This window comes from Chryseobacterium glaciei (genome assembly GCF_001648155.1).
GTDB classification, from domain to species: domain Bacteria; phylum Bacteroidota; class Bacteroidia; order Flavobacteriales; family Weeksellaceae; genus Chryseobacterium; species Chryseobacterium glaciei.
Genome location: NZ_CP015199.1, coordinates 2,523,602 through 2,581,272 on the forward strand (window position 1 = coordinate 2,523,602; position 57,671 = coordinate 2,581,272).

50 protein-coding genes (2 of these 50 running past the window's edge) are annotated in these 57,671 nt (G+C 33.6%); 16 read left to right on the plus strand and 34 right to left on the minus strand.

The genetic code is table 11. The features are described from left to right. Positions 1–212 carry the end of a M64 family metallopeptidase gene (locus A0O34_RS11285; RefSeq protein WP_066754676.1) on the plus strand. 1,150 nt of this gene lie to the left of the window's left edge, so 212 of the gene's 1,362 nt are visible here — the last part of the coding sequence; its start codon lies off the left edge, out of view; it ends in the stop codon at positions 210–212. A gap of 50 nt (positions 213–262) precedes the next feature. Here the strand turns inward: A0O34_RS11285 and A0O34_RS11290 are convergent, their stop codons facing one another. From A0O34_RS11290 to A0O34_RS11305, 4 genes are all read right to left on the minus strand, one after another. Continuing rightward, positions 263–793 carry a 2'-5' RNA ligase family protein gene (locus tag A0O34_RS11290; protein ID WP_066754682.1) on the minus strand — a complete coding sequence of 177 codons (531 nt, stop codon included), beginning with the start codon at positions 791–793 and terminating at the stop codon, positions 263–265. A gap of 9 nt (positions 794–802) precedes the next feature. Continuing rightward, the gene (locus tag A0O34_RS11295) at positions 803–1,963 is read right to left on the minus strand and encodes a serine hydrolase domain-containing protein (RefSeq protein ID WP_066759655.1); all 1,161 of its coding nucleotides are present in this window, start codon (positions 1,961–1,963) and stop codon (positions 803–805) included. Between the two features lie 184 nt (positions 1,964–2,147). After that, positions 2,148–3,050, minus strand: coding sequence for a hypothetical protein (locus A0O34_RS11300; protein WP_066754683.1), 903 nt, complete (start codon positions 3,048–3,050; stop codon positions 2,148–2,150). Between the two features lie 42 nt (positions 3,051–3,092). Next, entirely contained in the window at positions 3,093–3,803 is a 711-nt protein-coding gene (locus A0O34_RS11305; RefSeq protein WP_066754684.1) for a Dph6-related ATP pyrophosphatase, read from the minus strand. Between the two features lie 132 nt (positions 3,804–3,935). On the opposite strand from A0O34_RS11305, the gene A0O34_RS11310 reads away from it, so the two are divergent. Further along, positions 3,936–6,668 carry a M16 family metallopeptidase gene (locus tag A0O34_RS11310; protein WP_066754685.1) on the plus strand — a complete coding sequence of 911 codons (2,733 nt, stop codon included), beginning with the start codon at positions 3,936–3,938 and terminating at the stop codon, positions 6,666–6,668. A gap of 63 nt (positions 6,669–6,731) precedes the next feature. After that, complete coding sequence (locus A0O34_RS11315) at positions 6,732–7,349, plus strand: tetratricopeptide repeat protein (RefSeq protein WP_066754686.1); 618 nt, start codon at positions 6,732–6,734, stop codon at positions 7,347–7,349. 87 nt (positions 7,350–7,436) lie between these two features. Here A0O34_RS11315 and A0O34_RS11320 read toward each other — a convergent pair whose 3' ends face one another. Next, a complete protein-coding gene (locus tag A0O34_RS11320) occupies positions 7,437–10,784 on the minus strand; it encodes a methylmalonyl-CoA mutase family protein (protein ID WP_066754688.1) in 3,348 nt (1,115 codons plus the stop codon). 183 nt (positions 10,785–10,967) lie between these two features. Between A0O34_RS11320 and A0O34_RS11325 the strand changes: the two genes are divergently transcribed. Then, positions 10,968–11,300, plus strand: coding sequence for a hypothetical protein (locus A0O34_RS11325; RefSeq protein WP_066754690.1), 333 nt, complete (start codon positions 10,968–10,970; stop codon positions 11,298–11,300). Between the two features lie 42 nt (positions 11,301–11,342). Here A0O34_RS11325 and A0O34_RS11330 read toward each other — a convergent pair whose 3' ends face one another. Further along, positions 11,343–12,452, minus strand: coding sequence for a DUF3667 domain-containing protein (locus A0O34_RS11330; protein ID WP_066754692.1), 1,110 nt, complete (start codon positions 12,450–12,452; stop codon positions 11,343–11,345). Between the two features lie 348 nt (positions 12,453–12,800). Between A0O34_RS11330 and rplM the strand changes: the two genes are divergently transcribed. From rplM to rpsB, 3 genes are all read left to right on the plus strand, one after another. Beyond that, positions 12,801–13,256, plus strand: a complete 456-nt coding sequence (rplM, locus tag A0O34_RS11335; RefSeq protein ID WP_066754694.1) for a 50S ribosomal protein L13 — start codon at positions 12,801–12,803, stop codon at positions 13,254–13,256. A 9-nt stretch (positions 13,257–13,265) separates the two neighbouring features. Then, positions 13,266–13,652, plus strand: coding sequence for a 30S ribosomal protein S9 (gene rpsI / locus A0O34_RS11340; protein ID WP_054511446.1), 387 nt, complete (start codon positions 13,266–13,268; stop codon positions 13,650–13,652). 198 nt (positions 13,653–13,850) lie between these two features. Next, positions 13,851–14,615: a 30S ribosomal protein S2 gene (rpsB, locus tag A0O34_RS11345; RefSeq protein ID WP_066754696.1), complete on the plus strand. Its 765-nt coding sequence runs from the start codon at positions 13,851–13,853 to the stop codon at positions 14,613–14,615. Between the two features lie 71 nt (positions 14,616–14,686). Here the strand turns inward: rpsB and A0O34_RS11350 are convergent, their stop codons facing one another. The 10 genes from A0O34_RS11350 to tsf all read right to left on the minus strand — a co-directional run bounded on the left by A0O34_RS11350 (position 14,687) and on the right by tsf (position 33,224). After that, entirely contained in the window at positions 14,687–15,145 is a 459-nt protein-coding gene (locus A0O34_RS11350) for a DUF6759 domain-containing protein (RefSeq protein WP_066754697.1), read from the minus strand. Between the two features lie 32 nt (positions 15,146–15,177). Next, a complete protein-coding gene (locus A0O34_RS11355) occupies positions 15,178–15,825 on the minus strand; it encodes a DUF6759 domain-containing protein (protein WP_066754699.1) in 648 nt (215 codons plus the stop codon). A gap of 193 nt (positions 15,826–16,018) precedes the next feature. Continuing rightward, entirely contained in the window at positions 16,019–16,696 is a 678-nt protein-coding gene (trmB, locus tag A0O34_RS11360) for a tRNA (guanosine(46)-N7)-methyltransferase TrmB (protein ID WP_066754701.1), read from the minus strand. Between the two features lie 84 nt (positions 16,697–16,780). Then, positions 16,781–17,566, minus strand: coding sequence for a DUF6759 domain-containing protein (locus A0O34_RS11365; protein WP_066754703.1), 786 nt, complete (start codon positions 17,564–17,566; stop codon positions 16,781–16,783). A gap of 203 nt (positions 17,567–17,769) precedes the next feature. Next, positions 17,770–18,558 carry a hypothetical protein gene (locus A0O34_RS11370; protein WP_066754705.1) on the minus strand — a complete coding sequence of 263 codons (789 nt, stop codon included), beginning with the start codon at positions 18,556–18,558 and terminating at the stop codon, positions 17,770–17,772. A gap of 134 nt (positions 18,559–18,692) precedes the next feature. Beyond that, the gene (locus tag A0O34_RS11375; RefSeq protein WP_066754707.1) at positions 18,693–22,091 is read right to left on the minus strand and encodes a T9SS type B sorting domain-containing protein; all 3,399 of its coding nucleotides are present in this window, start codon (positions 22,089–22,091) and stop codon (positions 18,693–18,695) included. 113 nt (positions 22,092–22,204) lie between these two features. Beyond that, positions 22,205–25,039: a T9SS type B sorting domain-containing protein gene (locus A0O34_RS11380; protein WP_066754708.1), complete on the minus strand. Its 2,835-nt coding sequence runs from the start codon at positions 25,037–25,039 to the stop codon at positions 22,205–22,207. Positions 25,040–25,164: 125 nt separating this feature from the next. Then, positions 25,165–27,921, minus strand: a complete 2,757-nt coding sequence (locus A0O34_RS11385) for a T9SS type B sorting domain-containing protein (RefSeq protein WP_228394283.1) — start codon at positions 27,919–27,921, stop codon at positions 25,165–25,167. Between the two features lie 170 nt (positions 27,922–28,091). Continuing rightward, positions 28,092–32,186 (minus strand): T9SS type B sorting domain-containing protein, encoded by a 4,095-nt coding sequence (locus tag A0O34_RS11390; RefSeq protein WP_066754711.1) that lies wholly within the window; start codon positions 32,184–32,186, stop codon positions 28,092–28,094. 210 nt (positions 32,187–32,396) lie between these two features. Continuing rightward, positions 32,397–33,224, minus strand: coding sequence for a translation elongation factor Ts (gene tsf, locus A0O34_RS11395; RefSeq protein ID WP_066754713.1), 828 nt, complete (start codon positions 33,222–33,224; stop codon positions 32,397–32,399). 148 nt (positions 33,225–33,372) lie between these two features. Between tsf and A0O34_RS11400 the strand changes: the two genes are divergently transcribed. Next, positions 33,373–34,086: a DUF6759 domain-containing protein gene (locus A0O34_RS11400; protein ID WP_066754715.1), complete on the plus strand. Its 714-nt coding sequence runs from the start codon at positions 33,373–33,375 to the stop codon at positions 34,084–34,086. Positions 34,087–34,147: 61 nt separating this feature from the next. Here the strand turns inward: A0O34_RS11400 and A0O34_RS11405 are convergent, their stop codons facing one another. Beyond that, a complete protein-coding gene (locus A0O34_RS11405; protein ID WP_066754717.1) occupies positions 34,148–35,104 on the minus strand; it encodes an acetyl-CoA carboxylase carboxyltransferase subunit alpha in 957 nt (318 codons plus the stop codon). A 48-nt stretch (positions 35,105–35,152) separates the two neighbouring features. Continuing rightward, positions 35,153–36,658 carry a glutamate--tRNA ligase gene (gene gltX, locus A0O34_RS11410; RefSeq protein WP_066754719.1) on the minus strand — a complete coding sequence of 502 codons (1,506 nt, stop codon included), beginning with the start codon at positions 36,656–36,658 and terminating at the stop codon, positions 35,153–35,155. A gap of 142 nt (positions 36,659–36,800) precedes the next feature. Between gltX and A0O34_RS11415 the strand changes: the two genes are divergently transcribed. The 4 genes from A0O34_RS11415 to A0O34_RS11430 all read left to right on the plus strand — a co-directional run bounded on the left by A0O34_RS11415 (position 36,801) and on the right by A0O34_RS11430 (position 40,356). Next, entirely contained in the window at positions 36,801–37,145 is a 345-nt protein-coding gene (locus A0O34_RS11415; protein WP_066754721.1) for a phosphomannose isomerase type II C-terminal cupin domain, read from the plus strand. Between the two features lie 121 nt (positions 37,146–37,266). Further along, positions 37,267–38,430, plus strand: coding sequence for a glycosyltransferase family 2 protein (locus tag A0O34_RS11420; protein ID WP_066754723.1), 1,164 nt, complete (start codon positions 37,267–37,269; stop codon positions 38,428–38,430). Then, positions 38,430–39,074: a glycosyltransferase gene (locus tag A0O34_RS11425; RefSeq protein ID WP_066754725.1), complete on the plus strand. Its 645-nt coding sequence runs from the start codon at positions 38,430–38,432 to the stop codon at positions 39,072–39,074. The genes A0O34_RS11420 and A0O34_RS11425 overlap by 1 nt, the downstream gene beginning before the upstream one ends. Before the next feature lie 22 nt (positions 39,075–39,096). Further along, positions 39,097–40,356, plus strand: coding sequence for a glycosyltransferase (locus A0O34_RS11430; protein WP_066754727.1), 1,260 nt, complete (start codon positions 39,097–39,099; stop codon positions 40,354–40,356). On the opposite strand, the gene A0O34_RS11435 is transcribed toward A0O34_RS11430, so the two are convergent. The 13 genes from A0O34_RS11435 to pdxA all read right to left on the minus strand — a co-directional run bounded on the left by A0O34_RS11435 (position 40,357) and on the right by pdxA (position 52,404). After that, on the minus strand, positions 40,357–41,604 hold the full coding sequence (locus A0O34_RS11435; protein WP_066754729.1) for a glycosyltransferase: 1,248 nt from the start codon (positions 41,602–41,604) through the stop codon (positions 40,357–40,359). Between the two features lie 3 nt (positions 41,605–41,607). Beyond that, positions 41,608–42,795, minus strand: coding sequence for a glycosyltransferase family 4 protein (locus tag A0O34_RS11440; RefSeq protein WP_066754731.1), 1,188 nt, complete (start codon positions 42,793–42,795; stop codon positions 41,608–41,610). 3 nt (positions 42,796–42,798) lie between these two features. Further along, positions 42,799–43,785 carry a WaaS/CpsH family glycosyltransferase gene (locus A0O34_RS11445; protein WP_066759659.1) on the minus strand — a complete coding sequence of 329 codons (987 nt, stop codon included), beginning with the start codon at positions 43,783–43,785 and terminating at the stop codon, positions 42,799–42,801. 3 nt (positions 43,786–43,788) lie between these two features. Beyond that, complete coding sequence (locus tag A0O34_RS11450; RefSeq protein WP_066754733.1) at positions 43,789–44,538, minus strand: glycosyltransferase family 2 protein; 750 nt, start codon at positions 44,536–44,538, stop codon at positions 43,789–43,791. Positions 44,539–44,577: 39 nt separating this feature from the next. After that, positions 44,578–45,243, minus strand: coding sequence for a polysaccharide deacetylase family protein (locus A0O34_RS11455; RefSeq protein ID WP_157886005.1), 666 nt, complete (start codon positions 45,241–45,243; stop codon positions 44,578–44,580). Positions 45,244–45,338: 95 nt separating this feature from the next. After that, a complete protein-coding gene (locus A0O34_RS11460; protein ID WP_066754735.1) occupies positions 45,339–46,127 on the minus strand; it encodes a glycosyltransferase family 2 protein in 789 nt (262 codons plus the stop codon). A gap of 1 nt (position 46,128) precedes the next feature. Continuing rightward, on the minus strand, positions 46,129–47,376 hold the full coding sequence (gene rocD, locus A0O34_RS11465) for an ornithine--oxo-acid transaminase (protein WP_066754737.1): 1,248 nt from the start codon (positions 47,374–47,376) through the stop codon (positions 46,129–46,131). 325 nt (positions 47,377–47,701) lie between these two features. Next, a complete protein-coding gene (locus tag A0O34_RS11470) occupies positions 47,702–48,214 on the minus strand; it encodes a hypothetical protein (RefSeq protein WP_066754739.1) in 513 nt (170 codons plus the stop codon). 153 nt (positions 48,215–48,367) lie between these two features. After that, positions 48,368–49,723, minus strand: a complete 1,356-nt coding sequence (gene accC / locus A0O34_RS11475) for an acetyl-CoA carboxylase biotin carboxylase subunit (RefSeq protein WP_066754741.1) — start codon at positions 49,721–49,723, stop codon at positions 48,368–48,370. Between the two features lie 99 nt (positions 49,724–49,822). Then, entirely contained in the window at positions 49,823–50,302 is a 480-nt protein-coding gene (gene accB, locus A0O34_RS11480) for an acetyl-CoA carboxylase biotin carboxyl carrier protein (RefSeq protein ID WP_066754743.1), read from the minus strand. 128 nt (positions 50,303–50,430) lie between these two features. Then, the gene (rpmF, locus tag A0O34_RS11485; RefSeq protein WP_034678990.1) at positions 50,431–50,634 is read right to left on the minus strand and encodes a 50S ribosomal protein L32; all 204 of its coding nucleotides are present in this window, start codon (positions 50,632–50,634) and stop codon (positions 50,431–50,433) included. A gap of 69 nt (positions 50,635–50,703) precedes the next feature. Further along, positions 50,704–51,228, minus strand: a complete 525-nt coding sequence (locus tag A0O34_RS11490) for a YceD family protein (RefSeq protein ID WP_066754745.1) — start codon at positions 51,226–51,228, stop codon at positions 50,704–50,706. 84 nt (positions 51,229–51,312) lie between these two features. Next, a complete protein-coding gene (pdxA, locus tag A0O34_RS11495; protein ID WP_066754749.1) occupies positions 51,313–52,404 on the minus strand; it encodes a 4-hydroxythreonine-4-phosphate dehydrogenase PdxA in 1,092 nt (363 codons plus the stop codon). Between the two features lie 49 nt (positions 52,405–52,453). On the opposite strand from pdxA, the gene A0O34_RS11500 reads away from it, so the two are divergent. The 3 genes from A0O34_RS11500 to A0O34_RS11510 are packed head-to-tail and all read left to right on the plus strand — an operon-like array spanning position 52,454 to position 55,190. Then, on the plus strand, positions 52,454–53,050 hold the full coding sequence (locus tag A0O34_RS11500; protein ID WP_066759664.1) for a riboflavin synthase: 597 nt from the start codon (positions 52,454–52,456) through the stop codon (positions 53,048–53,050). Further along, a complete protein-coding gene (locus A0O34_RS11505) occupies positions 53,041–54,495 on the plus strand; it encodes a sensor histidine kinase (protein WP_066754751.1) in 1,455 nt (484 codons plus the stop codon). The genes A0O34_RS11500 and A0O34_RS11505 overlap by 10 nt, the downstream gene beginning before the upstream one ends. Further along, the gene (locus A0O34_RS11510) at positions 54,495–55,190 is read left to right on the plus strand and encodes a tRNA1(Val) (adenine(37)-N6)-methyltransferase (RefSeq protein WP_066754753.1); all 696 of its coding nucleotides are present in this window, start codon (positions 54,495–54,497) and stop codon (positions 55,188–55,190) included. The genes A0O34_RS11505 and A0O34_RS11510 overlap by 1 nt, the downstream gene beginning before the upstream one ends. A 133-nt stretch (positions 55,191–55,323) precedes the next feature. Here the strand turns inward: A0O34_RS11510 and A0O34_RS11515 are convergent, their stop codons facing one another. Together A0O34_RS11515 and rpmH are read right to left on the minus strand one after the other, a co-directional pair. After that, a complete protein-coding gene (locus A0O34_RS11515) occupies positions 55,324–56,034 on the minus strand; it encodes a cell division ATP-binding protein FtsE (protein WP_066754755.1) in 711 nt (236 codons plus the stop codon). 154 nt (positions 56,035–56,188) lie between these two features. Next, positions 56,189–56,347 (minus strand): 50S ribosomal protein L34, encoded by a 159-nt coding sequence (gene rpmH / locus A0O34_RS11520; protein ID WP_054511485.1) that lies wholly within the window; start codon positions 56,345–56,347, stop codon positions 56,189–56,191. A 226-nt stretch (positions 56,348–56,573) separates the two neighbouring features. Here rpmH and A0O34_RS11525 point away from each other — a divergent pair, with 226 nt between their 5' ends. Further along, on the plus strand, positions 56,574–57,578 hold the full coding sequence (locus A0O34_RS11525) for a DHH family phosphoesterase (RefSeq protein WP_066754757.1): 1,005 nt from the start codon (positions 56,574–56,576) through the stop codon (positions 57,576–57,578). Positions 57,579–57,663: 85 nt separating this feature from the next. On the opposite strand, the gene A0O34_RS11530 is transcribed toward A0O34_RS11525, so the two are convergent. After that, on the minus strand, positions 57,664–57,671 hold the final stretch of the coding sequence (locus tag A0O34_RS11530) for a patatin-like phospholipase family protein (RefSeq protein ID WP_066754759.1). The gene runs 787 nt beyond the window's last position; only the last 8 of its 795 coding nucleotides appear in the window; the start codon falls outside the window, past its right edge — the gene reads right to left on this strand; its stop codon occupies positions 57,664–57,666.

The window sequence follows — 57,671 nt, forward strand, 5'->3', positions numbered from 1 at the left end:
GTGAATTTTATATTAAAGGAAAACCGGATTTCTCAAAGGATATCAAAGTCGTTTTATATGATGCATCGGGTAAACTGATTCCTGTGAAATATGAAATGAAGGATTCTGCTACAATATTTGTAGATGTTAATAACTTGATCATCGGAACTTATACTTTAAGTGTAACTCAGGATAAAGAATTAATCATTTCTCAAAAAATTATCAAAGAATAATTTAAATTAAATAATACATTAAATCGGCTCACAAGGCCGATTTTTTTGTTTTAATAATTGATTTGCTCTAGCTTTTTCTCAGCAATAGGAACCCATTTTCCATCATGACGGAGTAGTATGATTTTATCAACTATGAATTTAGTTTTATATTCTTTGTTTTTATAAACGTCAAGTGCTTTTAGATAATTATCAAAACTTAAATCTCTGTAACCAACCGTCATATGAGGATTAAAATTATATCTGATAAAATTGAAATACTGTTTTACTCTGTTGTAAAGTTTAATAAGATGCTCATTTTCTTCAGGTTTAACAAAAAGGACAGGGCTTTTATTTGGAAAACCGTCAAAACCATTTAATGTAATTTCGAATGGGGAAATATTGGTATCAATTTTTTGAAAAGCAATGTGAATATCTTCTTCTAATTCTATTTCTCTGGAAAAAGGCGGAAATAAAGTAATGTGAGCATCATTTTTTAATGCTTTTGAATTATTGTAGTTTAATGCTAAATCCTGCTTAAATATTTTCACCTCATCAATAATCTGTTGAGGTGGATAAACGGCTATGAAATAGAGCTTTTTCATAAATTGAATTTATGAAACTATTTTTTGTGAAACTGGTACTTTCATTTCTTTTCCTAAATCAATCACCGTATTTTCAATTCCATCAGTAATTTTCTTTATTTCGATATGCGGTCTGAAAATTGAACTTTTTCCTTTTTCTTCATCCGCTATATTAGATAAAATAATAACAGACGTTTTCGTTTCAGGATAATAAATGTTCAGGGAGGGAGAGCCTTTGATGTATCCACTGTGGAAATAAGCGGTCGGTTTTCCGAGGTTAAGCATAATTCCGTAGCCGTAACCCATTTTTCCGAAAATTTGATGTTGTCTTTCCGAACTTTTAGCAGTGAATTTTTGAAGAGTTTCGTGATTTAAAATTTTTCCGTCATACAAGGTATTATTCCAGGTATTAAGATCCTGAATTGTCGAAAGAACGCCTCCTGCAGGAATTCCGATTTCTTTCCCGCCTAGTCTTTTAGGCATATTTTTAATTTCCTCGAAATTTTTATCATTACCAAGATAAGCTCCGGCAAAATCAGTTCCTTCAAAAATATTTCCTGTTGAAGAACTGTTCATTCCCGCTTTTTTGAATAAATTCAAAACGTTTTCATCATAAGATTTTCCTGAAACCGTCTCAAGTATTTTTCCTAAAGCATTAAAACCATCATTGGAATAGAAAAAATTTGATCCACTTTTAAACATTAATTTTTCTCCAAGAAGATTTAATCCTGAAGTATGATTTAAAAGCTGATGAATGGTGATGTTTTCGTATTCTTTGGTCTGAAATTCCTTTAAATATTTTGAAACTTTATCATCAACCTTCAGTTTTCCCTGTTCCATTTCAAGTAAAACCATAACCGCAGTAAATTGTTTACTTACAGAACCTATAGCAAAAACGGTATTATCATCGATCCTAGTTTTAGATTTAAAATCTGAAAAACCATTTTCTTTTCGATAAAGCTGAACAGAATCTTTGAAAACCGCAACACTTCCATTAAAGTCATATTTCTTGAAAACAGAATCTATCTGTTGCTCCAGCAATTTTTTTTCAAAAGCTATGATGGTAGAATCTATGATCGCGTTTTTGTCGATTGGTTTTGCGACTATTTGTTTAATTTCATTTTTCTCACATGAAATTAAAATAACCAAAAGGAATATGAGGGCGGAAAAATAATAATTTTTTTGTGTCATTTGGGAATAATACTTTTTTAAAATCAACATTGTTCCTCAAAAATAAGAAAAACCTCTTAATTTCACTTAAGAGGTTTTGAGTAAATATTATAATTAAGATCAAAAACTAACTGTATTCCCAATATTTGCAATCTTGGTTGATATAAGCAACAGAATTATGTCATTGGATTGAATTTTTTTATAATTACTTTGTCTTTATAAAAGCAATATAAACATCATCTATTTTTTCGTCTGGTGTGAAAACTTTTGTATAAGGTTTTGGAATGTAGTATACGTTGTATTTATTACTGAATATATTATAACTTTTATTGAATATTTTATAGTCTAATTTTTTTCCTTCAAAGAGAACCAAAGATTTTTCATTCGCGTAAAAACCTTCTGCAGAAATATCTCCATACTGTTTTCTAACATCGTTTTCTGCAAGATAAATAACATTTTTTTTGAGGAGGTCTTCCTTTTTCAAAATCATTAACTGCCCTTCATAATCATAATCTTCAGGACTGAATTCCAGTAAATTTTCTGATTTAATACTCTCTTTTGGAACCTCCAAATTGTAGAAACCTTTAGCGTCTGTTTTTGCAGAATACACCTTTTGAGGGGTAATAAAATGGATAGTGGTTTCTGGGCCTGATTTATTTGTTCCTTTAATTAAAACTTTTCCTGAAATAATCATAGTCCCATCGCCGGTTTTATCTTCCTCTTTCTGATTTTCTTTAGAAATTTTGGATTGAGAAGAAACAAATTCTGTTTTAGTTACAGTCTTTGTCTGCGCCGGATAAGAATTAAAAATACTTGCCGTTAAAGCAACCCCCGCAGCTATTTTAGTAAAAGTAGTTTTTCTGGAATGACGGTTTTGTGAAAATGAAATTTCAGGTTGTAAAGAGCGGTTTAATTGATTGTTAAAAACTATTCCACAGAACCTTTCGCCTTTATTTTGTTGAATGATATTTAAAATCTCCGAATCATTAAGGTTTGATAAATCTAAAACTTTTTTTGAACATAGATCACAGAATTTTCCGTCAGGAAGATCATGCATTTTGTCTAATGATTCTTCGCAGGGCTTTTTAATTCTCAAAAAAGGTTTCATAATGTGGTTTTAGTTTAGCTTAAAAACGAGAATTTTCACATATTATTTTGGAATCAAATCACAAAACCAGAAAATATATTCTTCATCCTTATCGTTCTCATCAGATTTTGGTTTGGGATAAGTTTTCTTTACCGTTTCTCCAATTTCAAACTCAATTGGATTTTTAAAAATAGGTCCATCAAAAGTAAAGGTGTGAAATTCTCCATTTTCTCCACAAGGATCAACATTTTCGGGCAAATCTTTAATGAAATCTTTATCAATAATTCTTCCTGCGAAGCTTTTATCAAGATAAGTTTCATTTACGCAGGTAACAATTGTTTTAAAACCAAGATCTAAAAACTCATTGATGAGGCTTGATGTATTCTGCTTCCAGAGAGGAAAAACGGCTTCCATTCCGATAGATTGTAATTGTTCCTCGCGATATTTTCGAAGATCTTCCAGAAAAATATCTCCAAAAATAGAATGCATATTTCCTTTAGATTTTATAGTATCCATCGTTGAAATCATAATTTCACGATATTGTTCCATTGTCGGTTCTTTTGGAATTTGCATCGTCATTAATGGAATTTCCAGACTTGAAGCTTGTTGTTTCAAAAGATCTACATGAACACCATGCATAGAAATCCGTTGAAATTCTTCGTTCACACTCGTAAGTAGGGAAGTGATTTCAAAACGGTCTTCTTTTAAGGTTTTATATAAGGCAAGAGCGGAGTCTTTTCCGCTGCTCCAGTTGAAGATGGCTTTAGGCTTCATTAAAATACTAATTTGTATATATTTTTAAATTTCTATATTATGTTAAATGTAACATAAAGGTGAATTAAGTTGTCTTATTTAATTAATGACCGACAATTTTTTTTAAATTTAAACCAAATTAAATAAAACTAAATGAAAAACTTATTATTGGGAACTGCAGTTCTGTTTTTTACAGGAACTATCAATCCTGCTTTCTCGCAAAGCACCGAGGCTCCAAAATTTATCAGTAACACGGAAGGTGTAAAAGAATACAGCCTTAAAAACGGAATGAAACTTCTTTTAATTCCCGATGCGTCACAAAGCAACATGGTTGTAAATATTGTATATAATGTTGGATCAAAAGATGAAGGTTACGGTGAAAAAGGAATGGCCCATTTACTTGAGCATATGCTGTTCAAGAGTACAAAAAATCTCGGAGATATTAAAAAACAACTTTCTGATAAAGGAGGTCAGGCCAATGGAACAACTTGGTACGACAGAACAAATTATTATGAAATTTTCCCTTCCACTGATGAAAACCTGAAATGGTCTTTACAAATGGAAGCCGACAGGATGCTAAATGCTACGATTCTTCAAACTGATCTTGATAAAGAGTTTTCTGTAGTAAGAAATGAGTTTGAGATCGGAGAGAATAATCCTACAAGAGTTATGATGCAGAATGTATTTTCTAACGGCTACACTTGGCACAATTACGGAAATAGTACAATAGGAAGTAAAGAAGATATTGAGCGTGTAAAAGCTCCGACACTTAGAAAATTCTATGAAAAATATTATCAGCCGGATAATGCAACATTAATTATTGCCGGAAAGTTTGATGAAAAAAGCGCATTGAAATATGTGACCGATTATTTCTCAGGATTAGCAAAACCAATCCGTCAATTAGGCGGAACTTATACCGTAGAACCTGCTCAAAATGGAGAAAAATATTTTGAAATTAAAAGAAATAATGATCAGCAGATCATTGCGGCAGGATATCATACATCAGCTTTTGCAGATAAAGATTATGCAGCGTTGTCCGCGCTTTATGAAATACTAACTTCAGATCCTTCAGGATATTTGTATAAAAATTTGGTGGAAACTCAAAAAGTTTCTTCTATTTGGACATTCAGCCCTGTAGTAAGAGATCCGGGAATGGTTTATTTTAATTTTGATGTTCCGAAGGATAAAAATCTGGATGAGACAACAAAATTGGTAAGAACAGAATTAGACAAAGTTTCAACAATAAAGTTTACTGCTGATGATCTTAAGAGAGGTAAGGCGAAACTGGTAAAAGATATAGAAAACGAAAAAAATAATACGATAAACTTTGCAATCAATCTTACAGAAATCGTAGGTGCCGGAAATTATAAATTGAGCTTCCTTTACCGTGATAATGTAGAAAATCTTAAACTGGAAGATATCAACAGAGTTGCTCAGAAATATTTTAAAAATAATAACCGTACGATTGGCGTTTTCCGTCCTTCTCCGAATGAAGAAAGGGTTTCTCCGGCAGAATTCAGAGATAATCAAATCGCTGATTTGGTGAAAGATTATAAAGGAAAGGCGATAGAAAAAGAACTAGCAGCTTTCGAAGCTTCCATTGCTAATGTTAAGAAAAATCTTACCGAAGGAAAACTTTCCAACGGGATGAAATATGGTTTAATTAATAAAGAACTTAAAGGCGATAAAGTTCAGGGAACTTTCCGTTTCAGAATTGGAAATGAAAAAGATCTTGAGGGTAAAGATGCTGTTGCAAGCATCACAGCTTCTCTATTAAAATCCGGAACAAAAACAAGAACAAAAGAGCAGATTCAGGATGATCTTGATCAAATGAAGTCATCTGTCAGTGCTTATGTTTACGGGCAAAATTTAATTATAAGTTTAAATACTTACAAACAATACTATCCGAAAGTAATGGCCATTGTACAAGACATTTTGACAAACGCGACATTCCCTGAAAATGAACTTACCAAAACAGTAACGGAAACAAATACCTGGTTGGAAGGACAGATAAAAGATCCTGATGCCATTGCTAATAATGAATTGCAAAGATTGGCATCTCCATATCCAAAAACAAGTATTTTCTACGTTGCTTCTTTACAGGAACAAATTGACGAGAATAAAAAAGTAACTAAAGCTCAAGTGGTAGATTTCTATCAGAATATTATGGGAGCTTCAGATGGAGTAGGGACATTGATAGGAAGCATTGATGTAAAATCGGCTTCTTCTGAATTAGAAAAAACATTTGGAAAGTTTACAGCAAAATCAAAATTTGTTGAAGTAAAACCAACTTTCTTTGATACAAAAAAACAGGATAAAAACATCATCACGCCTGATAAAGAAAATGCGGTAGCTCTTGGAACCTCAAGTTTCAAAATGACACAGGATAACCCTGATTATCCGGCTTTGGTTATGGCTAATGAAATTTTAGGAAGCGGCGGATTCCTTTCTGCAAGATTACCGATGAGGTTGCGTGAAAAAGATGGAATTTCTTATGGAGTTGGTTCTTATTTAAGCGTTCCCGTTACCAACGACGTTGCTTCATGGAACTATTATGCTTACCTAAATCCGACAAAGAGAGACGCTGTAGAAGCTGCTGTGAAAGAAGAAGTAAGCAAAGCATTGGCTTCCGGATTTACTCAGGAGGAATTAGATTCTAATAAAAAAAGTTATGCAAACGAAAGGATGACCAATTTAGGTTCAGACAATGTACTTATTACTCTTGTGAATACAAAACTTCTTTTCGGAGTTCCATTGGAAAGATTTGACGAGCAGAATTCAAAAATTCAGAATCTGAAATTGACGGAAGTAAATGCAGCCTTGAAAAAATATATTTCTGAAAATAAAGTGATCTCTGTTTTTGCAGGAGATTTTAATAAGAAGTAGATTTATATTTAAAACTAAACATAAACCCGTAGATTATTTCTGCGGGTTTTTTATATTTGAAAAATGAAAAAAATATTAATTCTGACTTTTCTGATTGTAAGTTTATTTTCCTTCGCTCAAAGTGTTAAAACTTTAAGGCAGGAAGCAGTTAAAGCGATCAACAATAATGATTTTTCAACAGCTAAAACTTATTATGAGAAAATTTTAGAGAAAGGTCATAAAACATGGGAAACTTATGTTCTTTTAGGAGATTGTGAATTTCATTTAGGTAATGCTGATAAGGCTTTGGTTTATTATGAAGAAGGTTATAAAAAAGCTAAAGTTCAGGATTATGCAACTATAAATATTAGAACGGGAACTATCTTAATGCAACAAAAAAAGTATGAAGAGGCTTGGATGAAATTTCTAAAAGTAGAAATTACCAGGCCAAATGATCCTGCAGTAAAAAAATTACAGGCAATTGCTTTGTATCGTATGGAAAAATATAATGAAGCATTATTTACTCTTAACCAAGCAGAAAAGTATGATACTTCAGATTTAGAAATTAAATATTATAAAGGCCTTATTTTTTTCAAGCAAAATAAAATTGAGGAAGCTTGTGAAAATTTTGAATTGGCAAAAGGTTTAGATATTCCTGATTTGAAAATCTTGACCGCACAACATTGCAACAAGTCTAAATAAAACAAAAACCTCAAAGAAATTCTTTGAGGTTTAATTTATAATTTTGACATTTAGTAGTCAATAATTGTCTGCCCGACACGGGCCGGACTACATGTTTCTTCGATACTTACCACCCACTTCAAATAAAGCATTGGTAATCTGTCCAAGAGAACAATATTTCACGGCATCCATCATTACATTAAATAAATTCTGCTGATTGATGGCTGCATATTGCAATGTTTTTAAAGCGGCTTCGGACTTATCTTCATTAGCTTGTTGGAAATTATGAAGCGTTTCGATCTGAACCTGCTTTTCTTCCTCAGTCGAACGGATAACTTCTCCCGGACGAACCGTTGGCGAACCATCTTTTCCAAGGAAAGTATTTACTCCAATGATCGGATATTCTCCTGTATGCTTCAACCATTCGTAATGCATCGATTCTTCCTGAATTTTCGAACGTTGATACATGGTTTCCATTGCACCAAGAACACCTCCTCTTTCTGTAATTCTGTCGAATTCTGCATAAACAGCTTCTTCTACCAAATCCGTTAATTCTTCAATAATAAATGAACCTTGAAGCGGATTTTCATTTTTCGCTAAACCTAATTCTTTATTAATGATCAACTGAATTGCCATCGCTCTTCTTACAGACTGCTCAGTCGGCGTTGTAATCGCCTCGTCATAAGCATTCGTGTGAAGTGAGTTACAGTTGTCATAGATCGCATAAAGCGCTTGAAGCGTCGTTCTGATATCGTTGAAATCAATTTCCTGAGCGTGAAGCGAACGTCCTGAAGTTTGAATGTGATATTTCAACATTTGGCTTCTTTCGTCTGCGCCGTATTTCAGTTTCATTGCTTTTGCCCAGATTCTTCTTGCTACTCGTCCGATCACTGAATATTCAGGGTCGATACCGTTAGAGAAGAAGAAAGATAGGTTAGGCGCAAAATCATTGATATCCATTCCTCTTGACAAATAATATTCAACATAAGTGAAACCATTTGCCAAAGTAAATGCCAACTGAGAAACAGGATTTGCACCCGCTTCTGCAATGTGATATCCTGAAATAGAAACCGAATAGAAGTTTCTTACTTTTTCGGTAATAAAATATTCCTGAACGTCACCCATCAATCTTAGAGCAAATTCAGTAGAGAAAATACAAGTATTCTGAGCTTGGTCTTCTTTTAAAATGTCAGCTTGAACGGTACCACGAACGGTCGCGATCGTTTTAGCCTTAATTTCAGCGTAAGCTTCAGCAGGAATTACTTCATCTCCGGTAAGTCCTAATAATTTTAATCCTAAACCGTTGTTTGATGGAGGTAATTCACCGTTATATTTTGGTCTTTCTAAGCCTTTATCGTCGAATTTTGCTTTTAAAGCCTTTTCAACATTAGCTTCAAGTTTATGTTCAGCAATATATTTTTCAACATTTTGGTCAATCGCAGCATTCATAAAGAAAGCCAACAACATCGGAGCCGGACCGTTGATCGTCATTGAAACGGAAGTCATTGCATTCACCAAATCAAATCCGGAATACAATTTTTTTGCGTCATCTAACGTTGCGATAGAAACTCCGGCATTTCCGATTTTACCATAAATATCCGGTGGTAAAGCTGGATCCTGACCGTATAAAGTTACTGAGTCAAATGCTGTAGACAAACGTTTTGCATCCATTTCTGCAGAAACGTAGTGGAATCTTCTGTTCGTTCTTTCAGGACCTCCTTCTCCGGCAAACATCCGTGTAGGATCTTCTCCTGTTCTTTTGAAAGGATAAATCCCTGCTGTGTAAGGGAATCCTCCCGGAAGATTTTCCTGACCTTTCCATTTAATTAGATCTCCCCAATCTGTATATTTTGGTAAAGATATTTTTGGAATTTTTAAATGTGATAAAGATTCTGTAGAAGTCTCCACTTTAATTTCTTTTCCACGAACGAAATAAGAATAAAATTCAGCTTTGAAAGCATCTTTCGTATCGTCCCAATTTTTAAGGAAGTCGATATTTTCCTGTTGAAGATCTTTTTCAGCTTTTTGATATTCATTATCTAAAACTTCGTTTGAAAGGAACTTTTTCACCCCTTCAATATGATACATTTTTCTAGCTAGTTCGGCTTGTTTTTCAACATTGGCGTCGTAAATTCTATTATTTTCTACAATTTCCGATAAATAACGAACTCTTTTTGGAGGAATAATCGTGATGTCTTCAGAAACTTCTTGTTCAACAAAGCCTTGTAGGTTTAAATCTGAAAACTTGTCATTTACTTTTTCAACTAATCTATTGTATAAATCAGTCGTTCCGTGGTCGTTGAATTGAGAAGCTTTTGTCGCATAAACCGGCATATCATCCAACGGACTTTCCCACAACAAATGATTTCTTTGGAATTGTTTTCTTACGGCTTGAAGGGCATCTAAAGCACCACGTTTGTCAGATTTATTTAAAGCAACAAGATCTGCGTAATCCAACATGTCAATTTTTTCCAACTGTGTGGAAGCTCCGTATTCAGGAGTCATCACGTACATTGAAACATCTGCAAAATCTGAAACTTCCGAACCTGATTGTCCAATTCCTGAAGTTTCCAGAATGATAACATCAGGATGAGCCAATTTCAACACATTCAATGCTGAATGAATGAACGGAGACACAGAAACGTTGTTTTCTCTCGTCGCCATCGAACGCATATAAACTCTTGGATCATTGATCGCGTTCATACGAATTCTGTCACCCAAAAGCGCACCTCCGGTTTTCTTTTTCGAAGGGTCAATGGAGATGATTGCAATTTTTTTATCTGTATTGGAACGTAAGAAACGTCTTACTAATTCGTCTGTCAATGAAGATTTTCCGGCTCCACCTGTACCTGTGATACCGATGATTGGAATGTTTAAATCTTTTGATTTTTCATCAATCGCTTTTACCAATTCTGGTTTTTCTTCTGAGAAGTTTTCAACGGCAGAAATGATTTTAGCAATGCTTGTAGAATTTTCAAAACTAATTGAATCTAAATCTTCAGCAGTCACTTCTTTACCTGTTGCGAAATCTGATCTTTTAACCAAATCATCGATCATTCCCTGTAAACCAAGCTCACGACCGTCATCCGGAGAATAAATTCTGTCGATTCCGTAAGACATGATGTCTTCGATTTCTTCTGGCAGAATTACACCGCCGCCGCCGCCGAAAATTTTGATTTGCGGAGAGTTTTTCTCTCTTAAAAGGTCGTAGATATATTTGAAATATTCGTTGTGACCGCCTTGATAAGATGTTAATGCAATTGCGTTGGCATCTTCCTGAATGGCTGTATTTACAACTTCCTCGGCAGATTTATCGTGACCAAGGTGGATAACTTCGCATCCTGTTCCCTGAATCACACGACGCATGATATTAATAGCTGCATCATGTCCGTCGAATAACGACGCTGCTGTTACAATTCTTACTTTGTTTGTTGGAGTATATTTTTGGGTTTCCATAAAAATCTAGAAAATTTCTGAATTCCAAATATAATAATAAAATAACAACCCGATTTTTATATTTAATTTGTTTTAAATCAAATAATTAAATGTTTTTATGGAATTGAGTTTCTCCCAACTGAACAAACATTCGTTTAGAAATGCTAACTAATTTCTTTATTTTTGCATCATATTATATATAGTATGAAAAAGGCTTTGATGTATTTTGCTTTAGGAACGGTTTTGAGTTTCCTTATTAATTATTTTTTTTATAGTTCTAAAAATATCGGTCTTGATATATATTATGCACTGGCTTTCGGGATTGCGTGGGGGATTGCTTATTATTTAGATACGCCCAATATTACCCTGCCGCAAAAATTAGGTTTTTCTTTTGTAGCGATGGGCGCTTTAGTATTGATAGGAACATTAATTTTTAGCTTAGAATTGGCAATTCCTTCGATACTTAAATTTTCAATGGTTTTTGTTGCGTATTATTTGATTGCAAGTTTTAAAGGAAGCAAGTCATTAAGAAAATAAAAAAAAAATGAGACTGTCTTAAAAAGCAGTCTCATTTTATATTTAATGAATCATCAGGAAGCTTACTAAAGCAAGGCAGATGACCAAGAGCATAAATGCAAAGAAATTTATCATAAATAATATGATTCCAATTATAAAGCTGACTGCTCCGTGGGTATGATAAACTTTGTGATGGGCAATAAAAAAGTATACCATACTATATACTGATAAAAATGCTATCAATAAATATAATAGAACATTAATAAATCCAACGTCTATTACGCTTGTTAATTTTGCGATAAGGAATATAAATAAAATATTCAGCAAAAGGAATGAAAAGTAATGTAATGTGAAAATTCCATGATCGAAATACCACCATTTTTTCTTATTGTGGAAAATCCATAAAAAGAAAGCAAATAGCGGAAGATAAATGAAAAGAGCCTTTGGCATATTGTGGAATGACTTTTCTGCCAAATTTTTAAAGATTTCTGTTTTTGTAACACCATTTTCCTTTAATTCGAAGAATTTGTGGTCTAATGGAATTTGTATAAAATCAAAAGCTGATGGGTTTTTAGCCGTTGCAGAATCATAGGACTTTCTTGTTTTGTATCCTCTAAAATTAATATCTGCATCGATTTTCTTATCCATCTCGAACGTTTCCTTGAGATCATTTATTTCAGCAGAATCAGACAATAATGTATTAAGTTTCTTAACTGTTGCAGAATCTTCCTGACTTAGATTTTTTCCTGCTTTTATACTATCAAGTATTTTTTGCGTCTCCGCAGCTTTTATTTTATCAAAAAAACTTGTTTTATTGTGATTTCCTGCATCTTTCTTATCTGATAAATTAATATGGATCATTGGAAAAAGAGCAAACATGAAAAAAGTAATGAAACTGACAAAAATATAAAGCTTTACAGGCGGTACGAATTTCTGTCTTTTACCTTCCAAATAGGTGCTTGTAAGCTTTCCGGGCTTTATTAGCAGGTTTTTTAGTGTACCCCAGAACTGTCCGTCGTAGTGAGTGAAATCCTCAATAAAGTGGGTGAATAGATAATAGAAGGGTTGTCTTGTTTCGGCATTTTCCTGTCCGCAGTGAGGGCAGAATCTATCTTCTACCTGATGATTGCAGTTTAAACAAGTTTTATCTTCTCTGATTTTTCCGTGGCTCATAGGTATTGAGGGTTTTGCGCAAAGGTAATTATTTAACTTTACACCATAATTATATCAATAATCTTTTACGGAAATATTTAAAGAAAAGTTAATAAAGCAAGAGTTTGAGTTGCCAAACTCTTTACTTTATCACTTGTGTTTTTAGAATTTTCTAAAACGTTTTTTTCATCTTCAAACTATTTACAAGATTTATGCCAGAAATAATCTATATAGATGAAATCTGTTGAATCGTTTAATCAAAATTTACTTTCAATACTTTATCTAAAATATACTTTCGGGTTACAAAATTAATTTGTACCTTTGCACACCCTTATGGGGAAAATTATGTTTAATCTTTAACTAAAACGTGTGAATACATTAAGTTACAAAACTGTTTCAGCGAACAAAGCTACTGCTAATAAAGAATGGGTTGTGGTAGACGCTGAAGGACAGCCGTTAGGAAGACTAGCTTCTACGGTTGCAAAGATTTTGAGAGGTAAGCACAAAACAAACTTTACACCCCACGTAGATTGTGGTGATAACGTTATTGTTTTGAATGCTGGGAAAGTTACTCTTTCCGGAAACAAGTGGAACGATAAGACTTATATCTGGCATACAGGTTATCCTGGAGGTCAAAAGTCTATGACTGCAGCTGAACTTCAAAAGAAAGATTCTTTAAAAGTATTAGAAAAATCTGTAAAAGGTATGTTACCTAAGAACAGATTAGGATCTGCTTTATTGAAGAACCTTTACTTATATGAAGGAACTGAGCACAAACATGAAGCTCAACAGCCTGCAACAATTAATGTTAACGAATTTAAATAATTAATTAATATGTCTATAGTTCACAAAATCGGAAGAAGAAAAACTTCTGTAGCGAGAGTTTATGTAAAACCAGGTTCTGGAATCATTACAGTAAACGGTAAAGAGGCTGCAACTTATTTCTCTACAGACGTTATGGTTTATAAATTAAACCAACCGTTTATCCTTTCTGAAACTGTTGGTCAGTACGACGTTACCGTAAATGTTTTCGGTGGTGGTAATACAGGTCAGGCAGAAGCTATCAGATTAGGTATTTCAAGAGCTCTATGTGAAATCAATGCTGAATTCAGATTAGCTTTAAAACCTGCTGGTTTACTTACGAGAGATGCAAGAATGGTGGAAAGAAAGAAGCCAGGTCAGAAAAAAGCAAGAAAGAGATTCCAATTCTCAAAACGTTAAGAATTGCGGTAAGCTTAAAGCAATATGCAATAAGCTATTTGAACTTATTAAAATTTTTAATCCGCTTGAAAGCTTACAGCTTAATGCCTAAAGCCTAAAGCAAATTGCCCGTTACGTTTAGCATCCAAACACTTCTCCCATCTAAAGAAGTTGTTGATTGCATAAGAAGCGGAAAGTAAACTAACAAAAACAGAAAACATGGCAAAAGCAAATGTAAAAGACCTTCTAGAGGCTGGTGTACACTTCGGTCACATGACTAGAAAGTGGAATCCAAATATGGCTCCATACATTTTTATGGAGAAAAATGGTATTCACATTGTAGACTTACATAAAACAGCGGTTAAATTGGATGAAGCTTGTAGCGCTTTAGAAAAATTAACTTCTGCAGGTAAAAAAGTTCTTTTTGTAGCTACTAAGAAGCAAGCAAAAGAAGTTGTTGCAAAACACGCTTCTGAACTTAATATGCCTTATATTACAGAAAGATGGCCGGGAGGTATGTTAACAAACTTTGTTACTATCAGAAAGGCTGTTAAGAAAATGAACCATATCGACAAAATGAAAAAAGACGGTACGTTCGAAACTTTATCTAAAAAAGAAAGACTTCAGGTTGACAGACAAAGAGCTAACTTAGAGAAAAACTTAGGTTCTATCTCTGACATGGTTCGTCTTCCTTCTGCGATCTTCGTTGTAGATATCATGAGAGAACACATCGCTGTAACTGAAGCTAAGAAATTAGGTATTCCAGTTTTCGGTATTGTTGATACAAACTCTGACCCTAGAAAAGTTGACTTCGTTATCCCAGGAAACGATGATGCTTCTAAGTCTATCGATATGATCTTGAGCGTAGTTTCAGAATCTATCAAAGACGGTCAAACTCAAAGAAAAGCTGACAAAGAAAAATCTAAAGAAGAAGGTGAAGTAGTATCTGCTGATAAAGATGCAGATTTCGATTCTGCTGAATAATTAAAGATTTTCTTTAAAATAGTAAAACCGCTAAACTTGTTTAGCGGTTTTTTGTGTTTATTAATTTAAGATTAGTTTGAAAGTTTAATGTTGTAAGACGTTGTGATAAACTTTGTTTTCTGATACACAGAATTACACAACATTCCGGATAAGTTATAGTTTTGATTTTTAGGAACCATCGCAGTGCCTATTTTATTAGTACCAATCGGGATCTTTTTAAAATAATTATTTCCGCTTATCGTAAGAACCATATTGCATCTCGAATTATTTTCAACCGTGATAGATGTTTCGTCTCCATCTGAGCCGTTTAACAGATCTGTAAGAACTTTGGCTGTTTCGGGCTTATAAGTCTTTATTAAGGTGCTGTATTCCCTTTCTACCTGTCCTGCTGAGTTGTTTGTATTTGAAGGAATAGTAGTCCTCGGTCTTTTAGCAGGAGGAGTAGAAGGAGTTGAACGGTAATTTGTTGTACCGCAACTGTTTAAAAATATGGTCAATGCAAAGCTGTAAAAAAGTATCGTCTTTTTCATGTGAAGAATTTGTGATGTAAAAATAATCTTTTTTACTTATTGTTTAAAATTGATTTATTCCCAACCTGTGAAGGATTGCTTATGGTTAAAAACATATTCTTTTTTATGCTTTTCTGTGAATTATATTTCACATCACAAACATTGCTGTTCAGTGTATAAGATCCTTTATTAATGACTATGAAATTTTCTCCGTGTGCAGGAATTGCCATATTGTAGAAATCTTTTCCTTCAATTCTTAAAACCAAATTACAGTCAGACCTATTTTTAAGTAAAAGAATGACTTCTTTTTTGCTGATATCTTCATTAATCATTGCATTTAAAAGCTTTACTGTCTTTTCTTTATGGTTCTTTTTTGTTTCACTTATTAAGCGTTTAAAGTCTTCTGCATCCTTAGAATTAGCATCTTTCATTACACTGTTGGGTATTTCAGTGATAACAGGTCTGGCTTCCATTGGTTTAGCGTCTTTTTTACCTTTTGTCCATTCCTCATTTTTTAAGGCGAGTAATTTGGGTTTTAAGACACTTTTTTTGGGATCTTCCGGATGGCAGGTTTTCAGATATTCTTCAATTTCCTGAATGTTTGTACTTTTTAGAATGTTTTTGCTGTTACTTTTTTGAGCATAAGAAATGCTGGAAATCAATACAAAAAGTATTGAGACAATGAGAGATTTTTTTTTCATAAATAAAAATGTTAAAAGTTGTGACTTCTATGTTTTTTATGTGCTTGTGTTGTGTTTTTTGGAATGGAAAAATAAGGATGTAAACTTTTACAACCTTTATTTTCGTGAGCGAATTTTATCACTCAAATAATAAAATATGATTAACTTTTTAAAGTAAAATAAATGAGGGTGTGTTTTTTCATCTGTTTGTTTTTTAATTTATTTTGAACTTAATATAGGTTATTGTCTTTCCTTTTGCAGAAAACAATTCTTCATAATAGGTTTTTATATCTTTTAAATGCTCAGTACCCGGATCATATTCAGCAGCTCCATAAATATCATGATGTGCCGATACAATTTCATAGCCTGCACCTTGAAGGTAGCCTAAAGTATAGCCATGTAAAAACTCAGAGTCTGTTTTTAAATGAATGATTCCGCCCGGTTTTAGAAACTTTTTATATCTTTCAAGGAAATCGGGATGTGTCAATCTGTGCTTTGTACGTCTGTATTTGATCTGCGGATCAGGGAACGTGATCCAGATTTCATCTACTTCGTTTTCACTAAAAAAATGGTCTACCAATTCAATTTGAGATCTTACAAAAGCAACATTGCCCATGTTATTTTCTACAGCTTCTTTAGCTCCAAACCAAAATCTGGCACCTTTGATATCAATACCGATAAAGTTTTTCTCTGGAAAAGCTTTTGCAAGACCAACAGAATATTCTCCTTTACCACAGCCTAATTCAAGAACAATTGGATTATCGTTTTTAAAGAAATCTGTTCTCCATTTTCCTTTCAGTGCAAAGCTATTTAAAGCTTCTTCTCTTGTTGGCTGGATAACGTTTGGTAATATTTTGTTTTCAGCGAATCTTGCTAATTTATTTTTGCCCATGAGATATATAAAATCCTGCAAAAATAGCGAAATTTAAAAACATGACCTTGTCTTTTAACTATAAATAAAGATTTGGAGAATTTATTACTTCTTTGCAGAGCTTCCCAATGCCACCATCAGTGGTTTCTGGATTGTTTTTTGAGAAGCATATTGAGCACCGCACACAATACTTGTGAAAAGATAATCACCTTTTGTGACTACAACCGAGCTTTCGTTATGTGCAGGCACGGCAAGTCTGTATTTTGTAGTACCAATTCCTTCCATTCTTACGATAATATTACAGTCGGATTTATTTTGAATAAGCACAATACACTCTTTACTCATCGGATCATTATCGAAAAGTGAGTTTAATATCTGTACCGTTTTATTTTTGTGTTCCGTTGGAGAAACAGACATCAACATGTTGAATTCTTCTGCTTCTGTATCAGCAATAACTGTGGTTGAAGCTGTAGCAGAGGTATTGGTAACGTAAACATTTTTGGCGCTGCTGGGAGTATAAACAACCAAAGATTGTTTTGCCTGCAATTCTGCGTTGTATTTTGCGATCTGTTTTTGTTTGATGATAGCGTTCATCTCATCAAAAGAGATTTTTGTAGATGGTCTTCTCTTCAACAAAGCAAGCTGTTCCTGCATTTGTTTTACTTTTTGATCTTCGGGACGCGCGGTTTTGATATATTCCTTCATCATTTCCATTACTCTTGGTTTTAGTACGGATCTGCGGGGATCATCTGGGTGAGCATCTCTTAAGAAAGCATTTATCTCATAAATGTTTTTGCTTTTTAAAATATTGCTGTAGTCTTTGTCTTTTCTCTGACCAGAAAAAAGTCCAAAAAATAACACTGTACTAAAGAGTAAAAGTAACTTTTTCATTCACTAATATTAAGTTTAAAAAAACTAAATTAATCTTTTTCCTTACTTGTGTTTTGAGAATTCTGTGTTATCTAAATTAAAGGGAATAATAGTAGTGAAACACGCAATTATGCCCTAAAATTAAACATATTTTTAAAAAATAAAGGAATGTACATCACTAAATCTTATGACATACATTCCTTTACAGCAAATATGGTGCTAATTTATTTTATAACATCCTGAAGATGAGAATTTCTAAGCCTTCTCTGATAAATAGGCATATATTTTTCAATCGGGATTTTTACCGCTTCAAAATTACCATTCATAATATAAGGCTGAATATTTTCTGAAGTATAAACGAACTGAAGGAAATTATCAATCAGATTTTCCGGAATTTTAAATTTCAGGAAATAATCTTTTCCTAAATAATTTTTAATTTGAGCAACAGAGCTGTTCATCTTTTCGTAGGCAACATAACGCTGTTTTTTCTTTCTTTCTCCAGATAGAATATCGTAAATACTTTCTAAACTAAAGGTAAGCCCGCCATCTCTAAGTCCGGCAACAGGAAGTTCCGGTGGATTTCCGTCGCCTTTTGGTTCAGGTAAGCCGATTACTTTTTTCAGTGCCAGAGCTTTGTCTTCTTTTTTAAGAGCATTGACATCATATCTCAGATTTCCGGTAGGTTTAAATCTGCTGATGATAACTTCCTGGATATCGTGGTAGGCTATTTTTAATTCAATTAAATTTTTAGGACCAAACATTTGAGGAGATAATTGAATATCTTTCCTTTCCGTTACAATCGAGGTAAAACGAATAACATCTCCGGCATTTGCCTGAACAGTAAAATCGCCATTATAATCTGTAAGAACAGTTCTTTGCGTAGTAAGATTGGTTACATAAACCTGATTTAGATACAATACCGAGTTGTCTCTTAAAAAGACCTCTCCGTTATATATTTGAGCATTGATTTTTACCAGAAAAAGCAAGACTACTATAGTAATAAGTTTCTTCATATAATAGGGCAAAATTACATAGAAATCCAATAATTTATACCTACTTTAATAGTGAAATCAGGTTAAAGTTATATTAAACTTTATAATAAAAATGTTAATGAATGTTATAAACCCAGTTTGTGATATACGTTAATTTATCTGTTTTTTACCAATAGCCAGCTTGTATATTTTACCGATGTACTGCCTCCGAATTCTGTCCAGCTTATGAAATACCAATAAGTGGCTGTGTTTATGGGTCTTCCGCCTAAGGTTCCGTCCCAGGTAAATCTGTTGGCAGGAGTTCCTCTGAAGACTTCAGCTCCGTATCTGTCGAATATTCTGAATATAAGATTATCATTGCCCATTAAAGCCGAATAATCAATATCATCATTATGTCCGTCATGATTTGGAGTTATGGTGTTGATCAGATTAATAATGGTAAATGTTCTTGTAATTTCGTCACAGTTTCTGGAATCTCTTACATGTACAACATGATTTCCTCTTGGTACATTCTGGAAAACATTAGAGGCTTGCCAGTTAACTCCGTCTAAAGAATATTCGTATGGAGGAGTTCCGCCGCTTGCGCCGACCGTTACTGTATTTCCATTGACTTCGATTGAAACGATTGCAGGCAAAACAGATTCTGTAACATTGACAGCTTGTCTGTACGTACAACCATCAAAAGTAAGATCTACCCAATAACTTCCGGCCGAAACGTTTGTGATAGCAGGAGTTGTAGCGCCTGTGCTCCAAAGATAGCTGTCGAAACCAGGTCCTGCATCTAAATTTGTCGTTGTTTTTGGACAAACAATTTTATCAAAAAGAACATTTGATTTTTTTGGAGTTTTAATATTAACTGTAATTGAAGCTACATTAGGACATACTCCCGGTTTTTCAAATCTGATATGGATGGTCTGAGCTCCGGTAAGATTCATTGGATTTCCAAGAGGAGCAACGTTATTTTGAGCATCAGCTAAAGTCGCATGATACGTCACCGTAACGTTAGGATCTATCGTAAATTGTGAAATAAATTGTGCCAGATCAACATTTTTGATTCCGTCAAGATCATTATCGCAGACACTTATGACATATGAAGTTTTTATTAAAGGAATCTTAGCTCCAATACTGAAATTTAAAGGCTGAACAACACTTGCGCATCCGTCAGGAGAATCAACTCTTATGTAAATTGTTGTGGGTGCAGTGTAACTCCAGTTGTTAGGAAGCGTATTGGCATTTCCTAAGTTGGCATCACTTAAATTAGCATAATATCTTACATTCGTAAAGTAAGTAGGATTATTAAGAACAAGAGGAGTGATGTTTGATAAATTGATGGTTACAATTCCATCTAAATTATCATCACAAAATACACCATTATAATTATTTAAAACAATGGCCAGATTAAACAAATTAAGGGTAATCTGAGCAATACTCTTACAGCCGATATTATTTTTAACTACTGCATAAACGATGGTTCCGTTTGGTGCAGTATAGGTAGTAGGTAATGTAATTAATGCTGCAAGATTTTCATTTTGAGCGTCAAGCAGAGTAGGGTAATAGGTAATTGTTACCGGACTGTTATTGGTAACATTGGCCGTTGTTAAATTAAAAGTTCCCTGTCCATTGATGTTACAGGCAGTCAATGTTTTATTAGTAACCGTCAATGCCTGAATATTAATCGTTACGGTTACCGATTCACAATCTGGGAAGTCTGGGTCATTTCCGCAGAAAGTGTACGTGAAAGTATCTGTTCCTGTAGTTCCGGGGTTGGTAACGGTGTAGGTAATTATTCCTGTAGTTGTATTTATAACTGCCGTTCCTAAAGTGGGAGGAGTCGTAATTGCAACGGTAGACGGAACCGGTGTTTGTGTAGAACTGCTGAAAGCTGGAGTAATTGTTTTTACTGAACAGACATCGTAAATTGCTGTAGTTTGCTTTAAACAATTCAAAACCTTGAATTTTCCTGAAACTAAAGGCGCACAACTTCCCATTGTTACCGAACAGTGATAAAATCCGGATTGAGTAGGAATATAGGTTGATGCATTGGCTCCTATAATAAGAATATCATTTCGGTACCATTGGTAGGTGTCATAGATAATAGGATCGACGGTAAGAACAACTCCAGGAACACAATCTCCGCCGGATTTTAAAATCACAGGCTGTGTCGGGAAACCTGCAAAAAAACCGCCATATCCCACAGCATCACTTCCCGCACTTATTCCCGCCATGATTGCTTTTGTTGAAACTACTGTAATTGTTCCTGTAACATTCGGAATACCGTACGTTACCCAATTATTGGTACCTGTCATATTGAAAGGTCCTGTACTAGCCAAAGGCTGAGTTCCGTTTACTGTTACAACAGCTCCTTTTTCTGTAATTAAATTAAGCTTAGTCGGAATGTTTAAAATTCCTAAAGGATTTGCATTCGAATGAACAAAATTTTCATTGATAAAACCTAGTTCGTTGATCTGTTTTGGTAAATAACAATTCAGGGCAGGGATAAAATTAAATCCACCTGTTGCAACCTCACTTCCAGAAGCTGAATCTCCGGCAAGAATCTGATAAACGTAAGCGTTTTTCGATGTTTTTACATATAAATTATAGTGCCCGCTTCCCTGTAACTGATATTTGGTGTCTGGAATTACAAAATACTGTCCTGTATTTATCGTAGCTACCGGAGGTATTTCATTATTAACAAAAATCTGGGTGTTATCTTCTGTAGCGATCACCACAGCACCTTCCATATTGGCTCCGATACTTCCGTTACCTTTTACGATAGCAAATTCGTTGCCCAGTCTTTCAACAGGGACAGATTGATCCATCAAAATATCAGAACTTCCGGGGAAATCTCCGGCATATTGGCCGTTGAAGTTTCCGTTTGTGACATTGACGGGTTTATTTGAAACAATTTTAGATCCGATGAAGCCGTCAAAATTTCCGGGTAAGGAACCATTACCATCAATAATATAAGATTGTCCTTTATTTAATGTGAAAGTCATGGTTGGATTGGTAACTCCCGTTGTTCCGTTGGAAAATTCTACGGTACTTTTATATCCTGAAATAGTAACTGTTGTATTATCTTCAGTCGCCAATACACTCGTCATGAAATTCAAAATAAAATTACTGACCGTTATTGGAGCACTTGCTGCATAAAAAGTTTTTCCTGTGGCAGGAATTCCTTTCGAAGTAATAATTTCTGCGTGGTTATAAACCGAAAACCTCAAGTTAGCATAAAAAGGAAATTCTGCCTTTAGATAAAGTCCTTTTGAAGTGGGTGTAAATAAATCCGTCTGTTGAGTCGTGATGATATAATCTCTTAATACATCAAATTTTTGCGGATTGTTTTTGCTGATGTTTACGGTCCCGATCAGGACATTGTTGTTGTAAATACTTACCGGAAATGATGTCGTTCTGTTGGTGGAAAGATATAAATTTTGATAAGGATTTGGGTTTCCCGTTCTATCTACCATTGGGGCAAACCAATGTTCTCTGTCCAACTGTGCGAAAGTTGAAGTGAAAATATAGAATATAAATAAAAAAGATAAAATTTTCTTCATTCAGGATCAGCTTTTACCACAAATTTAATAATAAAAAGTAGTAAAGCATTGAAAAAATAACAAAAAAACCACGATTTGGGAATCGTGGTTTTAATTAAAATATTTTGAATTAATTATTCTCTGTTTTTCACTAAGATCCAACCGGAGAATTTAATTGGAGTTTGCTTTTTGTTAGGCTCATTCCAACTGATATCGTACCAGTAATTTCCTGTGGATACTTTATTGGTTCCGTTTGTAGTTCCGCCCCATTTGTATCCGTTTGTTTTATCTGCCTGATAGATTTTGCTTCCGTATCTGTCGAAGATATTCACAACTAAATTAGGCTTGTGAGCTAATGAAGAATAGTCAATAAAATCATTCACACCGTCGTTATTAGGTGTAATTACGTTGATAAGATTAGGAATTGTAATTTCAACCTCGATAGGATTACAGTCATAAGCATCTTTTACATATACAGTTCCGTTTCCTCTAGGAACGTCTTTAAATATGTTTGAATCCTGCCAAGTGATATTATCCATAGAATATTTATATGGAGCCGTTCCACCTGCTACATATGCAGTCACAGTATTGTTTGTAATATCAATGTTTGAGATAACAGGTTGCTCAGAAGCATATACTTTTACAGTTTGTTTTGTAATACAGTCACCTGTTTTTAGTTTAACCCAATACGTTCCAACACCTACATTAGTGATAGATGGAGTAATTGCTCCTGTGCTCCATTCGTAAGCATTAAAACCTGGACCTGCATCTAACGTTGTTTTGTCTTCCATACAGATGATTTTATCTTTCAATATGGCAGATTCTACAGGTGCAAGGACGATAAGGGTAACTTCAGCTACACTGAAACATCCGTTTGCGTTTGTAACTCTTATATATACAACACCGGTTGGTGCGATATAATTTAAGAAATTAGTAATTTCATTCGTTCCGTTTGCGGCATCGGTAGGAGATGGGAAATATCTTTTAGTAACTCCTGGTTCTGTACTAACGCTGGCTAAAGTAAGATTAAATAATGCTGTCGCAGGATTAGTTTCAATGAAACAAGATCTTAAAGTTGCATTATTGACTACAGGGCTTTTTGATACAGTTAAATTTAAAGTAATCTGCTCACAATCTACAAAGTTTGGATCGTTACCACAGAATTTATAAACAATTTTATCTGCCCCGAAATATCCAACGGTTGGAACGTAAGTGATTACACCTGTTATAGGATCTACACCCGCTGTACCATTTGCCGGAGGGGTAACAATCGTTACAGTTCCCGGAACAGGAACCTGACTTGAAGTCGTAAATTGGGGAACAATATTTAAAAGACCCTCACAAACAGTCATTGTTTTTGTAGTCTCTTGAAGACAAGTATAAACTTTATAAACAGGAGTCGTCTCCGGAGGACATGATCCGATTGTAATTCTTACGGTATAATCTCCGGATTGTGTTGGTGTGTATGAGTTAGCATTGGCTCCTGCAATAGCAACACCGTTTCTGAACCATTGATAGGTTTCAAAACTATCATCAACCTCCAATACTAAACCAGGAATACAAGTTCCGGTTTGTTTAGCAATTAAAGGAATTGAAGAGAATCCTGCAAAATAACCTCCATATCCGGCTGTGCTATATCCACCGTTTACACCGGCAGTAACAGCTTTTGTTGAAGTGATATTAACATTTCCAGTAATTCCGGTAATAGCGTATGTAACCCATTGGTCGTTACCCAAAAGAGGATAGGGACCTTGCGCCGCAGTTGGAGCAACACCATTTACTGCTACAACAGCACCTTTTTCTGTTAAGATATTAAGTTTTAAAACAACAGCCCCCGTATAGGTCGGCATTGCCTGAATATTACCAATTTCATCAATTTTTCTTGGTAAGAAACAGTTCAATGGTGGGATATAATTGTATCCTGCCGTTGCAGTTCCGCCTGATGAACCGATTAATTGATATAAATAAATATTTCTTGTACTACGAACATACACATTGTAATGTCCGCCACCTTGACTGATGTATGCACTGTTTAAAATTCGATAATAATCTCCTTCGTTAAGAGTTGCAACAGGTATTGTAGCATCATTAAGGAAAATTTCGGTGTTGTTTTCTGTGGCAATTATAATTCCCCCTTCCATATCGTAATGATTGGTGAGTGGAGATAAACTTCTTACCATTGCAAATTCGTTTCCAAGACGAGTTGTAGGAACTGATTGATCCATAACAAGGTCAGATCCTGCAGTTGTATTTCCTGTCGCGAACATTCCGTTTGCATTTCCATTGGTTACAGAAACGGGTTTGTCAGATGAAATTTTAGTTCCGATAAAACCTGCTTGGTTGGCAACGGTATTTCCAACGCCGGCAAGAATGTAAGACTGTCCTTTATTTAAGGTGAAATTTATTGTTAAAGGAGGAGTCATGTTGTTGATAAACTGAATGTTGGGATCATATCCGGTAACCGTTACTTTCGTGTTGTCTTCGGTTGCCATGATACCCGTTGTGAAGTTCATTGCACTACTACTCGTTAAGGCAGTAGTGATAGGAGTTGCAGCAGCATAGAATGTTGTTCCGATGCCGGCTTTTCCTTTAGAAGTCACAACCTCACCATGAATACTGTTGTATATTCTTAGTGATGTAAAATAAGGCTTATCTCCTTTTGTATAAACTCCCATGTTGTTTGGAACAGCAGCGCTCGAAGTATTTGTTGTTGTAATATACTGCGAAGGCAATGTAAACATCTGAGGGCTACCTTTACTTATGGTCACAGTCCCGATCACAACATTGTTGTTGTAAATCGTTACCGGAAACGGAGTAATCGAATCTGTGGAAAAGTATAAACCATGTTCATACGTCGACGATGTTGAGGAGTTAAAATAAGGAGCAAACCAATGGTCTGTGTCTCTTTGCGCAAAGAGGGTATTAACTGCCAAGACAATTAATACTAAAGATAGTAGAAATTTTTTCATAAACTGGAATTAGGATTGTGCAAAAATAGCAGAATATTTTAATATGTATTGAAAATATTGCTTAAAATAAAGGTTTATAGCATAAAAAACCACGATTCTAAAATCGTGGTTTAAAAAGAAATTTGTTATTCTCTATTTTTTACAAGAATCCAACCTGTGTATTTTATTGGAGTCTTTTCTTTATTTGGTTCATTCCAGTTGATGTGGAACCAGTATGTTCCGGTTATGATTTTCTTATCGAAATGCTTACCATCCCATCGGTAGTTATTAAACTTATCTCCTGTGAATATCTTATTTCCGTATCTGTCATAGATAACGAAGCTTAGATTTCCTTTGTAGGCTAATTCGCTGTAATCAATATAATCATTTTTGTTATCACCGTTTGGCGTAATAGCATTCAATAGATTTGGTACAGTAATTTCAACAGAAATAGGTGTACAGTTATAAGAATCTTTTACATAGAATGTATGTTGACCTCTTGAAAGATCTGTAAATACATTAGAATCCTGCCAATTAGCAGTTCCGTCTACTGAATATTTGTACGGTGGAGTTCCTCCGGTAACATTTACAGTTGCTGTATTATTGGTGATCTCAATTTCTTTAATAACAGGATCTGCCGTTTTAATAACTCTTACTATCTGTGTAACGAAACATCCGTTCTTTCCAAGAACTACAGTGTATTCCCCAACACCAACTCCTTGGATGCCCGATGTAGTTGCACCTGTATTCCATAAGTAAGAATCATACCCTGGACCAGCCTCTAAGTTTGTTCTGGAATCAATACAGATATATTTGTCAACAAGAATTGGAGATTTTTTGATAGGTTTTGCAACCAATTCAATTTTTGCATTTGCTGTACAGCCTTCATTACTTGTGATTTTTACATATACAAATCCTCCTGCAGAACCATAATTTGTAGGATCCATGATCTGATTTGTATTTGCATTAAGGTCTACCAATGTAGGATAGTATTTCTTAGTTACCTGAGTAAAATCAATAACATTAGCTAATGTTAAATTAAAGTATGCTTTGTCTTCATATTGACAAGCTTCCATTTTTGCATCTTTTACGATAAATGGAACTACCGTTAAGTTCACTGTTACGATTTCGCAATCGATAAATTCAGTGCCATTACCACAGAATTTATAAACAATAACGTCTGCTCCTACATATCCTGTTGTAGGTGTATAAGTAATTATACCCGTTGCAGGATTTAAAACAGCTGTTCCATGAGTAGGCTGTGTTGTAATAGTTACAGTGCTCGGAACCGGAGTTTGTGTTGAACCTGAAAATGTTGGAGTGATAATTTTTGTAGCACAAGCATTTACACTTACAGTTGTATTTTTAACACAAGAATATACTTTATATATTGGTGTCGTAACAGGAGGGCAAGTTCCCATTGTTACTTTTACCGTATAATTTCCTGATTGAGTAGGGGCATAAGTACTGGATACTGCCCCTGTAATAAGAATTCCCTCTCTGTACCATTGGTATGTTTCAAAACTATCATCTACTTCCAGGATGATGCCTGGAGCACATTCTCCTGATTTTTTCGCAATAACAGGGATTGAAGAGAATCCTGCAAAATATCCACCATAACCTACTGCACCACTTCCTCCGGCAATACCTGCGGTAACGGCTTTGGTAGATGTTACTGTTACGTTTCCTGATAATCCGGGAATTGAATAGGATACCCAGGCAGTTGTTCCCAAAACAGGATATGGTCCTTGTACAGCTGTTGGAATTCCACCGTTTACATTAACAACAGCTCCGGTTTCTGTTAAGATATTAAGTTTAATATCATTTGAAGTTCCGTTAAGGTCATTAATAAATGCAATTTCATCAATTTTTCTAGGTAAAAAGCAGTTCAATGGAGGTATATAGTTATATCCTAAAGTTGCAATACTCGTTGCAAGACCTGCAAGAAGTTGGTAAACATATACATTTTTACTTGTTCTAATGTACATATTGAAATGTCCGTTACCCTGATCAATATAATTTGTATTCGAAATAGCATTGACTCTATAAAAAGCTCCTTCATTAATAGTAGCTACAGGAGTTGTACTGTTGTTAACATATATTTCGGTATTGTCTTCCGTTGCGATAATCAATGCGTCTTCTACCTTGATATCAATATTTCCGTTTCCTTTTACTAGAACGAATTCATTTCCTAATCTGTCTACTGGTACGGATTGATCCATGATAATATCTGAACTACTTCCTACAGAACCCAAAGAAAACTGTCCATTAAAGTTACCATTAGTTAAAGAAATTGGTTTGGTAGATTCTATTTTTGCACCAATGAATCCTATTTGGTTACCTGCCAGATTTCCTCTTCCTTCAATGATATAAGATTGACCTTTGTTTAAGGAAAAAGTCATGGTAGGGTTTGTAAGACCAGTTGTCCCATTGGAAAATGTAACAGAAGTTGAATATCCTGAAACTGTAACAACAGTATTGTCTTCAGTTGCAAGTACACCTGCCATAAAGTTATAGATAGAACCACCACCTAAATCTGTAATTGGAGCTGCTGCTGCATAAAACTTTTTACCAATACCTGCTTTTCCTTTAGAGGTTAAAATTTCCCCGTGACTTGTAACTGAGAATCTAAGATTGGCATAATATGGTTTTGTTCCTTTTGTGTAAAGCCCTTTTGTAATAGGGGTAAAAAGGTCTGTCTGTGATGTTGTAACGATAGCTGATACCGATGTATTTGGTGTAACCGGTATTACAAAAATCTTTGGGTCGCCTTTACTGATCGTAACGGTACCGATAATAGCATTATTGTTATAGATGTCTACCGGAAATGGTGTTACAGAATCAGTAGAAAAATATATAGACTGACCATTGGCGCCACCAGATAGACCGGTTCTATTCATCATTGGGGCAAACCAATGTTCTGTATCTCTTTGCGCAAAGAGCGTATTAATTGTAAAAAAAACTAATACTAGACTAAGTAGAAATCTTTTCATATAAAAGTGGAATTAGGATTTCTACAAATTTAAAATAATATTTGAGATATTGTTAGTAAAATTTAAAGAAAATTATTAAATTATTCGCGATTCTTGATTAAAATCCATCCAGAATACGAAACTGGTAATTTTGTATCTGGCTCTATCCATTTTAAAATATACCAATATGTCCCTGTAGGAAGAGTTCTTCCATTTGACCTTCCGTCCCAGATATAATTTTTGTCTGATGACTTATATACAGAAGCTCCGTATCTATCTACAACTTCTATTGTTACATTTTGTTTTATTCTTAAATCTGAATAATTCAAGACATCATTTTTCCCGTCACCATTTGGCGTAATGGCATTAATTAGATTTAAAACTAAAAATTCTTTCGTAACCGGCTGACATCTATCCGCGCCTAAAACATATACCGTATGAATACCTCTTGATAATCCTGTGAAAACGTTTGATGTTTGATAATCAATATCATTCAATGAATATTTATAAGGAGCCGTTCCTCCTGAAACATTAACCGTTGCCGTAGTTCCTGAAACTGCAATACTTGTAATTGTTGGCGCCTGAGCAGTTGCAACAGTTACCGTCTGACGATAAATACATCCGTTGAATCCAAGGTCTACATAATAATTTCCTGCTCCTACCGTAATAGTTTGCGTAGTAGCTCCGTTGCTCCATAAATATGATGTAAATCCTGTTCCTGCATCTAATATTACTTTTTCATCAGAACAAATTATCTGATCACGAAGCGTTGTCGATTTTTTTGGAGTTTTTAATTTAATATTTAAAATTCCTGTATTCGGACATTCTGTTGCGCTTGTAAATCTTACATAAAAAGTACCAGCTGAATTGATAACTTGTGTAGGAGATATTGCATTCGTTCCTGTCTGAGCATTAGCCAATGATGTATGGAATGTTAAAGTTACAGCAGGATTATTGGTGAATAAATTTTTATAATCATTAAGGTTTACAGTTTCAGAACCATTAAGATCATTGTCGCAAATTTCTGCATTTACCGTGCTTGATAATAAAGTTATTCTGTTTCCAATTTTAAAATTGATCTGCCCAAAAGCTGGCGGGCAACTAGATGGATTGTTATCAACTCTTACATAAACAGTTGTATTTGCAGTATAAGTCCAAGTGGTTGGCAATGTATTATTGTTTCCTGCATTTGCATCTGCTTGGTTTAAATAATATCTAACTGTAAAATTCGCTGAGTTCGTTACAATTTGAGGAGTTACCGTCGCAAAATTTACGCTGATCGTTCCTTCAAAACTGTTATCACAAAGAGTTGCGTTATAATTATTTGTATTGATGTTGGGCGAAGGAGTTGCTGTTAAAGTAATCTGAGCGACTTTTGAACATCCTGCCGATGAAGTTACATTAGCATAAATAATTCCTGCCGGTCCGGAATACGTTGTTGGGTTTGTAATCTGCCCAGTTAAATTTGAATTAGTGAAATAGGTAATTGTAACCCCAGGATCTGAAGAAACATTTACTGAAGTAAGGTTGTAAGTTCCGTTTCCGTTTGTTCCTGCGCAAGATGATAAAGAACTATTATTTACGTTCGGAGATGGATTTACAGTTAATGTGATCTGAGCTATTTTTGAACATCCAGCCGATGAAGTTACATTAGCATAAATGATTCCTGCAGGCCCCGAATACGTTGTTGGATTTGTAATCTGCCCCGTTAAATTTGAATTCGTAAAATAGGTAATTGTAATCCCAGGATCTGAAGATATATTTGCCAAAGTAAGGTTATAAGTTCCGTTTCCGTTTGTTCCTGCGCAAGATGCTAAAGAACCATTATTTACATTTGGAACTTGATTTACAGTTAATGTGATCTGAGCTATTTTTGAGCATCCTGCCGATGAAGTTACATTAGCATAAATAATTCCTGCAGGTCCCGAATAAGTTGTTGGATTTGTAATTTGTCCAGTTAAATTTGAATTGGTAAAATAGGTAATTATAATCCCAGGATCTGAGGATACATTTGCCAAAGTAAGGTTGTAAGTTCCATTTCCGCTTGTTCCAGTGCAAGATGTTAAAGAAGCATTATTTGCGTTCGGTGATAGATTTGCAGTCAATGTAATCTGAGCTGCTTTTGAACATCCATACTGTGAAGTTACAGTAGCATAAATAATTCCTACAGGTCCCGAATAAGTTGTTGGATTTATAATCTGCGCCGTTAAATTTGGATCGGCAAAATAAGTAACTGTTGTTCCTGCATCTGTTGATACACTTGCTGTTGTTAAATTAAAAGTCCCATTTCCTGTTGCATTTGTACAAGATGATAAGGAAGAGTTATTAACATTTAGAACATTTGTGTTGATAATTATTTTAAAATATTCAAAACTGAAAGGATTTCCATTTCCTTGGATGTAATAAATAAATGTGTCGGTCGTATTTGTGGTAATTCCTGCGTTTGGAGTGTAAGTAATTTGCCCTGTTGCTGGGTTTACCGTTGCTGTTCCTGAAGTTGGCGGAGAAATAATATTCGTCAGTGAAGGAACAATTGCCTGTGTTGAGCTTGTAAAAGCCGGAGTGATCACTTTCGTATTACAAGAACCAATATTATATGTAGTTGTAGTAATTGGCGGACATAAAGTATAGTTATAAATAGCTGTCAGCCTCGTTTCACAACTGTTTTTTGTGATTTGGCAGGTATAATCTCCAGCTCCATATAATTCTGGATTAATAGAGTAGGAGGTCGCTCCTGGAATTAAAACTCCATTGAAATACCATTGATAAGCATCATAATTGCTGTCTACTTGAAGAAGAATTCCGGCATAGCAATCGCCTGTTTTTGTAATGGCAGGCACAGAAGAAAATCCTGCAAAATAACCTCCATAACCTACTGCACCATTTCCTGCTGCTATTCCTGCAGTGACGGGTAATGTTGAATTTACGGTAACATTTCCTGTTACATTCGGAATAGAATACGTTACCCAGTTTGGATTTCCAGTTACTGGATAAGGTCCGTTTCCTGCCCCAATATTATTTCCATTAAAAGTTACTGTTGCACCTGTTTGAGTGATAATATTAAGTTTAGTATCGTAAGATGTGTTTCCTATTTTATTAATAAATCCAATTTCATTAATTTCTTTAGGTAAAAAACAGCTTAATGGAGGTATAAAATTCATTCCTCCTGTTGCATAAACCGTACTTCCGGAAGTTCCGGCAAGAAGTTGATAGATGTAGACATTATTTGTAGCGGAAATACTCATATTATAATTTGCATTCCCTTGATTGATATAATTTGTTCCTTGTACAATATAGTATTGTCCGGCATTCAGCGTGACCGTATTCAAAAGGTTACCGTTGACAGTAAGTTTGGTATTATTTACTGTGGCAACAACCAAAGCAGCTTCCATTCCTGAAGCGGCTGGCCCGTTTCCTTTTACCATGACAAAGTCTTTTCCTAATCTTTCCACCGGAACTGCCTGATCCATCAATACATCTACATTACTGTTGTTTTGAGTGGTGTAGATACTATTGAAGTTTCCGTTGGTTACAGAAACAGGTTTGTTAGCAACCAATTTTGCTCCTACCAATCCGTTTAAATTACTTGCAGCCAGATCACTTTGCGCTTCAATAATATATGATCTTCCTTTATTAATGGTGAAAGTTCTCGACGGAGCCGAGTTACCGTCAGAAAAAACAACATTGGGATTATATCCTGATAATGTTACGGTTGTATTGTCTTCTGTTGCAATAACTCCAATTGTGGAATTAACGTAAGGTTTCGCTGTCGTATTTGGAGCCAATCCTATGAAAAAGTTTTTTCCAACCCCTGCTAATCCTTTTGACGTAATAATTTCAGCCTGATTGGGAACTCCAAATCTAAAGTTGGCAAAGAATTTCTTGTTTCCTTTTACCTGCAATCCCATCGGTCTTGAATTAAATAGGTTAGACAATGTAGAAGCAATCATAAAATTACTTGGAATCGTCACCTGCACAGGATTTCCTTTGCTTACCTGTACGGTGGAGTATACCGCATTGTTATTGTAAATCTGTACAGGGAAAGGCGTAGTTTCGTTTGTAGATAGATATAAATAACATTCCGGAGTGCCCTGAAGAGAGCTTGCCGACATCGGAGCAAACCAATGTTCGGTATCTAATTGAGCATTAGCAAACAGGCAAAGAAATGTACAAATAACGAGTAGAAATTTTTTCATGGTTTATTATAAGGGGGCGCAAATATAATAATTAAGAATCAACATTTTGCAAAAAAAATTCTAATAATTATCTCATATCATTCATGTTGATAATTATTTAATATACACGTCATGTTCACTTCATGGTTTTTCTGATTTTCATGGGAATTGGGCACAAAAAATCCCAATGAAAAAATTCATCGGGATTATTATTTTTCTTTGAAAGATTGATTAAGCTAAGCTTGCTCTTACAAATCCTGTAACTTTAAGGTCTCCGTTTACAGATTTTACATAATCAGCAATAGAAATACTTGCATCTTTAATGAAATCTTGGTGTACTAAAGTGTTGTCTTTGTAGAATCTCTGCATTTTACCTTTCAAGATATTGTCGATAATGTTTGCAGGCTTACCTTCTTCAGTAAGTTTATGTCTTTCGATTTCTAATTCTTTATCGATAGTTTCCTGAGAAACAGCATTCTCGTCAAGAGCGATAGGGTTCATAGCAGCAACCTGCATAGAAACAGCTTTAGCAGCTTCGTCAGCTCCGTCTACTTTAGCAGAAAGAGAAGTGATAGCAGCGATTTTGTTTCCAGCGTGGATGTAAGCTCCTACGAAAGGACCGTCTAATCTTTCGAAAGTACCGATCTCGATTTTTTCACCGATAACACCTGTTTGCTCGATTAATTTCTCAGCAACAGTCATTCCGTGGAAATCAGTAGCTAAAAGTTCTTCTTTAGAAGCAGCAAAGATAGCCATTTCAGCTATTTCGTAAGCTAGCTCGATGAACGCTTCGTTTTTAGCAACAAAGTCAGTTTCACAGTTTAAAGAAATAATAGCACCTAATGTGTTATCTTCGTTTACTCTAGCGATAACTGCACCTTCAGCAGACTCTCTGTCAGCTCTGTTAGCAGCAACTTTCTGTCCTTTTTTTCTAAGGATGTCGATCGCTTTGTCGAAATCTCCTTCAGCTTCAACTAAAGCTTTCTTGCAGTCCATCATACCTGCACCTGTAATGTTTCTCAATTTTGCTACGTCTGCAGCAGCTGGTGTATAAGACATAATATCTATTATTTTTTTATTGTAAGATTAGTATTGATTTTTTTAGCTTATTTTTAGAGCAGTGCAAAGATAATGATTTTAATGATAAACTAAAAAATGACTTTTTGCGTTATTTGTATATTTAATAAAAATTTTAAATGATTAGTTAATGAAAAAAATATTTCTCCTCATTTTTTTATGCATTTTCACTCTTGGGTTTTCTCAAAAGAAGAAAAAGGGCAAATCTAAGGCTATTGTTGAAAAAGAAACATTAATCATCTACACAGAAAACGATGCCGAAAGTACAAAAGAAGCCAGAATTATTGCAGGATTTTTAAAACAAAATCCGGGTCACGCAAAAACAGATTATTTTAAAAAGAAATTGATAGAAATAATTATGGCAGATAATTCTCCGGAAGCAAAACCAACAATTAAACCTCTTAGTAAAGAAAAGGTTGAAAAAATTGTTAATAATAACGAATTAAACAATTCTAAAACAATTGCTTCCAATGCAAATAATAGTAAGACTGCTGCTACGCCAAGTAAGACGGTAAATTATGCAAGTGTGGGAAGCGCAGCTAAAAAAACAGAGCCAAGCGAGAAAAATAAGAGAACGGCCGCGATGTTAACGCACATGTTTAATAATGATCCGGCGGATAAGGAAGCTTATATTAATATTAAAAACAGATCAAAATGTAATTTAATTGTAAAAATAAGCGGAAAAAAATATTATAATCTTGATGTTCCGGCGAACAGCCAAAATTATCTTTTAGTGGATAAGGGAGAATACATTTTAACAACAATGGTATGTGATGCAAAATATTCTTCACTGAAAAGAATTACTAAAGATATTGAGATCGAATTGAATCTTAGAGATGATTAAATAAATCTCGCTCGAAACTAAATAAAAAAAGCGGCTAAGAATTTCTTAACCGCTTTTTATTTTATCCTTTATATTGCCCCATTGCAATAAATTTGTCTTGTCTTTGGGTTTCAAGTTCTTGTCCTGTGAATTTAGAAAAAGCCTTGATGTTTTGTAGAATTGACGTTTTCAGATTCAAATAAGTTGCTGCAGGATCGTAATGTGCTCCTCCAAGCGGTTCTTCAATGATTCCGTCAATAAATTTCTCTCTTAAGGCATCTTTTGGAGTCAGGTTTAATGCATTTGCAGCATCTTCTTTGTGATCCCAGTTTCTCCATAAGATAGAAGAACAGCTTTCCGGTGCAATTACTGTGTACCAAGTGTTTTCAAGCATATAAACTTTGTTTCCAACACCGATTCCTAAGGCACCACCACTTGCTCCTTCACCAATGATATACGTAAAGATCGGAGTTTTTAACTGAACCATTGTAAAAATGTTTCTTGCGATAGCTTCTCCCTGACCTCTTTCTTCAGCTTCCAACCCAGGATAAGCTCCCGGAGTATCAACCAAAGTTACCACAGGAATGTTGAATTTTTCAGCAAGCTTCATTAGTCGTAAAGCTTTTCTGTATCCTTCAGGATTTGGCATTCCAAATCTTCTGTGCTGTCTTTCTTTAGTTGTTCTGCCTTTTTGAGTTCCAATGATCATTATTTTCTGACCATCAAGAGTTGCCAAACCACCGATCATTGCAGGATCATCTGCAAAGTTTCTGTCTCCGTGAAGTTCAAGGAAGCTTCCTTTGTCCACCATTCCGCTGATATAATCAAGGGTATAAGGACGATCCGGATGACGGGATAGTTGTACTCTCTGCCAAGGCGTAAGGTTTCCATAGATTTCTTTCTTCTTCTCTATGATCTTGTCCTCAATCTGGCTGCATGCTAATTTTACATCAACACCACTTTCTTCTCCTACCAAAGAACATGTCTGGTATTGCTCCATTAGTTCTTGTATAGGAAGTTCGAAACTTAAATATTCCATTTCTTGAAGTAAATTAAATCTTTCAAATTTATGAAAAATTATGGATTTTTATTTAAAATTATTTACAGCATTGTTTATTCTTGCTATACTTTCTTGTTTTCCGATGATTTCTAAAATGTCTGGAACGTCTGGTCCCTTCAATTCTCCAACCAGGGCTAAACGAAGTGGCATCATTACTTTACCCATTCCAAGACCTTTGTTTTCAGCGAAATCATGTATTGCCTGTTTCAATGTTTCAGAAATAAATTCTGTGTTTTCTAATGTTGTAGCAAATTCACCTAAAATAGTAGAAGTTTCATCATTCCAAGCTTTTTTTGATGCTTTTTCATCATAAGAAGTTGGAGCTTCGAAGAAAAATTTTCCGTTTTCGTAAATATCTTTCGGGAAAGTGGCTCTTTCTTTCATCAGGTGAATAATCTTCAATAATTTTTCATCTTCAATATTTAAATTTAAATCTGAATTTTTCAAAATTTGAAGCAATTCTTCGTCAGATTTTAATTGAATATACTGATGGTTAAACCATTCCGATTTTTCTTTACTAAATCTTGCACCTGCTTTATGAACTTTATGAAGATCAAATTCTTTGACCATATTTTCTAAAGGCAAAATTTCCTTATCATCTGCAGGAGACCAACCTAATAATGCAACCATGTTGATGAATGCTTCCGGAAGATATCCACTTTCTCTATAACCTTTAGAAACGTTTCCTGTTGCAGGATCTGTAAAGTTTAATGGAAATACCGGGAATCCGAATTTATCACCGTCTCTTTTGCTTAATTTGCCTTTTCCTTCTGGTTTTAAAATCAATGAAAGGTGAGCAAATTCTGGAGCTTCCCAAGCCATTGCTTCATATAATAAAGTGTGTAAACCTAAAGATGGCAACCATTCTTCCCCACGGATTACGTGAGAAATTTCCATTTCGTGGTCATCGATGATGTTGGCGAAATGGTAAGTTGGCATTCCGTCGTTTTTAACTAAAACTTTATCATCTAGTGTATTAGTATTTACAGAAGAATTCCCTCTGATGATATCTACAAGATTCAAAGTTCTGTCGATTGGCATTTTAAATCTTACAACATACGGAGTTTTTTCGTCCAATAGTTTTTGAACTTCCTCTTCAGAAAGGGTAAGACTGTTTTTTAGACGGTTTCTTGTTTTGTTGTCATAAGAGAAAACATCTCCTTTAGCTTCATATTCAGCACGGATAATGTCTAATTCTTCAGCCGTATCAAAAGCAATATAAGCATAATCTGTTTTCAAGATCTGGTCTGTATATCTATCGTAGATATCTCTTCTTTCAGACTGTCTATATGGAGCAAATTTTCCTCCTTTTTTAGGACTTTCGTCAGGAATGATGCCGCACCATTCTAATGCTTCTTCGATATATTCTTCAGCTCCTTCTACATATCTTGCAGTATCTGTATCTTCAATTCTCAATACAAACTCGCCACCCTGATTTTTAGCAAAAAGATAATCATATAATGCGGTTCTTACGCCTCCCAAATGTAAAGGTCCGGTAGGACTTGGAGCAAAACGTACTCTAACTTTCTCCATTTCAATTAAAATTTTGATGCAAATTTACTTAAAATTATGTGTTTTAATGATGTTTAATGATGTTTAATGATGTTTAATGCTTTCGATATTGGCTTTTTTGTTTTGAATATTTACATTTGTATAAATTAATAAGAAGTAAGTCATGTTAGAAATCGGAGAAAGACCTTGGGGAAAATATTTTGTTTTGGCAGATGAGCCAAATTATAAATTAAAAAGAATAGAAGTAAACCCTGGACAAAAACTGTCTTATCAGTATCATCATAAGAGACAGGAGCAGTGGACGATCATCGAAGGTGATGCTACAATCGTTCTGGATGATAAAGAAATTAGTCTAAAATACGGTGAAAGTATTTTCATTCCTTTGGGTGCAAAACACAGAATGATGAATCTTTCTGAAAAACCTGTTGTTTTCATTGAAGTACAGACAGGGACTTATTTTGGGGAAGATGATATTGTGAGGATTGATGATGAGTATGATAGAGCTTAATTAAAGGATCTAAATAACAATATTTTTTAAACAGTAAGAATTTTATGATTTTTACTGTTTTTTTTATCTTAATATCTACATTTGTATTTTCTAAATGGAGAAATTAAAATAGAAAGATAAAATGGATCATAATATTTCGCTTTTAATAGGATTAAAGAACAATTTACAGTATTCTAAAAGTTGTTATAACTCAATAAGAGAAAACTATCCTGATACCGAAATTGTTTTTGTAAGTTACGGAAGTTCCGATGGAACCGATGAATGGCTGAATTCTTTGAAAGATGAAAATCTTGTTTATTTTTCAAGCCCGGAAGAAAAAACTCTTTCAGATACGTATAATAAAGCAATGGAAATTTCTACTAAAAATTATGTGTGTTTTTTACATAATGATATGGTTATTGGTAGAAATTTTTTATCCGAAATAAGCAACTCGTTATTAAAATACAACCTTGTTTATTATAAAGTAATTGAACCTCCTGTTTTTGCATCAGATAAAAGACTTTGGAAAGAGATTCAGGATTTTGGAAGTGATTTTGAAACATTCAAATTTGATGATTTTTTTAAATTCGAGAGTAATCAGGAAAAGCAAGAAGGAGCGTATACAGAAGATGTAAGTTTTTTCTTAGCTGCTAAAAGAGAAATATTACTAAAAATAAATGGCTTGGACCCACTTTTTAAACCAATGTTTTGTGAAGATGATGATTTGATCTTGAGATTAAGAATGTCAGGCGAAAAAACATTTGTTTGTCCAAATGCAATAGTTTATCATTTTGTAAGCAAAACATCTAGATTTTCTGAAGAGTTTGAGAAAAAAACAAAAAAGATAGAAGAAAATTCGCTTCGTAACTTTATAAGAAAATGGGGATTTGTAAATCAGTCTAAGACGAAAAGTAAGCTTAATTATGGCTTAATTCTTGAAAATCCGAATGAGGAATCAATTAGAACATTAGAAATATTTGTAGATCACATTTATTCTGATTATGATGCCAGCGAATATATTAAAGATGAACAAAAAAATACATTGTTTAATTTAAAAGAAAAATTTAAGCCTAAAAATGCAGATCTTTCTGATGATATTCTAATAAAATTCGATGCAAAAAAACTTTCTGAAAAAAACATGCATAGTTTTAGAAATCTCGCTGATATTATAGAAGAATTAAAGAATTCAAAGAAGAGTTTTTTTGATAAACTTTTCAGTAAACCCAATTTTTTTAAGATCAATAATTTGAAAATAGAGATTTTAAGGGAAAATTCTTATGAAAAACAATTAATAACCAGAAAATAATGTTTGATTTTTTTAAGCCAATTACAATTACTTATGGAATTACTGTTTGTAATGAATTTCAAGAACTAAAACTACTTTTAGACATCTTGTTACCTTTGATTGATAGTAATGACGAAATCCTTATTTTGCGTGATATAACCAACCCTGATCAAAAAGTTGGTGAATTATTGCATGAATATCAATCTAAAATAAAAGTTATTGAAGCAAAATTAGATGGTGATTTTGCAACTTTTAAAAATAAATTAATTGAAAATGCAAAATCAAAGTATCTTTTTCAGATTGATGCAGACGAATATCCTACAGAGCATTTTATAAAAACCTTAAAGCCATACCTGAAAAAAGAAAAAAGTGTAGAACTTTTTTTCGTTCCGAGAATCAATATTGTAGAAGGAATTACCGAAGAATACGTGAAAGAGATGGGCTGGAATATGAACGAGGAAGGATATATTAACTTTCCGGATTATCAGGCAAGAATTATTAAAAACAATAAAAAAATCTTCTGGAAAAATAAAGTACATGAAGTTTTGTACGGAAACAAAAATTTTACAGAAGTACCCAAAAATTACAATTTATCATTAATTCATAAAAAGAATTTTGAAAAGCAGAAAAAGCAAAATGATTTTTACGAAACTTTAGAAGATTAATTAAAAATATTAAGTATATAAAATGGCTGATTTAGGGATTAACGTTTTTGGATTTATTAATGGTGAATTTGGCATCGCTGAAGCTACAAGATCAAATTGTAAAGCGATACAGGCTGTTGATATGCCCATAAGTTTGATTAATTATAATGTAAATACCAATCATAATAATAACGATCTCACTTTTACAGAATTTTCTGATCATGCACCGCATCCGATTAATTTAATTCAGATTTCTCCATCGGAAACGCCTAATTTTTTTGATTATTTTGATCAGTCTTTTTTTAATGGTAAGTATAATATTCTTTATATGGCTTGGGAATCGGAAACTATTCCTGAAGATTATGTAATGAATATGAATCTTTTTGATGAAATCTGGACACCTTCAACCTATTGTAAAGAATGTATTGAAAAATACGTAAGCCTGCCGGTAAAGGTCATTCCGCATCCAATAGATATGCATTTGGAAACGACTAATGATGAGGATGCTTTGCATTTCTATGATAATAAACATTTTAATTTTCTTTTTATTTTTGACTACAACAGTTCTATTGAAAGAAAGAATGTAATTAATTTAATTAACGTTTTTCGCGAAACTTTTGATACGACTGAGAATAATGCCTTTTTGACGATCAAAACATCTCGTTCTGCAAAATTTCCAACGGAAAAAGAACAAATTTTACAAGCAATTGGAGATTCGAAAAAGATAAAAATTGTAGAAAAGATTTTTGATAAAAATGCATTAAATTATGTCATCAGTAATTGTGACAGTTATATTTCCCTTCATAGATCAGAAGGTTTTGGCCTAACCATGGCAGAAGCGATGTATTTTGGGAAGCCTGTAATTGCTACCGGATATTCAGGAAACCTACAGTTTATGAGTGATGAGAACAGCTTTTTAGTTGAAGCCGAAAAAGTTTCTTATGGCTCCAATGACCTTAATTATAGTTCGAATACAATCTGGTCTGAGCCTTCACTAAAAGAAGCTAAAGAATATTTAAAAATCGTTTATGAAGGAAAGGAAAATGTTCAAAGTGTCGCCGAAAAAGGGAGCCAGACAATTGCTGAAGACCTTTCATTAAAAAGAGTAGGAGAAGTGATTAAAGGCAGATGTCAAGAACTTTTTAACGAAGACAAAATCAGACAAAATAAATCAACCTTAATTAAATTATATGTTGAAAATATTTTACTGAGAAAAGACCTTCGAATTTATAAGAAAAGCGCTCCGATTCAATTTATTTACAATATAAAAATGTACATAAGAAACAAAAAAGGCAAGAAATAATTACTTCTTGCCTTTGATTTTTTTGAAGAAAAGATTTACCTTTTTTCTTATTTTATTATAAAGAGTTCGTTCCAGATAATTAACTTTTTTATTTAATTTTTCAATTTCGCTTAGATAGAAAACATTATTTACATTATTGCTGCCGTTGTTTTCTTTTTTATCAAATTCAGTAATAAAACGTAATCTTATTTTAAATAATTCGCCAATAGATTCAAGAGAAAAATTGTTTTCAATTTGAGATTTTGCGCTTTCTCTTATATCATTTAGTGAATCAAAATTATCCTTAATGTACTGTAATTTTTGAATGGCATCTCCCAGTCTTGGTTTTGCTAATGTTAAACCTTCATCAATTAAGCCTTTTGTATTCGAAGTTTTGATAAAATCATACTGAATCAAAAAACTGTTATTCACATTCATAAAATCCAGGTTTCCGGAATATCCCGTTCCTACTACAATTTTTCCGTAAACCATTGCTTCTGCCATGGTTAAGCCAAAGCCTTCCGAACCATGAAGAGAAATCAAAACATCAGACTGCTGAATCAAAGAATGTAATTTTTCTTTTGAAAAATGACCATTAATGATGATTACATTCGGAATGTTATTATATTTTTCTAATGCTTTTTGGGCATCTTTACTCCTTTCAAGATTGTGTGTTTTTACAATTAAAACACTTTCCTTTTCTTCTTTAAATACACTCGTAAAAGCTTCAAGAGTTGCCTCAGGATTCTTTCTGATTGTTGTACTCAAAGAATCAAAAATAGTAAGATAAATCTTTGAATTTTGGGGAATATTATATTCTTTTAGTTCAAATTCTTTTGAATCTTCTAACTTCTGAATCGGGTGAGAAAATCTGATAACAGGAATTCCTGTATACTTTGTAAAAATATTAACACAAAAATTGCTTGGAACCCAAAGCTCATCAAAGACATTTAAAATCTCTACTACTTTATCCGAAACTTCCGGAAATTCCCAAGCCCAATAAATGATATTGTAATAGCTGCTAAGATCTAGATCCTGATTTTTAGAAAAAAAATCATTAATGAAGTTAATATTTATATGGAAAACATTAATGGAAGTTTCATTTTTTGAGATAACACTATTTTCTATTCTCTCAAAAGTTTCGCTGGAATAATTGATGCGATTTACTTTTATGCCAATATTTTCCAGTGCTAAAGCATTTAATCGGGTTGCTTCAGAAATTCCAAAATTTCCGTCAAAAAAGCCATGATAATTTACACTCAACTGCATTTATTATAAAGTTTTAATTTTTTCTTTTACAGTTTCCAAAGAAAATGGCTTTAGACTGTCTATTGAATTGTTTCTTAGCGTATTCCATAACTCTTCATCACTGTTTAGTCGAAGAATAGCTTCAGCAAACGTTTTTTCGTCATTTGCGATCAATACATTTTTTTCATTTATTAATTGCATTCCTTCTGCGCCAATATCAGTCGTAACTACAGGGAAAAAGTATTCAAAAGCTTGTCCGATTTTTCCTTTAACTCCGGCTCCAAATCTTAGCGGAGCAACCATTATTTTTGAAGTCATAAAATGATCTTCAATGCTTTCAACAAAGCCCAGGAAATCAAATTTTGGAAATTGTTTTATATCTAATTTATCTGCAACGTTACCAATTACGCTTACTTTCAGTTCCGGATTTGTTTTCCAGACAAGAGGCATTATTTTCTCGTACAAAAATTTTACAGCATCGATATTGGGTTCGTGAATTGAGCCTATGAAAATAATTCCTTTACTTTCGTTGAACGATTTTCTTTCGGAAATATCAATTTTCGGGTAGTGAATATTTGAAATCGTGATGATTTTATTTTTATCTACATACTGGCTCATTACCTCTCTCTCTTTGTCTGAAATTGCAATAATATAATCCAATTTGGGAGCGATTACAGTTTCAAGATGGAAGAAATGTTTGTAGTTTTTCTTTAAAGAAATACGGCTAGGTTCAATCTCAATTGCTCTTTTATATCTTAAAAAATGAATGTCTACCATATCATACATGAATTTTGTATTTGGCAGAATGTTTTTCATTTTCTTATAAAATAAATTTAAGGCAAGTGGACCATTAAACCACACATAATCAATGTTTTTAAAAGCTGAAATGAAATTATAGATATTGTTATATTTCGTATTTTCTACAAATACAATTACCTGATGCTGTTTGTAGAATTTCACATAAGAATCGTCCTCAAACATATTGGGAGCGAATAGAATGCAGTTATAACCTAATTGTTTGTAGATCAAGATAATTTCCTTCAACCTGTTCGATCCGGAATCTTTATCATGAGTAGGGAAGTCCCTCGAAGCGAATAATATTGTTTTTTTTGAAGAATCAAATAATTCTATATTGACAATGTCATTGGTATTAAGAGCTTTGAGTTTTTCTTTTCTGTTGAAATATTTCTTAATTTTCTTTAGAATTCCCATTTATTAGTCTTTATTTAATTCAAAAACCCTGTTTGTCCAATAATCAAGCGTGTATTGATAATAGATATTCTCCGGAATTTTTTCATAAGGCTTATCAAAAAAATCTCTGTCAAGATTACTACAGGTTTCGTTTAAAACCAAAATGTTATTAGGATTATAAAAATCGTAATTTTTGATGGCCTCATTGTCTGTAATAATTTTTTTATCTAAAGCCAGCGCCTCAAATACCCTGAAACTTAGACCGTATTGATTTTCACGAGTCAAATCTAACAAAGCCTTTGAATTTTGGTAAAATTTAGGCAACTTTTCGTGACATATTTTTTTGATGCTGAAAATAATAGATAAATTTTCAGGAACAGTAGTAAACAGGTTTTTGATTTGATGTTTCCAACCTTTTTTTCCTATGATCATAATCTGAAATTTTAGATCAAGATCAATTAATCTTTTTGCAAGAGTTTTTATAAACGAAACTCTTTTATTATCATAGGAAGTGATGTAAAAAAGATCCATTTCAGGTTTTTGTGTATCATTTGAGAGATGAGGAAGATAAATGTAATTGGTTAGTTTTTCAAATCCAAATTTATCAATATCAGCAATATCGAATGAGAATATTTTATCAAAAAGTTTTAATTTATTTTCATTTACAGGAACTCTGTCGAGACTATCATAAAGATAAGTAATGAGTCTGTCTGTATGTTTTTTTATTTTTTCTAAAGTAGATATGCTGAATGTATCAGGATTTAAAACTAAAATCTGATCATAATGACCTTGTTCATCCAATGAATCCAGAACAAACTGCTGTCTTTTTTCTTTCTTTAGGTTTCTGTTGAGAAGAGTTTTGCTTAGGGCATTTGTAGCCCTTTCTCCAAAGTTAGAGTGAGTAATTGAAGCGATTTTAATATGATGAGCATTAATGCCTTTTTTGCTTAATGTCTCAACAATATATTGATCATATCCCCAGAAATCATAACTAATTATACAAATCTTCATCAACTAATTTTGCTCTTTTTTTAATGATTCATAAGTTTCAAAAACACTTAATGACTGCAGGTAGGAAAGCTGATAGCCTTCTTTACCGTCTAAAATTCCAAGCCTCATAATATAAGCTTTAAAAAACTTAAATGCCGTTTTAGAGTATTGAGCTAAAATACTGTATTTCTTACCTTTTATAGCTAATTCCTGTCCTTTTAAAACTCCATAATGAATCATCTTTTGTTTATACGACTCATAATCTGAAACGGAATAATGTAGGAGTTTATTTTTCAAAACTCCAATTGTTCCATTTACTTCCAGTGTTTCATGCACCATTTTTCCGGCTGTATATCTCGCCTTGGATCTTCTAAAAAGCCTAAAGTTTTTATCAGACTGTGTTCCGGAAAAATTAATAGGTTTATTGGCAAAAAAGAATTTTCTATAAAAATAATAGGCATCTTTTTGCTCAGGTTTATTTAGTTCATCTATAATTTCTTTTTTTAGCTCAGGAGTTATTCTCTCGTCACCATCGAGAAACAATACCCAATCATTCTTAGCTGCATCTAAAGCCACATTTCTTTGTTTTGTAAAGTCTTCAAATTTATTTTGAATTACTTTTACGTTTGGGAATTCTTTAGCAATTTCTATTGTGTTGTCTGTGCTGAAAGAATCAACTATAATGATCTCATCGCAAATGTCGAAACACTTTAGAACTTCCCGTATGTTTTTTTCTTCATTTTGTGTTATGATTAAGCCACTTATATCCATCATAACATATTTTTGATTTAGAAATATAAATTTAGTATCCTTCTAAAACAGTTTTAATCTACCAAAGATAAGTTTTAATTTGAATTTTATTAACGAATCTTTGCCTTTTATATCTATCCTACACAGCTCGTAAGGTTTGTTTGTAGGAAAATAATTCACTTTATTACCTATTCTTAATGCAAAATCAATTCCTAAATTTTTTAAAGTTGAAAAAAGTTTTAATTTTTTTTTGTTTTCTTTAGAATATTTTCCATATGGGTAGGCTAAAGTTGTTGAATACTTTATGCCTTGATCAGTAAGGATTTGCATATTTTTTTTCAAATCTTTCTCAACGAAATCATCAGAAACATTTCTGAAATTTTCATGGGCATGAGTGTGAAGTGCAATTTCAAAATATTTTTTATCTAAATTTCTGATGTCCTCAAAAGTCATCATTTCATAATTCTGATAACCTTCCTGAATAAATTTTGTTGAAATAAATATTGTTGCCTTTAGATCATATTTTTCCAGTAAAGAAGGTAAAAAATTAAAATTATTTTTATAACCGTCATCAAAGGTAAGAATTATACTTTTTTTTGCAGGCAGATCTATTTCTGTAAAAAACTTTGAAGTGTATTTTTTTTTTCTTAAATATTTAAATTGTTTTTCAAGATTTTCCAGATCTACAGTAAGGTCGTCATTACTTGTTTTTTCTACTTTATGATACATCAGAATGGGCAATCTGTTTTCGGGAAAAGCAAAAAGGTAAAGACGAAAGTACAGGATAACAAATAAAATTGTTGAAAATAAAACGAGATAAAGGATCATAATGCTTCAGCGTTCTTTTTTTCGATTTCTATTAACCGGATTTTTTCATACAGTTTTATATATTTCAAAAAAGTATAATAAGACATTGTTTTTGCGATATAAAACCCTGGAAACCCATCTAGAAAGCCAAGTTTGATGATGAAAATTTTAATAAATTCAAAAATTGGACTTATAATAATTTTAAACCGGTTTATTTTTTTCCCTTTTTCAAACATTTTTTCAGCCATCATATCAGAATATTTATTGATCTTCATGATGTGATGATGAATACTTTTGTAGGTGTAATGATCCAGTTTTCCATCTAGGAGACCTATTTTTTTATTTGTAATTAAAAATTCGTGCACTTTATCATCAGAATATTTTGCACAGTCTTTTTTAAAAAGTCTTTCGCGACAAACATTACCCCAGCCACCAAATTTTATTAAATGAATCCCTAGATGATTGTTAAATTTCACTTTATAAACGCAAAATTCCGTGTTCTTAGAAGAAATAATTTTTTTGATTGATTTTTTAAGATCTTCACTCGGAACTTCATCTGCGTCGAGAAACAAAATCCATTCTCTGGAGCATAGAGTAAGGGCATGGTTTTTTTGTTCACCATACCCGATAAACTTTTTCTCAAAGAATTTTACATGAGGATATTTTTGAGTACAAATCTCTTTTGTCTTGTCTGTTGAAAAGCTATCAACGACTATAATTTCATCAACAGTGTCTGTAAGTGAGTCTAAAAGTCTTACAATATTATCTTCTTCATTGTAAGTAATGACTGCGAGGGAAAGTGACATTTTATTTAAATTCTAATATGGTTTTTTCGATTATTCTGACGCAGTCTAAAAGCTGCTCTTCAGTAATTACCAAAGGTGGTGCCAATCTGATAATGTTTCCATGGGTCGGCTTTGCCAGCAATCCGTTTTCTTTTAGCTGTAAACAAAGATTCCATGCAGTAGAGCTGTCCGGAGTATCATTAATCAAAATAGCATTTAATAAACCTTTTCCTCTTACTTTCGTAATCAGATCAGATTTTTCAATCAGTTTTTCAATTTCACTTCTGAATAATTGACCTAATTCTTCTGCTCTCTGAGATAATTTTTCATCAGCAACAACATCTAAAGCTGCAATTGCAACCGCACAGGCAATCGGATTTCCTCCGAATGTTGAACCGTGTTGTCCGGGTTTAATAACATTCATGATCTCGTTGTTTGCCAATACAGCAGACACGGGATACATTCCACCTGAAAGTGCTTTTCCTAAAATTAAAATATCAGGCTGAACATCTTCGTGGTGACAAGCAATTAATCTACCAGTTCTTGCAATACCGGTCTGTACTTCATCTGCAATGAAAAGAACGTTGTGTTTTTTACATAATTCAGAAGCATTTTTCAGGAAATTTTCGTCCGGAACATAAACTCCTGCTTCTCCTTGAATTGGTTCAACCAAGAATGCCGCAATATTTTGAGCATCCTGAGTTAAAATTTCCTCTAAAGCTTGAATATCGTTGTACGGAATTTTAATAAATCCTGGAGTAAAAGGCCCATAATTCTGATTCGCGTCAGGATCATTTGAAAAAGAAACAATCGTTGTCGTTCTTCCGTGGAAATTATTCTCACAAACAATGATCTTTGCAGCGTTTTCTGAGATTCCTTTTACTTCATAACTCCACTTTCTTGCTAATTTTACGGCGGTTTCCACAGCTTCTGCTCCAGAATTCATTGGTAAAACTTTATCAAAACCAAAAAGGGTAGTAATTTTCTGTTCGTACTCTCCTAAATTAGAATTGTAAAATGCTCTCGATGTTAAAGCTAATTTCTTAGCTTGATTTACTAAAGCTTCAACAATTTTAGGATGAGAGTGTCCTTGATTTACAGCAGAATAAGCAGAAAGAAAATCATAATATTTCTTACCTTCCACATCCCAAACGAAAACGCCTTCTCCACGGTCTAAAACCACTGGAAGAGGGTGATAGTTGTGGGCACCATGTTTGTCTTCAAGGTCAATAAAATACTGTGAGTTTTTTGCTGTTTCTACTGTTGACATATATTTTTGCTTTTGTACAAAGTTAGTGATTTATTTTAAAGTTGTGAAAGTGACTTGAATCAGTAATAATAAATAAAGAGAATGTTTTTTTAATGAAATTTAAAGGAATATTATTCCTAAAAATTATTGATAAAGATTGTGATCTACGTAAAAAATGCAGTTTGGTAGAATTCTTTCCAGTTTGATGATTTCTTCTAGAATACGATCTCTATTCATTTCAGAATATTGGCTGTATTCATATTTTATTGAAGAGAGCAGTAGTTCCACCAAAAGTTTTTTTCGATACCTTTAAGTTTCATGTAAGTAATTTTTGAAATAGATTTATTTAATCATACCAATATTCTTTTTTAACCTTAAAACCTGCTTTTTGAAAGGCTTTCTGTATTTCAATTCCTAAATCTTCATTTTGTTTTTCATTGGAAATGTAGAGGAAAAACAGACTTTCAGTAAACTTTTGTTCCTTTTGGGTATCGTCGAAAGTTGTCGTCGTTGTTACAACAGCATCTTTTTCTGTTTCTAAAATTACTTGAATATCTTTCCCGATTTTCAAAATTTTATTAAGCGGAACTTCTTGTTTAATAATTTGGTAGCCACTGAAATATGGACTTGTCTTTTTAATTTGAAAAGTCAGATTTTTATTATTATCAATACTGAATTCTTTAACGATACTGATGGTGTCTCCGTTGAAATTAGAATATTTTAATTGATTTTTTACTTCTTTTTTCAGTTCTCGGTTAAGTATCTTGATGATCGTTTTTTCCTGAGCCGAAAACAAACTCCAGAATCCGAAGAACATGATCAATAATAAAAACCGTTTTGAATTATTTTTTTGTCTCATTTTCTGTGGTTTGATTTAAAATTAAGTTGAAATAATCTTTAATTAAAATTAATTGACTTAAAAATAACTCGCAATACCACAAATGAGTGATTTTAGAAATAAAAAAACTGCCTCAAAATGAGACAGTTTCAAAGTTTTTATTTAAAAATAATCTTAGTGATTATCGTATTTTCTATCCATTACAAAACTCTCCATGAATTTTGTAGTGTAGTTTCCTGAAAGATAATCTTCATCATTCATCAACTGTCTGTGGAAAGGAATTGTAGTTTTTACACCTTCAATATAGAATTCTTCCAAAGCACGTCTCATTTTTGCAATCGCTTCCTCACGAGTTTGAGCAGTCGTGATTAATTTTGCAATCATTGAGTCATAATTAGAAGGAATTGTATATCCAGAATAAACGTGAGTATCAACTCTGATTCCGTGTCCACCAGGAATGTTTAATCCTGTGATTTTCCCCGGAGATGGTCTGAAATCTGCGTAAGGATCTTCAGCATTAATTCTACATTCGATTGAATGCAATTTTGGATAATAATTAATTCCAGAAATTGGAGTTCCTGCCGCCAAAAGAATTTGCTCTCTGATCAAGTCATAATCAATAACCTGCTCAGTAATTGGATGCTCTACCTGAATTCTCGTATTCATTTCCATGAAATAGAAATTTCTGTGTTTATCAACCAAGAATTCAATCGTACCAACACCTTCATAAGCGATGAATTCTGCTGCTTTTACAGCTGCGTCACCCATTTTCTCACGAAGTTCGTCGGTCATGAACGGAGAAGGAGTTTCTTCCGTTAATTTTTGATTTCTTCTTTGTACAGAACAGTCTCTTTCAGAAAGGTGACAAGCTTTACCATATTGGTCACCTGCAACCTGAATTTCGATGTGTCTAGGCTCTTCAATCAATTTTTCCATGTACATACCTCCGTTTCCGAATGCAGCCACAGCTTCCTGAATTGCAGATTCCCAGTGATCTTTAAGGTCTTCAGCTTTCCAAACAGCTCTCATCCCTTTTCCACCACCACCGGCAGTTGCTTTGATCATTACAGGATAACCTGTTTCTTCAGCAGTTTTTACAGCGTGTTCGTAAGATTCAATTAATCCTTCAGAACCAGGTACACAAGGTACACCTGCTGCTTTCATGGTAGCTTTAGCATTGGCTTTATCTCCCATTCTCTCGATTTGCTCAGGAGAAGCACCAATAAATTTGATACCGTTCTTCTGGCAGATTCTTGAGAAATTAGCGTTTTCAGATAAGAATCCGTAACCTGGGTGAATCGCGTCTGCATTTGTAATTTCTGCAGCAGCAATAATGTTAGGGATTTTTAGGTATGAGTCTTTACTCATTGCGGGACCAATACAAACAGCCTCGTCAGCAAATCTAACGTGAAGACTATCTTTGTCGGCAGTAGAATATACCGCAACAGTTTTGATTCCCATTTCTTTACAAGTACGTAAGATACGCATTGCAATTTCGCCACGATTGGCAATTAATATTTTTTTGAACATCTTCTTAAATTTGAAAATTAGATAATTTGAAAATTAGAGTAATGTTATTTGAATGTAGAATTTTAGTCTAACATCTAATGTCTAACATCTAACTTCTAGTTAAGATGGATCTACTAAGAATAAAGGTTGGTCATATTCTACCGGAGTAGCATCATCAACTAAAATCTTAACGATTTTTCCGCTTACCTCAGAATCAATCTGGTTGAATAATTTCATTGCTTCAATTACACAAACAACTTTTCCAACAGAAACTTCATCACCAACGTTTACGAAGACATCTTTATCCGGAGATGGTTTTCTGTAGAAAGTTCCGATCATTGGAGATTTGATTGTAATATATTTGCTGTCATCAGGTGCAGCTTCAGCTTTTTCAGCAGGTGCAGATGTAGCAACTGGAGCTTGTGCAGGAGCAGCTTGTTGAGGAGCAGTGTGGTAAACTGCAGGTTGAGCATATGCTACTTCGCTTCCAGCTAATGGAGTTTTAATAGTGATTTCGAAATCTTTAGTTTTGTACTTCACTTCAGAAACTTCAGCCTTAGATACAAACTTAATAAGATTTTGTATGTCTTTAATGTCCATAAATTTGATATTTGATTTTGGGTCAAAGATACCAAAAAAACGTAAAAAACAACAAAAAACCGCCAAATTTTATAAAAATTGGGCGGTTTTTGTATAAAAACGAGTGTTTTTCAGTGAAAAACGACTTCTTAGTTTTCTTCAGTAGTTGCTACTTCTTTTTCCAATACTACTTTACCTCTGTAGTAAAGTTTCCCTTCATGCCAGTGAGCTCTGTGGTAAAGGTGCATTTCTCCTGTTGTTGCATCTTTAGCTAGTTGAGGAACTACAGCTTTGTAGTGTGTTCTTCTCTTATCTCTTCTTGTGGACGATTGTCTTCTTTTTGGATGTGCCATCTTGTAATAACTTTTTTAATTTGATGAGCGATGAGATTTTTTTCATCATCTCATCATATTTAAATTATTTTAATTTTTATCTTTTAATTTCTTAAGTGCCTCCCATCGGGGATCACTTTGCGGTTCTTCCTCTTCTTCGGTCTCTTTCGGACTGAATTTTTCAAGAATTTCAAGATCTTCGTTGCTTATGTTTGGTGAAACCTTTTTCATTGGTATGGAAAGGGCTACATTTTCATAAATCAACTGTGCTACATTGAAAGCATGGTCGCTGGTTGGGATTGTGATAACATCTTCTTCGCTGTCATCGTATTCTTCCCCAAACTTAACCAAAACCTTGATCTCGTTTTCAATGGGATGATCGAAGCTGTCGTTTGTAATATCACAAACTAATTCTACGATTCCATCGATTTTTATCTCAAATTCTAAGAAAGTAGTGTGTTTATCAAGTAAAACATCTACTGAAATCTTAGGATTTGTAAATTCTTGCTCAGTGTCAAATAATTGAAAGAACGTCTTGTCAATCTCAAATTTGAACTGATGCTTCCCCGTTTTAAGTCCGGAAAAGCTCACGTCATAGTTTCTTAACTTGTCCATAAAATGAGTGTGCAAAAATATGCATTTTTTTTATAATTACAAATAAAATCCCAAACAAATTAATTTTAAATTTGATTTAAGGATTTATGCTTCAGTTTCATCTGGTAAATCTTCATCAATTCCGTTGTCGCTAACCATTTTTCTTGGCTGCATACGGTTGCTCATCAGCTCGTTATATTCGCTTCTATTTTTGAAAATTTTAATAGCCGTGAAAATTGCTTCTGTAAAACTTTGTTCATCAGCAATATTTTGTCCCGCGATGTCATAGGCAACTCCGTGATCGGGAGATGTTCTGATAAAAGGAAGTGCAGCGGTATAATTTACGCCTTCTTCATAAGCTAAAGTCTTAAATGGAGCCAATCCCTGATCATGATACATCGCTAAAACTGCATCAAAACTTTTGTATTTGCTCGGTTGGAAAAAACTGTCTGCAGGAAAAGGGCCAAAGGCCAAAATTCCATTGTCTGAAAGTTCTTTGATCGCTGGAGAAATAATTTCAATTTCTTCATTTCCGATCACGCCGCCATCTCCTGAATGTGGATTTAAGCCTAAAACTGCAATTTTCGGTCTGGAAATATTAAAATCTTCAATTAAAGTTTGATTTAAAGCTCGAATCTGTTTTTTAATTTTTTCTTTAGAAATATTTTCCGCCACTTGCGCTAATGGAATGTGATGGGTAGAAACGGCAACTTTTAAATCGTCCGTTACTAAGAACATCAATCCTTTTTTATTAAATTTTTCTTCAAAATATCCTGTGTGGCCGGCATGTTTAAAGCCCATCTTCATCATTTCGTCTTTATTGATGGGAGCTGTTACAAGAACATCAATTTCTCCTTTCATTAAAGCTTCGGTTGCTGCTTCCAGAGAATCTATCGCCAATTTGGTTGATTCTTCGGTTGGTTTTCCCAATTCTACATTCGAATTATCTTTCACAAGATTCAGCATATTGATCTTTCCTGCCTGTGCTTGTGAAGTTTCGTTGATGTAATTAAAGTTTAAATTAAGCTTAAAAATATTTTTCTGATAGGTAAATAATTTCCCTGAACCAAAAATTACCGGAGTGAAAAAATCGGTGATTGTTTTGTCTTTCAGAGACTTCATGATGATTTCTGGTCCTATGCCGTTGAAATCCCCGATTGAAATTCCTACTCGTACTTTATGGTTTTTTGGGCTCATTTTGATTATCTTTGAAGATTATAATTTTACAAATTTAGCAAAAAATAATATGTTCACAGGAATTATTGAAGCAGTTGGAGTTATTGAAAAGATTGAAGAAAAAGGAAGTAACATTGATTTTACTTTAACATGCCCTTTCACCAATGAATTAAAAATAGATCAAAGTCTTGCTCATAACGGTTGTTGTTTAACGGTTGTTGAGATTAAAGATAACCAATATGTCGTTACGGCGATCAATGAAACGTTAGAAAAAACCAACCTTGGAAAATGGAATGTGGGAACAGTCGTAAATCTTGAGCGTTGCATGAAAATGGACGGAAGATTAGACGGACACATCGTTCAGGGTCACGTTGACCACACCGGTGAGGTTGTAGGAATTGAGAATAAAGACGGAAGTTATTTTATTACCGTAAAATATGAATCTAACGGAAATTTTGTAACCGTTCCTCAAGGTTCTATTACAGTAAACGGAATCAGTTTAACCGTTGCAAAAAGTGAAGATTCTCAGTTTTCAGTAGCAATTATTCCATATACATGGGAGTTTACCAATATGCAGCATCTTAAAATCGGAGATAAAGTTAATCTGGAATTCGACATAATTGGTAAGTATATTGCTAGGTTAATTAATAAAACAGAATGGCAATAAATAAGTACAAAGGATATAGTTTAAGAAATCGGGTGTTTTTCGGTTTCTTGCTCGTATGTCTTTTAAGTGTTGCGGCTTCTTCGCTGGTTCCTTATTTTGTTTTAAGAAGTAATTCTCTGGAACAGAGCAGGATAGATATGCAGGATAAGACCAATGCCGTTATGGGATATTTGGATTATGCTGTCAGTAGATCGCTTGTGGAGACAAAAGATCTTCCCGAAGTTTTAAGCAATAAAATTCTTGAAATCGCGGATATCAACCAACACGATATTGTTATTTATGATTTAAAAGGCAACTATCTTCTTTCTAATAAAGATGAAAGTTTGGTAGAGCAGAAAACGATTCCTTTAAATATTGTCAATAAAATTCTGGCTACCGATGCCAGAGTGGATATCAGAGGATATGATCAGGCTAAAGATGCGGTTTTTACTTCGTCTTATTTAGTGTTGAAAAATAACGTTCTGGATCCGGTAGGTATTGTGTACATTCCTTTGTATCACAATGAATCTGCGTATCTAGATGTTCTTCACCAATACGTTAAATACATTTTATTGGTTGATATTTTTCTTATTTTATTCAGTATTTGGCTGAGTTGGATTACTTCTAATAATTTAGCGAAAACCATTACGAAATTTTCTGATATGATCACCCGTATTACATTGTTTGAAAATGAAATGCACCCTATCAGATATTATAAAAACGATGAACTAAATGCTCTGGCAAGAGCTTACAATAGGATGATTCTCCAGATTCAGGATCAAAAAGAAAGATTGCGTTTTAAAGCCTCGGAAGAAGCTTGGCGGGAGATGGCGAAACAGGTTGCTCATGAGGTGAAGAATCCTTTGACGCCAATGAAATTAACCATTCAAAATTTTGAAAGAAAATTTGATCCTGAAGATCCAAATATTAGAGAAAGAGTAAAGCAAATGAGTAAAACAATGGTTGATCAGATCGATTTAATTGCCACAGTTGCGTCTGCATTTTCAGAATTTGCGAAGCTTCCTGAGAAAAATAATGAGGTTATCAATCTGAACACCGAGGTTGAAGATATTCTGCGTGTTTTCAATGATGACAGTATTTTTATACACTCTAATAAAAGCAATATTATGATCAATATGGATAGGATTTACCTTTCCAGAATTATTACAAATCTTGTTACCAATGCTAAGCAAGCTGAAAGTGATGAGCGAAAATTGATTATTAACGTTGATGTAGAACAGCATCAGAGAAGGGTGATGGTTTCCATTCAGGATAATGGCATTGGGATTCCTGAAAATATATATGAAAGGATTTTTGAGCCTAATTTCACGTCAAAAAACAGTGGAATGGGACTTGGTTTATCTATGGTTAGAAAAATGGTGGAAGATTACAAAGGAGAAATCTCCGTGAAATCTGAAGTCGGAAAAGGGTCAACATTCACAATTACATTGCCAACCAATTTATAGTGAAGCCTTTTACATTTAAACAATTCGAAATTTATCAGTCTAAAAACGTCTTCCGTGTAGGAACAGACGGTGTTTTGCTAGGTTCTTTAGTGAATGTAGATAACAAGTCTAAAGTTTTAGAAATAGGGACGGGAACGGGTTTGATTTCATTAATGTTAGCCCAAAGAAATCCAAAAGCTGAATTTTTAGGTTTAGATATTAATGAAGAAGCTGTAAATCTTACAAAATCTAATTTTGAGAAGTCTATATTTAATTCAAGGTTAAAAAATATTCTTCAGGATTTTAAAAATTTTGAAACTGCTGAAAAATTTGATCTGATTGTTTCTAATCCACCTTATTTTGAAGAATCCGGTTCTGAAAAAGATAAAATTGCAAGACAGACGGTTGAATTAAACTTTCAACAATTAATTTCAAAATCATCAACATTACTTTCTGAAAAAGGAATTTTTTCTGTAATTATTCCTGCCGAGGTCGGAACTGATTTTATTGAAATTGCAAAAGAAAATCAATTGTTTTTAGTCCGAAGAATCAATATTAAAGGAATAGAAAATTCAAAAATAAAAAGATTGATTTTAGATTTTTCTTTAACTGAAAATCAACTTGAAGAATCTGAATTTATTATAGAAAAAAGTCCGAGAAAATACTCGGACCAATATCTTGAACTCACGAAAGAGTTTCATGTTTTCGGTAAATAATATTTTTTTTGAACCATTAAGAGCATTTAAAAAATTAAGGCTAGTTAAGAAAAATCGAATAGATTTTTTAAGTCTTAAAGCAGAGCTAAACTTAATATTTCTTAACTTCTTAAATGCTCTTAATGGTTTAATTTTATTCAAATAGCTCAGCCGTGTCCAATACGGAAACTTTTCCATCTTCACATCTAATCGCCTCTCCAGGGAAGTTTTGAATCATGTGATAATCATGTGTTGCCATTACCACAGCAGCTCCGTTTTCTAAAGCAACCTGTTTTAGTAAGGTCATAATTTCGTTAGAAGTTTCTGGATCAAGGTTTCCCGTTGGCTCATCGGCTAAGATAAGGTCTGGGTGATTTAATAAAGCTCTTGCAATCGCCACACGCTGTTGCTCTCCACCAGAAAGCTCATGAGGCATTTTGTGCTTTTTGCTTTTCATATTTACACTTCCAAGAACCTCGTTGATACGGTCTTCCATTTTTGTTTTATCGCTCCATCCGGTAGCTTCAAGAACGAATTTCAGATTTTTCTCAACAGTTCTGTCAGAAAGCAACTGGAAATCCTGGAAAACAATTCCTAATTTTCTTCTAAGGTTAGGAATGTCGGAAGTTCTCATTTTTGCGAGATCAAAACCAACAACAGCTCCATGTCCGGACGCTAACGGAATATGCCCGTAAAGTGTCTTTAATAATGAGCTTTTCCCGGAACCTGTTTTTCCGATAAGATAACAGAATCTGCCTTTTTTGATGTTAAGATTCACATCAGAAAGAACAGTGAAGTTTTTTTGCGCAATCTTGGCGTGTTGTAAACTTATAATACTATCTCCGGCAATATTTGTATGTGGCATAATTCAAATTTAAGAGGCTATTTCTAAAATATTTTTTCAGATCTTAAAAATAGAAAAAAGAAACCTAAAGAAACTAAATTTTAGTAAATTTTAACAACAAAAAATGCCTGAAAAAGTTCTTTTCAAGCATTTTTGTATATTGTAATTTAAGATATTATCTCTTAGCTCTTGCAGAACTTACAGATAGACTCTTTCTACCTTTAGCTCTTCTTGCTGCCAAAACTCTTCTACCGTTAGGCGTTGACATTCTTTCTCTGAAACCGTGTTTGTTTCTTTTTTTTCTCTCCGATGGTTGGAATGTTCTTTTACTCATTACTATATATTTAAGTCGTAATTAATATTAATTTTTCAGGTTGCAAAGATATAGATTTTTTTATAAGTTCCAAACTTAACGACTCTTTTTTTAGAAAATATTGAATCTTTTTTCATCGTTAATTTTATCACGCCCATGAATAAATGACTTGCGCAGTGTTTAAAAATAATGAGTAATGATTTATTTAAAAGCTCTATCTTTGAAGACTCAAATTTAAAGAAAATAAATGTTTACACCAATAGAACTTTTAGAAATTAATGCACTTCTTATTCCTGAAAACAAAATAGTTATTCTTACACACTATAATCCGGATGGAGATGCTATTGGTTCTAGTTTGGGCTTAAAGCATTATTTGCATGCAAAAGGAATCAATGCGGAAGTGGTTGTACCCAACGATTTCCCTAAGTTTCTGAAATGGATGCCTGAGGCCAGAAAAAACATTGTTGCCGAATACAAAAGAAAAGTAGCTTTTGATATTATTAATGAAGCGGATGTTATTTTCTGTCTTGATTTTAATTCACCTGCGAGAATCGGGATTTTGGGCGATTGGTTGGTAAAAGCCAGAGCTAAAAAAATTCTTATTGATCATCATCAGCAGCCTGAGGAATTTGATTATGTATATTCTGATACAATAATTCCTGCAACTTGTCAGATGATTTATCACTTCATCGAAGCGATGAATGATGAGCATTTGGTGAATAAAGATATTGCAGAATGTCTTTACACCGGAATCATGACGGATACAGGAGGTTTCCGTTTTCGTTCTACAAGTGCGGCGACACATAGAATTATTGCTAATTTGATTGAAAAAGGAGCAGATCCTTCTATTATAACTTCCAACACTTGGGATACCAACACGGTTTCACGTCTTCATTTATTGGCTTTGATTTTAGGAAGAATTGAAGTGGTGAATGACGGCAAGGTGGCTGTTTTATATTTAACAAGAAAAGAACTTCAGGAATATGGTTTCCAGAAAGGGGATACCGAAGGTTTTGTTAATTACGGATTGAGTATTGTTGGAGTAAGAATGTCTGCCTTCTTTATGGAAGATTTGTATGATGATTTCATTAAAATATCTTTCAGAAGTAAAGATGATGTAGATGTGAACCAATTCTCAAGAAAATATTTCAGTGGAGGAGGGCATATCAATGCAGCCGGTGGAAAATCTAATGCTTCTTTAGCAGATACGCTTGAAAATTTTAAAGCTAAAATTGTAGAAGAGACTTTGTAATTAAGCTTAAAGTCAACAATAAATTTTGTGTTTTAATTTTAAACTAGAAAAAAGCTAAAACTCTACAACACTCAAACCCTCTCACTCAAGAAA

Bases quoted from the DNA above. Each gene is read 5' to 3' on its own strand.
- A0O34_RS11505 (WP_066754751.1), top strand. From the start codon at position 53,041: ATGGCAATAAATAAGTACAAAGGATATAGTTTAAGAAATCGGGTGTTT.
- A0O34_RS11330 (WP_066754692.1), bottom strand. From the start codon at position 12,452: ATGAGCCACGGAAAAATCAGAGAAGATAAAACTTGTTTAAACTGCAAT.
- A0O34_RS11455 (WP_157886005.1), bottom strand. From the start codon at position 45,243: ATGTATCATAAAGTAGAAAAAACAAGTAATGACGACCTTACTGTAGAT.
- A0O34_RS11415 (WP_066754721.1), top strand. From the start codon at position 36,801: ATGTTAGAAATCGGAGAAAGACCTTGGGGAAAATATTTTGTTTTGGCA.
- A0O34_RS11460 (WP_066754735.1), bottom strand. From the start codon at position 46,127: ATGTCACTTTCCCTCGCAGTCATTACTTACAATGAAGAAGATAATATT.
- A0O34_RS11385 (WP_228394283.1), bottom strand. From the start codon at position 27,921: ATGATGAATAGAACCGGTCTATCTGGTGGCGCCAATGGTCAGTCTATA.
- A0O34_RS11430 (WP_066754727.1), top strand. From the start codon at position 39,097: ATGGCTGATTTAGGGATTAACGTTTTTGGATTTATTAATGGTGAATTT.
- A0O34_RS11525 (WP_066754757.1), top strand. From the start codon at position 56,574: ATGTTTACACCAATAGAACTTTTAGAAATTAATGCACTTCTTATTCCT.
- A0O34_RS11310 (WP_066754685.1), top strand. From the start codon at position 3,936: ATGAAAAACTTATTATTGGGAACTGCAGTTCTGTTTTTTACAGGAACT.
- A0O34_RS11445 (WP_066759659.1), bottom strand. From the start codon at position 43,785: ATGAAGATTTGTATAATTAGTTATGATTTCTGGGGATATGATCAATAT.
- A0O34_RS11350 (WP_066754697.1), bottom strand. From the start codon at position 15,145: ATGAAAAAGACGATACTTTTTTACAGCTTTGCATTGACCATATTTTTA.
- rpsB (WP_066754696.1), top strand. From the start codon at position 13,851: ATGGCAAAAGCAAATGTAAAAGACCTTCTAGAGGCTGGTGTACACTTC.
- A0O34_RS11375 (WP_066754707.1), bottom strand. From the start codon at position 22,091: ATGAAGAAAATTTTATCTTTTTTATTTATATTCTATATTTTCACTTCA.
- A0O34_RS11380 (WP_066754708.1), bottom strand. From the start codon at position 25,039: ATGAAAAAATTTCTACTATCTTTAGTATTAATTGTCTTGGCAGTTAAT.
- accB (WP_066754743.1), bottom strand. From the start codon at position 50,302: ATGGACATTAAAGACATACAAAATCTTATTAAGTTTGTATCTAAGGCT.
- A0O34_RS11435 (WP_066754729.1), bottom strand. From the start codon at position 41,604: ATGCAGTTGAGTGTAAATTATCATGGCTTTTTTGACGGAAATTTTGGA.
- A0O34_RS11290 (WP_066754682.1), bottom strand. From the start codon at position 793: ATGAAAAAGCTCTATTTCATAGCCGTTTATCCACCTCAACAGATTATT.
- rpsI (WP_054511446.1), top strand. From the start codon at position 13,266: ATGTCTATAGTTCACAAAATCGGAAGAAGAAAAACTTCTGTAGCGAGA.
- A0O34_RS11515 (WP_066754755.1), bottom strand. From the start codon at position 56,034: ATGCCACATACAAATATTGCCGGAGATAGTATTATAAGTTTACAACAC.
- rpmH (WP_054511485.1), bottom strand. From the start codon at position 56,347: ATGAGTAAAAGAACATTCCAACCATCGGAGAGAAAAAAAAGAAACAAA.
- A0O34_RS11405 (WP_066754717.1), bottom strand. From the start codon at position 35,104: ATGGAATATTTAAGTTTCGAACTTCCTATACAAGAACTAATGGAGCAA.
- A0O34_RS11325 (WP_066754690.1), top strand. From the start codon at position 10,968: ATGAAAAAGGCTTTGATGTATTTTGCTTTAGGAACGGTTTTGAGTTTC.
- A0O34_RS11490 (WP_066754745.1), bottom strand. From the start codon at position 51,228: ATGGACAAGTTAAGAAACTATGACGTGAGCTTTTCCGGACTTAAAACG.
- A0O34_RS11305 (WP_066754684.1), bottom strand. From the start codon at position 3,803: ATGAAGCCTAAAGCCATCTTCAACTGGAGCAGCGGAAAAGACTCCGCT.
- A0O34_RS11450 (WP_066754733.1), bottom strand. From the start codon at position 44,538: ATGATGGATATAAGTGGCTTAATCATAACACAAAATGAAGAAAAAAAC.
- A0O34_RS11500 (WP_066759664.1), top strand. From the start codon at position 52,454: ATGTTCACAGGAATTATTGAAGCAGTTGGAGTTATTGAAAAGATTGAA.
- A0O34_RS11370 (WP_066754705.1), bottom strand. From the start codon at position 18,558: ATGAAGAAACTTATTACTATAGTAGTCTTGCTTTTTCTGGTAAAAATC.
- accC (WP_066754741.1), bottom strand. From the start codon at position 49,723: ATGTTCAAAAAAATATTAATTGCCAATCGTGGCGAAATTGCAATGCGT.
- A0O34_RS11320 (WP_066754688.1), bottom strand. From the start codon at position 10,784: ATGGAAACCCAAAAATATACTCCAACAAACAAAGTAAGAATTGTAACA.
- tsf (WP_066754713.1), bottom strand. From the start codon at position 33,224: ATGTCTTATACACCAGCTGCTGCAGACGTAGCAAAATTGAGAAACATT.
- A0O34_RS11315 (WP_066754686.1), top strand. From the start codon at position 6,732: ATGAAAAAAATATTAATTCTGACTTTTCTGATTGTAAGTTTATTTTCC.
- A0O34_RS11295 (WP_066759655.1), bottom strand. From the start codon at position 1,963: ATGACACAAAAAAATTATTATTTTTCCGCCCTCATATTCCTTTTGGTT.
- rpmF (WP_034678990.1), bottom strand. From the start codon at position 50,634: ATGGCACATCCAAAAAGAAGACAATCGTCCACAAGAAGAGATAAGAGA.
- A0O34_RS11300 (WP_066754683.1), bottom strand. From the start codon at position 3,050: ATGAAACCTTTTTTGAGAATTAAAAAGCCCTGCGAAGAATCATTAGAC.
- A0O34_RS11400 (WP_066754715.1), top strand. From the start codon at position 33,373: ATGAAAAAAATATTTCTCCTCATTTTTTTATGCATTTTCACTCTTGGG.
- gltX (WP_066754719.1), bottom strand. From the start codon at position 36,658: ATGGAGAAAGTTAGAGTACGTTTTGCTCCAAGTCCTACCGGACCTTTA.
- A0O34_RS11420 (WP_066754723.1), top strand. From the start codon at position 37,267: ATGGATCATAATATTTCGCTTTTAATAGGATTAAAGAACAATTTACAG.
- trmB (WP_066754701.1), bottom strand. From the start codon at position 16,696: ATGGGCAAAAATAAATTAGCAAGATTCGCTGAAAACAAAATATTACCA.
- A0O34_RS11440 (WP_066754731.1), bottom strand. From the start codon at position 42,795: ATGGGAATTCTAAAGAAAATTAAGAAATATTTCAACAGAAAAGAAAAA.
- A0O34_RS11470 (WP_066754739.1), bottom strand. From the start codon at position 48,214: ATGAGACAAAAAAATAATTCAAAACGGTTTTTATTATTGATCATGTTC.
- A0O34_RS11365 (WP_066754703.1), bottom strand. From the start codon at position 17,566: ATGAAAAAGTTACTTTTACTCTTTAGTACAGTGTTATTTTTTGGACTT.
- rocD (WP_066754737.1), bottom strand. From the start codon at position 47,376: ATGTCAACAGTAGAAACAGCAAAAAACTCACAGTATTTTATTGACCTT.
- A0O34_RS11425 (WP_066754725.1), top strand. From the start codon at position 38,430: ATGTTTGATTTTTTTAAGCCAATTACAATTACTTATGGAATTACTGTT.
- pdxA (WP_066754749.1), bottom strand. From the start codon at position 52,404: ATGAGCCCAAAAAACCATAAAGTACGAGTAGGAATTTCAATCGGGGAT.
- A0O34_RS11390 (WP_066754711.1), bottom strand. From the start codon at position 32,186: ATGAAAAAATTTCTACTCGTTATTTGTACATTTCTTTGCCTGTTTGCT.
- A0O34_RS11355 (WP_066754699.1), bottom strand. From the start codon at position 15,825: ATGAAAAAAAAATCTCTCATTGTCTCAATACTTTTTGTATTGATTTCC.